Source organism: Actinomyces ruminicola (assembly GCF_900103885.1).
Classification (GTDB): domain Bacteria; phylum Actinomycetota; class Actinomycetes; order Actinomycetales; family Actinomycetaceae; genus Actinomyces; species Actinomyces ruminicola.
Window position 1 is genome coordinate 115,343 of the sequence record NZ_FNIM01000004.1, and the last position, 57,290, is coordinate 172,632.

Annotated in this window: 53 protein-coding genes (2 of these 53 running past the window's edge); 27 read left to right on the plus strand and 26 right to left on the minus strand. The window is 69.5% G+C overall.

Annotated elements, in window-relative coordinates:
* The 9 genes from BLR49_RS05415 to BLR49_RS05450 form a co-directional block, all read left to right on the plus strand.
* On the plus strand, window positions 1–840 hold the 3' portion of the coding sequence (locus tag BLR49_RS05415) for a LutB/LldF family L-lactate oxidation iron-sulfur protein (protein WP_092534633.1). 741 nt of this gene lie to the left of the window's left edge; 840 of the gene's 1,581 nt are visible here — the last part of the coding sequence; its start codon lies beyond the left edge, outside the window; it ends in the stop codon at window positions 838–840.
* Window positions 840–1,493, plus strand: coding sequence for a LutC/YkgG family protein (locus tag BLR49_RS05420; protein WP_092534636.1), 654 nt, complete (start codon window positions 840–842; stop codon window positions 1,491–1,493). Before BLR49_RS05415 ends, BLR49_RS05420 begins: the two co-directional genes overlap by 1 nt.
* Window positions 1,494–1,545: 52 nt before the next feature.
* Window positions 1,546–2,343 carry a DeoR/GlpR family DNA-binding transcription regulator gene (locus BLR49_RS05425; RefSeq protein ID WP_092534639.1) on the plus strand — a complete coding sequence of 266 codons (798 nt, stop codon included), beginning with the start codon at window positions 1,546–1,548 and terminating at the stop codon, window positions 2,341–2,343.
* Between the two features lie 493 nt (window positions 2,344–2,836).
* A complete protein-coding gene (locus BLR49_RS05430; protein WP_092534643.1) occupies window positions 2,837–4,150 on the plus strand; it encodes an RbtT/DalT/CsbX family MFS transporter in 1,314 nt (437 codons plus the stop codon).
* A gap of 89 nt (window positions 4,151–4,239) precedes the next feature.
* Entirely contained in the window at window positions 4,240–5,682 is a 1,443-nt protein-coding gene (locus tag BLR49_RS05435; protein WP_092534646.1) for a mannitol dehydrogenase family protein, read from the plus strand.
* A gap of 174 nt (window positions 5,683–5,856) precedes the next feature.
* Window positions 5,857–6,519, plus strand: a complete 663-nt coding sequence (locus tag BLR49_RS05440) for an ATP-binding protein (protein ID WP_092534649.1) — start codon at window positions 5,857–5,859, stop codon at window positions 6,517–6,519.
* Window positions 6,520–6,524: 5 nt separating this feature from the next.
* Window positions 6,525–7,184 (plus strand): pentapeptide repeat-containing protein, encoded by a 660-nt coding sequence (locus BLR49_RS05445; protein ID WP_092534652.1) that lies wholly within the window; start codon window positions 6,525–6,527, stop codon window positions 7,182–7,184.
* A 635-nt stretch (window positions 7,185–7,819) separates the two neighbouring features.
* On the plus strand, window positions 7,820–8,257 hold the full coding sequence (locus BLR49_RS13015; protein WP_143013712.1) for a DUF6318 family protein: 438 nt from the start codon (window positions 7,820–7,822) through the stop codon (window positions 8,255–8,257).
* Window positions 8,258–8,385: 128 nt separating this feature from the next.
* A complete protein-coding gene (locus BLR49_RS05450) occupies window positions 8,386–9,096 on the plus strand; it encodes a zinc transporter (RefSeq protein WP_143013713.1) in 711 nt (236 codons plus the stop codon).
* Window positions 9,097–9,131: 35 nt separating this feature from the next.
* Here the strand turns inward: BLR49_RS05450 and BLR49_RS05455 are convergent, their stop codons facing one another.
* The gene (locus tag BLR49_RS05455; protein ID WP_092534659.1) at window positions 9,132–9,356 is read right to left on the minus strand and encodes a hypothetical protein; all 225 of its coding nucleotides are present in this window, start codon (window positions 9,354–9,356) and stop codon (window positions 9,132–9,134) included.
* Between the two features lie 99 nt (window positions 9,357–9,455).
* Between BLR49_RS05455 and BLR49_RS05460 the strand changes: the two genes are divergently transcribed.
* The gene (locus tag BLR49_RS05460; RefSeq protein WP_092534662.1) at window positions 9,456–10,286 is read left to right on the plus strand and encodes a sulfite exporter TauE/SafE family protein; all 831 of its coding nucleotides are present in this window, start codon (window positions 9,456–9,458) and stop codon (window positions 10,284–10,286) included.
* A gap of 79 nt (window positions 10,287–10,365) precedes the next feature.
* Here the strand turns inward: BLR49_RS05460 and BLR49_RS05465 are convergent, their stop codons facing one another.
* From BLR49_RS05465 to BLR49_RS05480, 4 genes are all read right to left on the minus strand, one after another.
* The gene (locus tag BLR49_RS05465; RefSeq protein WP_245690481.1) at window positions 10,366–11,028 is read right to left on the minus strand and encodes a ferritin-like fold-containing protein; all 663 of its coding nucleotides are present in this window, start codon (window positions 11,026–11,028) and stop codon (window positions 10,366–10,368) included.
* Window positions 11,029–11,148: 120 nt separating this feature from the next.
* A complete protein-coding gene (locus BLR49_RS05470) occupies window positions 11,149–11,808 on the minus strand; it encodes an NAD(P)-dependent oxidoreductase (RefSeq protein WP_086614635.1) in 660 nt (219 codons plus the stop codon).
* 23 nt (window positions 11,809–11,831) lie between these two features.
* A complete protein-coding gene (locus BLR49_RS05475; RefSeq protein ID WP_086614634.1) occupies window positions 11,832–12,485 on the minus strand; it encodes an NAD(P)-dependent oxidoreductase in 654 nt (217 codons plus the stop codon).
* Window positions 12,486–12,500: 15 nt separating this feature from the next.
* Window positions 12,501–13,781, minus strand: coding sequence for an MFS transporter (locus BLR49_RS05480; RefSeq protein ID WP_092534668.1), 1,281 nt, complete (start codon window positions 13,779–13,781; stop codon window positions 12,501–12,503).
* Window positions 13,782–13,957: 176 nt separating this feature from the next.
* Between BLR49_RS05480 and BLR49_RS05485 the strand changes: the two genes are divergently transcribed.
* Together BLR49_RS05485 and BLR49_RS05490 are read left to right on the plus strand one after the other, a co-directional pair.
* Window positions 13,958–14,644 (plus strand): TetR/AcrR family transcriptional regulator, encoded by a 687-nt coding sequence (locus BLR49_RS05485; protein ID WP_092534671.1) that lies wholly within the window; start codon window positions 13,958–13,960, stop codon window positions 14,642–14,644.
* A 278-nt stretch (window positions 14,645–14,922) separates the two neighbouring features.
* Window positions 14,923–16,545: a DEAD/DEAH box helicase gene (locus BLR49_RS05490; protein ID WP_092534673.1), complete on the plus strand. Its 1,623-nt coding sequence runs from the start codon at window positions 14,923–14,925 to the stop codon at window positions 16,543–16,545.
* Between the two features lie 105 nt (window positions 16,546–16,650).
* On the opposite strand, the gene BLR49_RS05495 is transcribed toward BLR49_RS05490, so the two are convergent.
* Window positions 16,651–17,286 (minus strand): MarC family protein, encoded by a 636-nt coding sequence (locus BLR49_RS05495; protein ID WP_092534676.1) that lies wholly within the window; start codon window positions 17,284–17,286, stop codon window positions 16,651–16,653.
* Window positions 17,287–17,357: 71 nt separating this feature from the next.
* Window positions 17,358–18,203, minus strand: a complete 846-nt coding sequence (locus BLR49_RS05500; RefSeq protein ID WP_092534679.1) for a PHP domain-containing protein — start codon at window positions 18,201–18,203, stop codon at window positions 17,358–17,360.
* Window positions 18,204–18,260: 57 nt separating this feature from the next.
* Here BLR49_RS05500 and BLR49_RS05505 point away from each other — a divergent pair, with 57 nt between their 5' ends.
* The 3 genes from BLR49_RS05505 to BLR49_RS05515 all read left to right on the plus strand — a co-directional run bounded on the left by BLR49_RS05505 (window position 18,261) and on the right by BLR49_RS05515 (window position 22,114).
* Entirely contained in the window at window positions 18,261–19,379 is a 1,119-nt protein-coding gene (locus BLR49_RS05505; RefSeq protein ID WP_092534682.1) for a Gfo/Idh/MocA family protein, read from the plus strand.
* 92 nt (window positions 19,380–19,471) lie between these two features.
* A complete protein-coding gene (locus tag BLR49_RS05510) occupies window positions 19,472–21,094 on the plus strand; it encodes an aminopeptidase P family protein (RefSeq protein ID WP_092534685.1) in 1,623 nt (540 codons plus the stop codon).
* Between the two features lie 96 nt (window positions 21,095–21,190).
* Entirely contained in the window at window positions 21,191–22,114 is a 924-nt protein-coding gene (locus BLR49_RS05515; RefSeq protein ID WP_092534688.1) for a cation diffusion facilitator family transporter, read from the plus strand.
* Between the two features lie 114 nt (window positions 22,115–22,228).
* Here the strand turns inward: BLR49_RS05515 and BLR49_RS05520 are convergent, their stop codons facing one another.
* Window positions 22,229–23,080 carry a sugar phosphate isomerase/epimerase family protein gene (locus BLR49_RS05520; protein ID WP_245690483.1) on the minus strand — a complete coding sequence of 284 codons (852 nt, stop codon included), beginning with the start codon at window positions 23,078–23,080 and terminating at the stop codon, window positions 22,229–22,231.
* A 117-nt stretch (window positions 23,081–23,197) separates the two neighbouring features.
* On the minus strand, window positions 23,198–24,049 hold the full coding sequence (locus BLR49_RS05525; RefSeq protein ID WP_245690484.1) for a YflT domain-containing protein: 852 nt from the start codon (window positions 24,047–24,049) through the stop codon (window positions 23,198–23,200).
* A gap of 99 nt (window positions 24,050–24,148) precedes the next feature.
* Here BLR49_RS05525 and BLR49_RS05530 point away from each other — a divergent pair, with 99 nt between their 5' ends.
* From BLR49_RS05530 to BLR49_RS05540, 3 genes are all read left to right on the plus strand, one after another.
* Entirely contained in the window at window positions 24,149–25,441 is a 1,293-nt protein-coding gene (locus BLR49_RS05530; protein WP_092534694.1) for a magnesium transporter MgtE N-terminal domain-containing protein, read from the plus strand.
* Complete coding sequence (locus BLR49_RS05535) at window positions 25,434–26,027, plus strand: DUF1003 domain-containing protein (RefSeq protein WP_092534697.1); 594 nt, start codon at window positions 25,434–25,436, stop codon at window positions 26,025–26,027. The genes BLR49_RS05530 and BLR49_RS05535 overlap by 8 nt, the downstream gene beginning before the upstream one ends.
* A 123-nt stretch (window positions 26,028–26,150) precedes the next feature.
* Complete coding sequence (locus BLR49_RS05540; RefSeq protein ID WP_092534700.1) at window positions 26,151–27,305, plus strand: Mrp/NBP35 family ATP-binding protein; 1,155 nt, start codon at window positions 26,151–26,153, stop codon at window positions 27,303–27,305.
* A gap of 36 nt (window positions 27,306–27,341) precedes the next feature.
* On the opposite strand, the gene BLR49_RS05545 is transcribed toward BLR49_RS05540, so the two are convergent.
* The gene (locus BLR49_RS05545) at window positions 27,342–28,316 is read right to left on the minus strand and encodes a twin-arginine translocase TatA/TatE family subunit (protein ID WP_092534703.1); all 975 of its coding nucleotides are present in this window, start codon (window positions 28,314–28,316) and stop codon (window positions 27,342–27,344) included.
* A gap of 166 nt (window positions 28,317–28,482) precedes the next feature.
* Between BLR49_RS05545 and BLR49_RS05550 the strand changes: the two genes are divergently transcribed.
* Window positions 28,483–29,118 (plus strand): O-methyltransferase, encoded by a 636-nt coding sequence (locus tag BLR49_RS05550; RefSeq protein WP_092534810.1) that lies wholly within the window; start codon window positions 28,483–28,485, stop codon window positions 29,116–29,118.
* Between the two features lie 65 nt (window positions 29,119–29,183).
* Here the strand turns inward: BLR49_RS05550 and BLR49_RS05555 are convergent, their stop codons facing one another.
* Entirely contained in the window at window positions 29,184–29,351 is a 168-nt protein-coding gene (locus BLR49_RS05555; protein WP_073327418.1) for a DUF3117 domain-containing protein, read from the minus strand.
* A 137-nt stretch (window positions 29,352–29,488) separates the two neighbouring features.
* Entirely contained in the window at window positions 29,489–30,238 is a 750-nt protein-coding gene (locus BLR49_RS05560) for an LOG family protein (protein ID WP_245690488.1), read from the minus strand.
* 265 nt (window positions 30,239–30,503) lie between these two features.
* Between BLR49_RS05560 and BLR49_RS05565 the strand changes: the two genes are divergently transcribed.
* Window positions 30,504–32,240, plus strand: coding sequence for a phospho-sugar mutase (locus BLR49_RS05565; protein WP_092534709.1), 1,737 nt, complete (start codon window positions 30,504–30,506; stop codon window positions 32,238–32,240).
* 111 nt (window positions 32,241–32,351) lie between these two features.
* On the opposite strand, the gene deoC is transcribed toward BLR49_RS05565, so the two are convergent.
* From deoC to BLR49_RS05615, 10 genes are all read right to left on the minus strand, one after another.
* Window positions 32,352–33,005: a deoxyribose-phosphate aldolase gene (gene deoC, locus BLR49_RS05570; RefSeq protein ID WP_092534712.1), complete on the minus strand. Its 654-nt coding sequence runs from the start codon at window positions 33,003–33,005 to the stop codon at window positions 32,352–32,354.
* 14 nt (window positions 33,006–33,019) lie between these two features.
* Entirely contained in the window at window positions 33,020–33,790 is a 771-nt protein-coding gene (locus BLR49_RS05575; RefSeq protein WP_245690487.1) for a hypothetical protein, read from the minus strand.
* A 55-nt stretch (window positions 33,791–33,845) separates the two neighbouring features.
* A complete protein-coding gene (locus BLR49_RS05580; protein WP_092534813.1) occupies window positions 33,846–35,165 on the minus strand; it encodes a thymidine phosphorylase in 1,320 nt (439 codons plus the stop codon).
* Window positions 35,166–35,215: 50 nt separating this feature from the next.
* Window positions 35,216–35,638, minus strand: a complete 423-nt coding sequence (locus tag BLR49_RS05585; RefSeq protein WP_092534718.1) for a cytidine deaminase — start codon at window positions 35,636–35,638, stop codon at window positions 35,216–35,218.
* 95 nt (window positions 35,639–35,733) lie between these two features.
* Window positions 35,734–37,026 carry an ABC transporter permease gene (locus BLR49_RS05590; protein ID WP_092534721.1) on the minus strand — a complete coding sequence of 431 codons (1,293 nt, stop codon included), beginning with the start codon at window positions 37,024–37,026 and terminating at the stop codon, window positions 35,734–35,736.
* Window positions 37,027–37,029: 3 nt separating this feature from the next.
* Window positions 37,030–38,295: an ABC transporter permease gene (locus BLR49_RS05595; RefSeq protein ID WP_092534725.1), complete on the minus strand. Its 1,266-nt coding sequence runs from the start codon at window positions 38,293–38,295 to the stop codon at window positions 37,030–37,032.
* Window positions 38,292–39,818 (minus strand): ABC transporter ATP-binding protein, encoded by a 1,527-nt coding sequence (locus tag BLR49_RS05600; protein ID WP_092534728.1) that lies wholly within the window; start codon window positions 39,816–39,818, stop codon window positions 38,292–38,294. The genes BLR49_RS05595 and BLR49_RS05600 overlap by 4 nt, the downstream gene beginning before the upstream one ends.
* A gap of 145 nt (window positions 39,819–39,963) precedes the next feature.
* Window positions 39,964–41,058, minus strand: a complete 1,095-nt coding sequence (locus BLR49_RS05605) for a BMP family lipoprotein (protein WP_092534731.1) — start codon at window positions 41,056–41,058, stop codon at window positions 39,964–39,966.
* A gap of 325 nt (window positions 41,059–41,383) precedes the next feature.
* On the minus strand, window positions 41,384–42,550 hold the full coding sequence (locus BLR49_RS05610; RefSeq protein ID WP_092534734.1) for a mannose-1-phosphate guanylyltransferase: 1,167 nt from the start codon (window positions 42,548–42,550) through the stop codon (window positions 41,384–41,386).
* A gap of 4 nt (window positions 42,551–42,554) precedes the next feature.
* Window positions 42,555–43,136 carry a 2'-5' RNA ligase family protein gene (locus tag BLR49_RS05615; RefSeq protein ID WP_092534737.1) on the minus strand — a complete coding sequence of 194 codons (582 nt, stop codon included), beginning with the start codon at window positions 43,134–43,136 and terminating at the stop codon, window positions 42,555–42,557.
* Between the two features lie 149 nt (window positions 43,137–43,285).
* Here BLR49_RS05615 and galK point away from each other — a divergent pair, with 149 nt between their 5' ends.
* The 4 genes from galK to BLR49_RS05635 all read left to right on the plus strand — a co-directional run bounded on the left by galK (window position 43,286) and on the right by BLR49_RS05635 (window position 48,070).
* On the plus strand, window positions 43,286–44,593 hold the full coding sequence (gene galK, locus BLR49_RS05620; RefSeq protein WP_092534816.1) for a galactokinase: 1,308 nt from the start codon (window positions 43,286–43,288) through the stop codon (window positions 44,591–44,593).
* A 299-nt stretch (window positions 44,594–44,892) separates the two neighbouring features.
* Window positions 44,893–45,948 carry a permuted SH3 domain-containing protein gene (locus BLR49_RS05625; RefSeq protein ID WP_092534740.1) on the plus strand — a complete coding sequence of 352 codons (1,056 nt, stop codon included), beginning with the start codon at window positions 44,893–44,895 and terminating at the stop codon, window positions 45,946–45,948.
* Entirely contained in the window at window positions 45,945–46,742 is a 798-nt protein-coding gene (locus BLR49_RS05630) for an ABC transporter ATP-binding protein (RefSeq protein ID WP_176765792.1), read from the plus strand. The genes BLR49_RS05625 and BLR49_RS05630 overlap by 4 nt, the downstream gene beginning before the upstream one ends.
* A complete protein-coding gene (locus tag BLR49_RS05635; protein WP_092534743.1) occupies window positions 46,739–48,070 on the plus strand; it encodes an ABC transporter permease in 1,332 nt (443 codons plus the stop codon). Before BLR49_RS05630 ends, BLR49_RS05635 begins: the two co-directional genes overlap by 4 nt.
* A 60-nt stretch (window positions 48,071–48,130) precedes the next feature.
* Here the strand turns inward: BLR49_RS05635 and BLR49_RS13930 are convergent, their stop codons facing one another.
* Window positions 48,131–48,559: an acylphosphatase gene (locus tag BLR49_RS13930; RefSeq protein WP_092534746.1), complete on the minus strand. Its 429-nt coding sequence runs from the start codon at window positions 48,557–48,559 to the stop codon at window positions 48,131–48,133.
* A 143-nt stretch (window positions 48,560–48,702) separates the two neighbouring features.
* On the opposite strand from BLR49_RS13930, the gene BLR49_RS05645 reads away from it, so the two are divergent.
* The gene (locus tag BLR49_RS05645; protein ID WP_092534749.1) at window positions 48,703–49,572 is read left to right on the plus strand and encodes an exodeoxyribonuclease III; all 870 of its coding nucleotides are present in this window, start codon (window positions 48,703–48,705) and stop codon (window positions 49,570–49,572) included.
* A 309-nt stretch (window positions 49,573–49,881) separates the two neighbouring features.
* Here the strand turns inward: BLR49_RS05645 and BLR49_RS13020 are convergent, their stop codons facing one another.
* The 3 genes from BLR49_RS13020 to glyA form a co-directional block, all read right to left on the minus strand.
* Window positions 49,882–50,952: a hypothetical protein gene (locus BLR49_RS13020; RefSeq protein ID WP_143013714.1), complete on the minus strand. Its 1,071-nt coding sequence runs from the start codon at window positions 50,950–50,952 to the stop codon at window positions 49,882–49,884.
* A gap of 378 nt (window positions 50,953–51,330) precedes the next feature.
* The gene (locus BLR49_RS05655) at window positions 51,331–52,236 is read right to left on the minus strand and encodes a bifunctional methylenetetrahydrofolate dehydrogenase/methenyltetrahydrofolate cyclohydrolase (RefSeq protein ID WP_092534755.1); all 906 of its coding nucleotides are present in this window, start codon (window positions 52,234–52,236) and stop codon (window positions 51,331–51,333) included.
* Entirely contained in the window at window positions 52,233–53,552 is a 1,320-nt protein-coding gene (glyA, locus tag BLR49_RS05660) for a serine hydroxymethyltransferase (protein WP_092534758.1), read from the minus strand. The genes BLR49_RS05655 and glyA overlap by 4 nt, the downstream gene beginning before the upstream one ends.
* 444 nt (window positions 53,553–53,996) lie before the next feature.
* Here glyA and BLR49_RS05665 point away from each other — a divergent pair, with 444 nt between their 5' ends.
* A complete protein-coding gene (locus tag BLR49_RS05665) occupies window positions 53,997–56,948 on the plus strand; it encodes a CRISPR-associated helicase/endonuclease Cas3 (protein ID WP_092534761.1) in 2,952 nt (983 codons plus the stop codon).
* Window positions 56,945–57,290, plus strand: the 5' end (the start) of a protein-coding gene (casA, locus tag BLR49_RS05670; protein ID WP_092534764.1) for a type I-E CRISPR-associated protein Cse1/CasA. Its footprint extends 1,313 nt past the window's final position; only the first 346 of its 1,659 coding nucleotides appear in the window; its start codon is at window positions 56,945–56,947; the stop codon falls past the right edge of the window. Before BLR49_RS05665 ends, casA begins: the two co-directional genes overlap by 4 nt.

The window sequence follows — 57,290 nt, forward strand, 5'->3', positions numbered from 1 at the left end:
GTCTCGATCTTCGAGTCCGAGGGCAACGGGCGCATGTGCCTGACCCTGCCGGACACGCTGATCACCCTCATGGGCATCGAGAAGCTGGTCCCCCGCTACCAGGACGCGGAGATCTTCACCCAGCTGCTGCCCCGCTCCGCCACCGGCGAGCGCATGAACCCCTACACCTCCATGTGGACGGGCGTCACCCCCGGTGACGGCCCCCAGGAGTTCCACCTCATCCTCATGGACAACGGCCGCACCAAGGTGCTCGCCGACCCGATCGGCAGGCAGGCACTGGCCTGCATCCGCTGCGGCTCGTGCATGAACATCTGCCCGGTCTACCAGCACACCGGCGGCCATGCCTACGGCTCGGTATACCCCGGCCCGATCGGCTCGATCCTCACCCCCCAGCTCACGCAGGGGCTCGACGACGACGATCCGGTCCACACCCTGCCCTTCGCCTCCTCCCTGTGCGGGGCCTGCGCGGAGGTGTGCCCGGTCAAGATCAACATTCCCACCATCCTCATCCACCTGCGCGCCCGCAGCGTGGACGTCAAGCGCCGCCTGGTGCCGGACATGTGGGACGTGGCCATGAATGCCACCGCGCCGATCATGTCCAACGGCAAGGCCTGGCTGGCCGCCACCGAGGGGGTCAAGGCCACGCGCCTGCTCGGGAAGGACGGGCGGATCGGCGCCCTGCCGTTCCCCGCCTCGCTGTGGACGCGCTCACGCGACCTGCCCGTGGCTCCCAAGGAGTCGCTGCGGCACTGGTGGAAGCGCACTCACCCGGACGGCGTCACCCCCGCCCGTACGGTTGCCGACGCCGCCGCACAGTCCACCCCCGAGGAGAACCGCTGATGGATGCCAAGACCGCAATTCTCGCCCGCGCCCGCGAGGCCATCTCCCGCTCCCAGCAGGGCCGGCCCGTGCGGGATATCCCCCGCAACTACATCCGGGTGGGCGCCGACGCCCCCGGCTCCGAGCCGGTGGTGGCGGACATGGTCGAGAAGCTCGAGGACTACTCCGCCAAGGTGGTGTTGGCGCCCAAGGACGCCGCCGTCCTGGACGCCATCGATGAGCTGCTCGGGGCGGCCACGAGCGTCGTCGTCCCCGCCGGGCTGCCGCAGGCCTACAAGGAGGCGGCCGCGCGCGGCGGGCGCACGGTGCGCGAGGACTCGCGGGAGGAGCCGATCCCGACCCTGGAGCTCGACCAGATCGACGCGGTGCTGACCTGCTCGCGCGTGGGGATCTCCCTGTCGGGCACGATCTGCCTGGACGGCGAGCCCGACCAGGGGCGGCGCGCCATCACGCTGGTGCCGGACAAGCACGTGGTGGTCCTGGAGCGGGAGATGATCATGCCGACGGTCCCGCAGGCGGTGGACGTGCTCGGGCAGCACCCGACGCGCCCGACCACCTGGATCGCCGGCGGCTCGGCCACCTCCGACATCGAGCTGGTGCGCGTCAACGGCGTGCACGGCCCGCGCAACCTGGGCGTCGTCATCGCGCACTGACGCCCCGCGCGGGAGGCACTCGCACCCCGGCGCAACCCTGCGACGCACGGCCATGACCACTGGTACCCCTGATCCACTCTCGGCGCGCGCGGACACCCGCGCGCGCCGAGAGGCGCTCATCCGCGAGCTGCGTGAACGCGGCGAGATGGAGGTCTCCGAGCTCCCGGAGCGCTTCGGGGTATCCGTGGAGACCATTCGCAGAGATCTGCGCCAACTGGAGTCAAGCGGCCGCATTATCCGCACCTACGGGCGGGTCGCGGCCGCCGAGTCCGCCACCTACGAGACCAGCCGCGCCTTCCGTTCCAGCCACCACACCGAGGAGAAGGACCGCATCGCCCGGGCGGCCGCCGCCTGCCTGGGGCACGCAGAAACGGTGTTCCTCGACGAGGGCAACCAGCCGCTGCTGGTCGGGCGGTCGCTTCCCGTCGACCGCCCCCTCACCGTGGTGACCACCTCCCTGCCCACGGCGCTCGAGCTGGCCGAGCGACCGCGCTACACCGTGATCACCGTCGGCGGCCGGATCCGGCCCACCACCCTGGGCGCCGTCGGTCACTGGGCCACCACCATGCTGGAACGGATGGAACCGGATCTGGCCTTCATCGGCGCCAACGGCGTCACCGACGCGGGCTGGCTGACCACCCCTGATCCGGCCGTGGCCGCGGTCAAGGAGGCGGCGCTGGCGGTCGCCCGTCGCGCGGTATTCGTCGGCAACCACACGAAGTTCGGCCATTCCACCTTCGTGCGCTTCGGGCACGTGCGCGCACTGGAGCGCATCATCACCGGCAGGGAGCTGCGCAGGGCAACGGCGCGGCGGCTGGGCTCCTTCGGACCGCAGGTGGACCGGGTCTGAGTTGAAGCGGAGTGTCTGACTCAGGAGCGCGGTGGCCGACTGCCGCCGACACTCGACATGGCATCGACGACCGCTCGAAAGTTTGCCCCGCTCTGGTCGTGACTCGGGGTGAACATTGTCGGAAACGGTGGGGCTTCGGCAAGGCGGGACGGATGAGCCGGACAGGGGCACCGGCGCCTCCGGATAGCCGCCGTCAACGCTCCCCGGGGGGAGCCGGTGGGCTAGCCGCCATCCTCGCGGGCTAACCCACGTCCTCAACCTGCTCAACTCACATCCCCAGCCAGGAAACGGTCACCAGCGCGTCCGGATTCGGTAAACTCCGGCCCTGTTCGGTCGCCTTGAGCCGCGTCATCCGGGCATTTCCGGAGTCGGACACCGGCAAACTGCACGCCCGCAACCGGTCACCGAGGCGGTCACCGCTCGGTCCCACACTTGATGCCACCGGCGAAGGACGCCGGCCCCTGAAACAGCGACCAAAGGTGATCGAGCAACGATGCCCTCCTCCAACAGGCTCATAGCAGCCATACAGAAGACTGGATTCCCCACCAACCTCGCCACCGGATTCCTGGCGGTCATCATCTTCGTGATCGGTGACGGCATCGAGGCGGTGTGGATCACCAACTACCTGTCCAGCAGTTCGGTCGGCTTCGCCGTCTCCCAGGCCTCAATGATCGTCACCTCCTACGGGGTGGTCGTCGCCATTGCGGCCTTCCTGTCCGGCGCCCTGTGCGATGCCATCGGCTGCCGGCGGGTAATGCTGATCGGCCTGGTGTCATTCCTGGTGTTCGACGCACTGTTCATCGCCGTCGGCCTGCCCAGCCACAATCTGCCGCTGCTGCTCCTGTTCTATGGCATGCGCGGCTTCGGCTACCCCATGTTCGCGTACGGGTTCCTCACCTGGACCATGATGGTGACCCCGCCCGCCCGCCAGTCCTCGGTCTCCGGCTGGTTCTGGTTCGCCTTCAGCCTGGGCATGCAGCTGCTCGGCTCCTACTTCTCCAGCCTGCTGCTGCCGCACATCGGTCACATCGCCACCCTCTGGCTCGGTTGGGCGCTGGCCGCCGTGGGCGGCGTGATCGGCATGCTGTTCCTGCGGCTGCACCCCTCCTCGGCGCAGACCCGCGGCAAGTCCGTGGTGGAGTCCGTCGGCTCAGCCGTATCCGTGCTGTGGCGCTACCCCAAGGTGTCCATTGGCGGCATCGTAAAGGTCATCAACCTCTCCGGCCAGTACGGCATGCAGGCCTACTACGTGGTCTACCTGCACAAGGTCTACGGCATGCCCGAGTCCCAGGCGATCCTGGAGTTCTCCATCTTCGGCTTCGTGGCCATCCTCGGCGACGTCTTCTGGGGCGTGGTCGGCGACAAGCTCGGCTGGCGCAACACCCTGCAGTGGTTCGCCACCCCGATCACGGCCGCGGCGCTGGCGTACATCTACCTGATCCCGATCGTCGCCGGACCGAACTTCTTCCTCATCGCCCTGGGCACCTCCGCCGTCGGCATCGGCCTGAGCGCCCACGTGCCGACCACACCACTGATCACCGCCCACGCCCACGGGGAGACCGGCAACGCACTGGCCATCCTCAACCTCGGCGCCGGCCTTGGTGCCTTCGTGGGTCCGGCCATCGTCACCCTGCTCATGGGCGATGAGACCACCGCCGGCGGCTACCTGTGGGTGGCCATGGCGCTGGCCGGAATCTACGTCGTCTCCTTCTTCCTGTGCTTCGCCCTCAAGCTCCCCGGCAACGCCCGCATCCTGGAGAGCTTCACCGACGACGTCGATGCCCGTAAGGAGGCGGTCAAGGCCTGACCCGCACGCAGCCCGCCACACCAAAGTCACCCTGCAAGCCCACGCACCGACAAGATACTGGTTCACCATCAAAGACAAGGATGTCCATCATGACCACCACACTCGCCGCCTCCCCGCTCGCCCCCACCTACGACCGCTCCGCCCTGACCACCGGGATCGTGCACATGGGCGTGGGCGGCTTCCACCGCGCCCACCAGGCCATGTACCTCGACCGGCTCATGCGCGAAGGCAGGGCCCTGGACTGGGGCATCTGCGGGGTGGGCCTGCTGCCCCAGGACGCGCGCATGCGGGACGCCCTGACCGGCCAGGACTTCCTGTACAGCCTGACCCTCAAGCACCCCGACGGCCACCACGAGCCGGCCATCATCGGCTCCATCTGCGACTACCGCTTCGCCCCCGAGGACCGCGCCGGGGTGCTGGAGGTGATGACGGCGCCGACCACCCGGATCGTCTCCCTGACCGTCACCGAGGGCGGCTACAACATCGACGACGCCACCGGCGCCTTCCGCGCCGAGGCGCCCGGGGCCGCTCACGACGCCGCCCACCCCCACGAGCCGGAGACCTCCTTCGGCTACATCGTGGAGGCGCTGCGCCTGCGCCGCGAGGCCGGCGTCGCCCCGTTCACGGTGATGAGCTGCGACAACCTCCCCGGCAACGGGAGGATCGCCCGCACCGCCGTCGTCGCCCAGGCGCGCCTGTCCGACCCGGAGCTGGCCGACTGGATCGACGGCAACGTCGCCTTCCCCAACTGCATGGTCGACCGGATCACCCCGCAGACCACTCCCGCCGACGTCGAGGAGGTGCGCGCCGAGCTGGGCGTCGAGGACGCCTGGCCGGTGGTGGCCGAGCCCTTCACCCAGTGGGTGCTGGAGGACGACTTCCCTGCGGGGCGGCCGCCGTACGAGGAGGTCGGGGTGCAAATGGTCGACGATGTCGTCCCCTACGAGCTGATGAAGCTGCGGTTGCTGAACGCCTCCCACCAGGGCCTGGCGCACTGGGGGCGGCTGCTGGGCATGGAGTTCGCCCACACGGCGGCCGCCGACGCCGACATCGCCGCCTGGGTGCGTGCCTACCTGGAGCGGGAGGCGCGCCCGCGGCTGCTGCCGGTGCCGGGGATCGACCTGGACGAGTACATCGACACGCTCTTCGAGCGCTTCACCAATGAGGCGATCGCGGACACGCTGCTGCGCCTGGCGCAGTTCGGACCTTCCGGCATGCCGAAGTTCGTGTTGCCGACCGTGCGCGACAACCTGGCCGCGGGCGGGCAGGTGCGCCTGGGGGCCGCGATGTGCGCCGCCTGGTCACTGGGAGTGCTGGGCACCGACGAGAACGGGGACGAGATTCCCGTGGCCGATGACCTGCGGCCCTTCGCCGAGAAGCAGGAGGCGGGCGACGAGCTCGGCTTCATCGGAAACCGGGAGATCTTCGGGGACCTGGCCGACGATGAGCGCTTCCGCTCCGCCTATGTGGAGGAGCTGGCCGCGCTCAAGCGTGACGGCGCCCGCGCCCGCATGCGCGCCCTGCTCGCCTGAGCCGGTTCTCCGCCCCGGCCCCCTTCCCCGAGATCGGTAGAAGTTGCGTGCCGAGATCGGTAGAAGTTACGTGCCGAGATCGGTAGATGTGGTGGGTCCGACGACCATGGTCGTCGGACCCACCTGCAATGACGCGCAATCGCTGATCGGTTCCACAGGATAGCCTTAGGTCCCGTGAGTACCCGCGTCATCCTGCTTACCGGCCCGTCCGGCTCCGGCAAGACGTCTCTGCTGCGTCACGTCGGCGCACGCCGTCTCAAGCTTGACGACTTCTACCGCGACGGCGACGAACCCGGTATGCCGCTGCTGGATGGCACTTTCTCGGGTACGGAAGGCGCCACCCGGGCCGAGGCGATGAGTGACATCGACTGGGACAATCCGGCCTCCTGGGACGCGGACCGGGCCATGGCCGCGATTCTCGAGCTGTGTGCCACGGGCTCCACGACGGTGCCGGTGTACTCGATCCGGGACAACGCCACGGTCGACTACACCACTCTGGACGTCGACGCGCTGCCGGCATATGTGGCCGAGGGCGTGTTCGCAGCGGAGCTCATCGACCGCTGCCGGGAGGCCGGAGTGCTCGCCGACGCGCTCGTGCTGCGGCGTCCGCGCCTGCAGACCTGGTGGTTCCGACTCCGCCGTGACCTGGCTGAGCACCGCAAGCCACTACCCGTGCTGCTGCGACGCGGGCTGAGGCTGGCACGGGAGGAGCCCGCCAAGATCGCCGCCTGGGTGGCCAAGGGATGCCGCCCGGTCGATCGCGCCGAGTGCGAGGCCATCATCTCCCGCTACATCACCGCCGACGTCCAGCAGACCCCGGCCGACGACGCCGCTTGAGTTCCATGCCCGACCGCCTTCTCCCCCGGCCGCCCCGTGCCAGGCCCATCCGTCCACGTGGTCTGGAGCCCGCCGACGCCGTCGTCCTGCGCGCGGGAGGCTACGCCGATCTGGCGCGGTTCAGCGGCGTCGACATCTCCGGGGTGGACCTGCGCGTGCTGGAGCTGGTCGAGTGCGTCCTGGAGGACGTGCGAGCCGATCGCGCCCATCTGGAGGAATGCCGCTGTGCGGAGTCGCGCGTGGACCGGTTGACGGCGTCCGAACTGCACGCGCAGCGCTCTGTGTGGCGGGAGGTCTCTTGGGAGGCCTCGCGCGTCGGCGCCTTCGAGTGCCACGACGCGCAGTGGCGCAGCGTGCTGCTGGAGGACTGCCGCATCGGCTTCCTGGGGCTTGGGCGGGCGAACCTGCTGGATGTGCGCCTGCGCGGCTGCACGGTGGACACGCTCGACCTGACGGCGGCCACACTGACCCGTGTGGCCTTTGAGGACTGCCGGGTCGGCGAGCTGCGCGTGCGGGAGAGCCGATTGATGGATGTAGATCTGCGGGGGCTGGCACTCAGCCAGGTAGACGACGCCGCCGGGCTACGCGGGGCCTGGGTGGGAGCCGATCAACTCGTGGAACTCGCGCCCGCACTCGCCGCCCACATGGGCCTGCGGGTCCTTTGAGCCCATATCTGCGCCCCACGCCGCCTCCCTCTCCTCGTGCCTTTGCTCCCTGGTCCTCTCGCTGAGATCGGTTGAAGTTACGTGCCCAGATCGGTTGAAGTTACGTGCCCAGATCGGTTGATATGGCACGGGTGGCCGGGGACGGGCTGAGAAGGCCTGCCGGCGGGCCAAAGTGGGCGCCGCGGACGAACCCGCCACCCCACGCCGTGGCGGGTTTTCCACAGGGCACATCACCGGAGTGGCGCCGAGCGCACGGGTCTCGGTACGGTTGCGGACATCGGCACCAAACCGATGCGCCAGTCAGCTCCCGCCCGGACCCTCAACGAGGAGGCCTCTCCGTGCCCACCACACCCGCACCAGTCCCACCACCGCGCACGCACCGCACCCGTCCCACCCCACCCACCACGCACGGGCAGCACCCCCACAACAACCGGCAGCCGGAGGCCAGGCACCTCCGCCCCCTCACCGCCGCACTGGCCGCCTGCCTGGCAGCCCTGACCCTTACCACCGGCTGCTCCGCGCACACCGACACCACCCCAACAACCACGGCGACACCGACCACACCAACGACAGCCACGTCCCCAACCCCCACGCTCTCACCCCAGGACGCCGCCGCCAGGGCCACCGCCCTGGCCATGGAACCACCCGCCCCCTACACCCCCGAATTCACCCCCGACGGCGCCGCCGAAGCAACCACATACTTCATCGAGCTCTACCCGTACGTATATGCGACAGGTGATCTGGACGCCTGGGAAAAAATGAGTGAGGACGGCTGCGAATTTTGCAACAGCGTAGTCAGCAACGCAACCGAGCTACAAAACGCCGGCGGCTGGATTGACCCGTGGGAGCAGGAGATCACGCCCCTGGAGTGGTGGACCGACGAAAACGACCCCAACCGCTACGTCGTACGCACCCAGGTTAACTCTCACGAACGCGACCAACATCCCGGCGCTAACGAGCCCCCAATTCATATCGAACAGGCAGAAGACATCCTGCTGGTTCAACTGCGGTGGACAGGATCGAATTGGAGCATAGAAATAGTCGATATAGAGGAGGGAGGAGAAGCCAAATGAAGCGTGCCGCTTACCTACGCCTCCTCACACTTGCCGCAGTTACTTTGATGGCATTGACCACTACACCCGACGCATTCGCAGACACCCATTCGAAACACGAATTCAGCAGTGAGGCCCACGGTAGTTCGGTGACTGTTACTGGTGGTTGGTCGTATCAGGTGTACTCCTCATCGCCGGGCGCGCCCGCCACCGGCGGCCATTACGGAGGCGGGGCGTTCGACGAGCAGGCCGCCCGCACCGCACAACTGATGTACCTAGCCTGCGTCGGCATACGAAGCGCCGCGTCGGGCGGCGCCCGAAACGCCGACTTCGACCCGACCGACTGCGCCACACACACCGCCCCCACCACCACCGCCACCGGGACCGACGGGGGCCCGGTGGCGGTCACGGTCTCCGCCTCCCAGGTAGTGACCCTGCTGGCCGACGGATCGGGCATCACCCGCCAGCCCCCGGGAGCAGAAGTCCTGATCAGCAAGGACTTCATCGTCTACACCAACCCCGACACACAGGTGCTTTCCACCACCGTCGCCGGCACCGAGGTCGTCATCCACGCCACACCAGTGTCCTACACCTGGGACTGGGGCGACGGCACCACCACGACCACCACTGCTCCGGGTGCACCGTGGCCCAACCAGACCGTCACCCACCGCTACACCCACACCGCCCAAGACATAACCACCACCCTCACAACCACCTGGAAGGCCACCTTCACCCCCACCGGCGGCACCACCACACCCATAACCGGAACCATCACCACCACCAACACCACCACCCCCTACAACACCGTCCGCACCCTCACCTACCTCACCGACCAAGCCGAAACCACCCAAGGACACTAAACGCCCACAGTGCAGCGAGCAGCGCGGCCCGCCGGTCACAACCGGTCGTGCTTCTCGCAGAAGACGTGGTCGCCCAGGATCTTGAAGCCGTCACGTTCAGCCGCGCGCAGGGCGTCCTGCTCGGTGTAGCTCAGCGCCAGCACGCGCTCAATCGCCGTGCCGTCCGGGTCGTGGACGGTGTCGACCACCCGGTGGGCGACCATCCGGTCGCACCCCTCGTGGTCACAGCGGATGGCGATTGCCTCGCGACGAACGAACATGTGATCCCCTCTCGGATTCGGTATCGCCGCCGATGAGCCGACGGCATTGAAGGACTGCCGGAGGGCACCCCTGCCCCCGGTTCAGCACCGGTCCGTATCATGCCTCACACCGCCGCGGCCCGCGCGGCCGCATCCGGGAACTCCTTCGGCTCCGCCACCCGGCCGCTAGTCTTGGCCGCGATGTCGCCCGTAATCACCTACGCCCTACTGTTCCTCGCCGGCGTGTTGGCCGCCATCGTCGGCTACCTGGTGGGGATGGCGTCACTCGTCTCCTACCCGGCGATGGTGGCCCTGGGCGTACCCCCGGTGGTTGCCAACGCCTCCAACACGGTCAGCCTGATTCCCGGCGGCATCGGCTCGTTGATCACCTCCTGGGACCGGCTGAGGCAGATCCGCTACTACCCGCTGCTCCCGCAGGTACTCATCGCCGTCGTCGGCGGGCTCGTGGGCGGGACGCTGCTGCTGGTGGCGCCACCGGGAGTGTTCGAGGCCATCGTGCCCTGGCTGGTGCTACTGGCGACCGTGCTGGTCGCCCTCAGTCCGCGGCTGCGGCGAGGCGCCGCCAACTACCGCCTGGCCGCCCCCGCCTTCCTGACCCTCATGGCCGCGATCATGGTCTACAGCGGCTACTTCGGCGCCGGCGCGGGCGTACTCTTCTTCGCCCTGTGCACCCTGGGCACACCCATGAACACCCACGCGGCGGTGGTGATGAAGACGCCCATGCTGACGCTGTCCAACTTCTCCGCCGCCGTGCTGTTCATAGTGCAGGGCCGAGTCGACTGGGGCGCGGCAATCGCCGTCGGCATCGGCTCCTTCGTCGGCGGTTACGCGGCACCCCTGATTCAGCGGCTCATTCCCGAGCGCGTCATTCATGCCGCGGTTGTGGTCGGCGGCCTGGTCCTGACCGTCTGGCTGCTGCTCGGCTTCTGACCCCGGCCCGACGGCAGCCGCATCCCCTGCCCGACGCCGCCCCGGTCATCCTCCGAGCCGTGCCGACGCCGTCGCTCGGCTAGACCCGCAGCCCCAGCCCCCGCATGCGGGTGGTCGCCCCCTGGGAGAGGGCCTCGTGCAGTGCCTCGGCCTCCGCTCCCGAGACTGCCAGATCCGGCACGGATGCCAGTAGCCGCTTCATGGTGCCGATCTCCTCACCGACCACGCGGCGGCCCCACAGTCCCAGGCGCGCCGCCAGCTGCGTGTCCTCGCCGATCGCCGGCACCAGCTGCGCCGGCGCGAAGTCCGCAAGGCGGTCGGCGCCGATCTCCTCCGTCAGCCGCTCGCGCAGCGGCGCATCCAGCGTCTGCGCGAGCGCGACGACGAAGTCCCGCATCAACCCGAAGGTCAGGTAGGTCTTGGTCAAGCGCTCGTACCAGTCCAGGGGCCGCAGGCGCTCATCAAAGTCGCCCAGTGCGCCGATGAACGGCGCTGCCGCCTCGAGCACGTCGACGCCGACGGCCGCAGCCGGTTCTCGCAGCCGGTCGAAGGAGGCGACCGCCTCCGCGCTCATACGCAGCAGCTCGACGCGTGAGGCCATGTCGGAAGCCTTATCGGCATCCTTGGCATAACGGGTGCAGGCGATGGTCCGCGTATAAGCGGCCAGACCGATGACCGCGACGGTGTGCGGCGTGGGTGACGCGGCCGCGTCCCGGCCGGTGGGGGAGGCTGAACTGCTCATGGACCCAGGGTAGGCCCTGCCGACGCGCCGATCGGGCGCTTCTCGGCCGCTTTCCTGGGCGATCCCCATCGACGCCCCGCGTCGCCGTCGAATCGCTCGGCGGCCTCTCCCCCACGCAGACTAATAGGCGACGCAGATGCGCTGGCGGTGGTACCGCGGCCGCTCAATCTCATCAAGACACGCGTAGCCAAAGTCCTCAAGTCCGATGTACGACTGTGCGGCGTAGTCCGGATCGGAGATGTCCTTGGTGCACAGTTCATCGACCGCAACCCTGTAGGTCTTCAGGCGCCGATCCGGGAACATCTTCGCGGCGGGGGCGATCTCAACCCAGTCGAGTTCATGCTCCGCCAGGTAGACCTCGTGAGAGAGCTCGTGGACGCCGTACCACGTGCGGTAGAAGGGTGTCAGGAACGAGGTGTCCCTGAGCCGTACACCCGGCTTGACTTCGAACACGCACGAATCGCCGACGGCGAGGAGCCGCTTGACTCCGCGGGCCTTCGCCGCCTCGACCACATTGCTCGCCCAGGTGCCGAAGGTCGTGGGGTTGTCGGGATCGGGCATGACCGCGTTCACCAGGACGTCGGTGTCGCTCGGGATCGATGAAATAAGACTCTCGACGTCCGCACAGTCACCATACCGGGAATCGATATCCGGGAACTCGGTGTGCACGACGTCCTTGGGGTTACGGCTGATGCACACGACTTCGTGGTGACGATCAAGCGCCTCCTCGATGATGCTGGAGCCGGCATTGCCCGTACCTCCGATTACCGCGATCCTCATGACTCATTCCTCTCCATTTTCGGTCAGTAGCCTACTGTATACCGCTCCCGGTGATGGACGGGTGTCTCGATCTCGTCTACCATCGCGACGGCGTAGTCCTGCATTGAAATAGTGCTGATGTGGGGGTAATCGGTGCTCTCGAGATCGGTGACTACCAGGTGGTCATGACCGGTGCGGTAGTGGCCGGTCCGCTCACCGACGTTCTCCTCCATCATCGCTGGCGGCGTTTGGACGACCCAGTCCAAGTCGTGCTCCTGTCGCATACGTTCCAGAACTCGCTCATGCATCCCGACAACAGGCCTGATCGTCTTGGAGAAGAACTTCGTGTACAGATACACCTTCCCCTCGGTTGTCAGTGCCGTGCCTGCACCGCCGACCACCAGTAGACGAGCAACGCCCGCCTGCTTGGTAGCCTCGATGACGCCCTCGATAAGTTCCTCGACCTTGTCCAGTCCCAGCGCCAACGGCGCACCGGCGTAGACGACCGCGTCCGATCCCCGGCTCGCTTCGGCGATGCCATTGACGTCGGCGATATTGAGGCGGTGATACTCGGCCAGTCCCTCTACCCGAGGCGTCTCGTGAATGTCGATGCCGCGCACATGGTGGCGCCGACCGACGGCCTCGGCCGCGATACGCGAGCCGACGCGTCCGTCTGAACAGAGAACAGTGATATCCATGACTATCCTTCCAAATTAGTCGCGATTAGTCGCAGGGACCGCGCTGCTGGACGATGAGGTCTTTGGGACGGCTTGGCCACGGTGCCCGAGCGCCCATAGGACAACGGCGATGCCTGCTGCGCACGCTCCTATGATCCAGAGAGGAATCCATGCGCCCGTGCCTCGAGCCCCGAGGTTCGGAGCAACCACCGAGTTGAAGACGACGTTCCCGAACAAGGATCCGATGAGGGCGCCCAGGCCGTTGTACAGCATCGTGAACAAGCTCTGACCTTGTGCACTGATCTCGGGCGGGCAGAGGCTGGACACGTACATCGCACCCAGGACGAGGAGGAAGTCGTTGCAAACGCCCTGCATCGCGATCGCGATGATCAGTGGGATCAGTCCCGTCCCAGCCGCGAGCGCCATCAGCGGCAACCTGATCGTCCAGCTCAGCATGCCTATCATCAGCGACCATTTCATCCCGACCTTGCGGAGAAGCCATGGGATGGTCACCACGAAGATGATCTCCGAGAAGGGGCCGAGCGCCATTACGGTGGCCACGTTCTTCACTCCGAGGGCATCGATGTAGGCGGAGGCATACGCCGTGTAGAGCGCCAGCGGGATGCCGGCGAGTAGCACGCACACCGCGAAGACGCGGAAGTTGTGGTGCCGGAACAGCGTGAATGCCCCTGCACCTACCAAGTCGCTCAATGAGAACCTGGATTCGGTGCCGGTTGGCGGCGTCGGAGGCAACGTCACCGAGTAGACGGCCATCACCACGGAGATCGACGCCGAGACTAGGAAGACGGACGGGGAGGCGGACAGACCTCCCTGGCCGACGACGACCCCCGCGACGACGTAGCCGATGGTGCCGAAGACACGCACGTATGGGAAGCTGCTGTTCCCCTCACCCATGTGTCTGAAGACGATGCTGTTCGCGATCCCCATGGTGGGCATGTAGAACGCCATGTAGATGAAGACAAGCGTCAGTGTCCACCCTTCCGACCCTGCCAGCACCGAGTTGCGCAGCGCGATCATGAGGGCTGCGCACACCAGGTGAGTCGCCGCCAGGAGCCGCTCGGATCGGAACCATCGGTCCGCCAGCGACCCCACGAGCAGAGGCGCGACGAACGCACCGATGGACGCTGAGGAATATGCCAGGCCGATCGCATTGGCCATCCCGAAGGTGGACATCACCAGGCCCAGCGTCTGGAACCAGGCCCCAAAGACCAGGAACTGGAGCAGCATCATCATGCAGAACCTGACGGTCAAGCGGGTCGTCCCGTTCTGACTGCGCCCAATGTCTGGAGTCATCATTGCCTCCACTCATGCCGCGACGGTGCTTCGTCTCGTCGGAAGCGTCTCAACCGTTGCGGGCGGCTCAACCCTAGCACAAAGATCGACCAGATGGTTCATGTTCAGTTCATCTCTCTCCCCCCGATTGCTCGACTGACTCCAACCCCAGGTAGCCTGCCCCTGAAGGCGAGGTCCGTATGACTGACAGTGACACAGAGGCAGTCCAGCTCCGGCGACGCCGCGGCACGTACGCAACCGGCCGGGCGACCCAGGTCAAGATCATCAAAGCTGCGGTCGCCTTGTTCGGCGAGTCCGGCTTCAATGCCTCATCGCTCCGCGATATCGCCAAGCGTGCCGGAGTAACCCACTCGACGCTGCTGCACCACTTTCCGACGAAGGCAGAGCTCCTCAGGGCGGTTCTGGAGTCTCGCGATCAGGGCGACAGCATCCTCCTGGCGGACAAGGCCCGTGAAGGCATCCCGTTCCTGTCTGCACTGGTGACCTTGATGGAGCACAACGCCACCCAGCGACCGCTCATCGAGCTGTACGCCACCCTCAGCGCGGAGGCGACCGCAGTCACACACCCAGCACACGACTACTTCGTAGACCGCTACGAGATGGTCATCGAACAGAATCGGCGTGCTTTTGCCCAGATCAAGGCGGAAGGACTGCTTCGAGGTGGCTGCGACGTGGAACGGATCGCCAGGAATACCGCCGCCCTGCAAGACGGACTACAGATCCAATGGCTGCTCGACAGCAGGGTCGACATGGCCGCCTGCCTGCGAGAGTTTCTCGACGGCGTCCTAGTCAAGCCGCTGAGCGAACTCGAGCGGTGTCGTCCGGACGACACCGCCTACATCACGCCCTCTCACCAACGCCTTTGAGCCCACAAACCGCTTGCGCCCTACGCGATCCATATCTCTTCCCTGCGGCCCGCACAGACGCGTCCAGGTGACTAGTCTTGACTCAGGTTGCCCGGTCGCCATGCCTGTCGTCATGCCTCTCCGCCCCGCCTGCCCGTCACGGCAACGTGCAGGGCCTCTTCCGCGATCGGCTGCCGCACATGACCGCAGGCGCGAGTCCCGCCGCACGCCGGCGAGCCGCCCGCGCCGCCTGAGCCCGGGCCCCACGCCCGGATACAACCGAAAGCACCAATCACACCGTGACCGAGCAGACCGAAACAACTGAATCATCCGCCACCCCCGCCTCGCAGCCGACCGACGCCGCCTCCGGCATCATCTCCACCGCCCAGGCGCACGCCCCGGTGCTCGACGACGCCAAGCCCGACATCACCGACGCCGGCTCCGAGACCGACCTGACCGCGCGCACCTTCGCCGACTTCGGCGTCGAGGAGGAGATCTGCCAGGCCCTGGCGGACAAGGGCATCACCCACCCCTTCCCCATCCAGGCACTGACCCTGCCCATCGCGCTGCGCGGCCAGGACATCATCGGCCAGGCCAAGACCGGCACCGGCAAGACCCTCGGCTTCGGCATCCCCCTGCTCATGGACACGCTCGGCCCCGGCGAGGAGGGCTGGGACGAGGACCCCGCCTCCGGCTCCCCGCAGGCACTGGTGATCCTGCCCACCCGCGAGCTGGCCAAGCAGGTGGCCGAGGAGCTGGCCGGAGCCGCCGCCAAGCGCACGGTGCGCATCGTCCAGGTGTACGGCGGACGCGCCTACGAGCCGCAGATCGAGGCCATCGAGCGGGGCGCGGAGATCGTAGTCGGCACCCCCGGCCGCATCATCGACCTCATGGACCGCCGGGTCCTGGACCTGACCCACGTGACCACCGTGGTGCTGGACGAGGCGGACGAGATGCTCGACCTGGGCTTCCTCCCCGACGTGGAGAAGATCCTTTCTCGCACCCGCTCCGACCGCCACACCATGTTGTTCAGCGCCACCATGCCGGGCGCCGTCGTCGCCCTGGCCCGCCGCTACATGACCAAGCCGACCCATATCCGCGCCCAGGACCCGGGCGACGACTCCATGACGGTCAAGACCGTCCAACAGGTCGTCTACCGCACCCACGCGCTGAACAAGGTCGAGGTGCTCTCCCGCATCCTGCAGGCCGAGGGCCGCGGCCGCACCATAATCTTCGCCCGCACCAAGCGCACCGCCGCCCGGGTGGCCGAGGACCTGGCCGCCCGCGGCTTCGCCACCGCCGCCCTGCACGGCGACCTGGGGCAGGGCGCGCGCGAGCAGGCGCTGCGCGCCTTCCGCAAGGGCAAGGTTGACGTGCTGGTGGCCACCGACGTGGCCGCCCGCGGCATCGACGTCGACGACGTCACCCACGTCATCAACTACCAGTGTCCGGAGGACGAGAAGATCTACGTCCACCGCATCGGCCGCACCGGCCGGGCCGGCGGCTCCGGCACCGCCATCACCTTCGTCGACTGGGACGACGTCTCCCGCTGGCGGTTGATCTCCAAGGCCCTGGGCCTGCCGATCGAGGAGCCGGTGGAGACCTACCACACCTCCGACCACCTGTACGCGGACCTGAGCATTCCCCGCGATGTCACCGGCAAGCTGCCCCGCAGCAAGCGGGTGCTGGCGGGGCTGGACGCCGAGCAGATCGAGGACCTCGGCGAGACCGGCAGGCGCGGCCGCCCCCGCGACGATCGCGGTGGCCGGGGACGCGGCCGGGGTCGTGGACGCCGCAGCGGTTCGGGGCGTGCGTCCGGCACCGACACGTCCGGGTCGGGGCGGGCCGCGTCCGCGCAGGCCGACAAGCCCCGCCGCAAGCGCAACCGGCGCCGTACCCACGGGGGCCGCGCCGACTCCTGAGCCCACGCTCCAGAACAACCGGCCGCCCGTACGACCTCCGTCCGGGCGGCCGCCCCGTCCTCCCCGCGACCGGCGCCAACCACCCGCCGGGAGACACGACCGCGCTCAGGCGCCTATCACCGAGTCAACGTATGCAAGCACGCCGTCGGCCATCATCTGCACCGCGATGGCGGCCAGCAGCAGCCCGAAGATGCGGGTGAGCACCTGGATCGCCGACTCCCCCAGCATCCGGTGCAGGCCCACGGAGAACCGCAGGACCGCCCAGATGATGACGTGGGTGACCACGATCGCCGCCGTCACGCTCACCCAGCCGACCACGGGCCCCGACGCCGAATCCACCGCCACCATGGTGGCGACGATCGCGCCGGGCCCCGCCAGCAGGGGCGTGCCCAGGGGCACGAGCGCCGCATTGGTGGCCACCGCATCCGGGTCCGGATGCTCCTCGGTCTTGTCGGTGAGCAGTTCGAGGGCCACGAGCAGGAGCAGCAACCCGCCGGAGATCTGCAGCGCGGGCACGGTGATGCCCAGGAACCGCAGGATGTAGCGCCCGAAGATCGCAAAGACGAGGATCACCGCGAAGGACACCAGGGTGGCCTGGTGAGCCGAGCGGGAGCGCTCGGCGTGGGTCTGCCGACTGGTCAGCGACAGGAAGATGGGGATGGCGCCGAGCGGGTCCTGGATGACCAGGATCGTGGTGAAGGCAGTCGCGAAGAGCGTTAGGTCGAATATGTTAGCGAGCATGGGCTGAGCGGATTGAACGGGCTGATCGGTTGTGGCTGGGGCGGGCGGCGGACGCGGGCACCGACTCCCGGTTAGGGAGTGAGCAGCGGCAAGGTCCCCTCGGCGACGATCCGCTCCAGCAGCGCCGGCGCCATGAGGTTCTCCCCCAAACGGTTCGGCTTGCCGGCACCGTGGTAGTCGGAGGCGCCGGAGGCGCCCAGGCCGAGCCGCTGCGCCAGCACCCGCGCCTGCTCACGCTGGGCCGAGTCGTGGTCGCGGTGGTCAACCTCAATGGCCGCCAAGCCGGCCGCGGCCATCTCGGCGAAGGTGGCATCGGGCACGAGTCGCCGCTGCCGGTTCGCGGCGCGCGGGTGGGCGGCCACCGGCACTCCCCCGGCCTCGCGCACTAGCCGGCAGGCGTCAACCGGGTCCAGCGCCCAGTAGTGGACGTAGTAGGGGCTGGAGGTCGCCAGCGGCCCGGAGAAGGCGGCCGAGCGGTTGGGGAAGACCCCGGCGGCCACAAGCGCATCGGCGATATGCGGGCGCCCGATGGTGGAGGCGTCGGACGCCTGGGCGAGCACATCCTCCCAGCCGATGGGGTAGTCGGCCGCCAGCTTTTCGACCATGATCCGTGTGCGGTTGGAGCGCGAGTCGCGGGCGTGGGCCAGCGCGTCGACCAGCGGGACGTAGTCCGGGTCGAACAGGTAGGCCAGCAGGTGCAGGGTCACGCCGTCGTCCGAGCACGAGATCTCCGCACCGCGCAGCAGGGTCACTCCCGTCTCCGGCACCGCAGCTGCCGCCTCGGCCCACCCGGCGGTCGTGTCGTGGTCGGTCAGGCCGACGACGTCCAGCCCGGCACGGGCGGCGGCCGCCATGAGCGCGGCGGGGGTGTCCGTGCCGTCCGAGTAGGCGGAGTGGGTGTGGGGGTCGATGCGCACCAGCCAAGTCTACGAATACCACCGCCTGTGACTGAGACTACTTGCTAGCTTGGGGCCATGAGCGCCTCCGCATCATCCGCCTCGCCCGCCTCAACGGCGGCCGCCCCGATCCGCTTCGGCATTATCGGTGCCGGCTTCATCGCCCGCTGGTTCATGGAGGCGGTCGGCACGGTGACGGATGCCCAAGTAGTCGCCGTCACCTCCGCGCATCCAGAACGGGCGGCAGCCTTCGCCGCCGAGCACGCCATCCCCGCCGCCTTCGCCTCCTTGGCCGACATGCTCGCCGCCCGCGACGCCGACGGCGGCCCGCTCGTCGACGTCGTCTACGTCGGCTCCCCCAACCTGCTGCATCCCGAGCACACGCTCACCGCCCTGGCGGCCGGTCGCCACGTGCTGGTGGAGAAGCCCTTCGCCCCCACCCCCACCCAGGCGCGGGCGATGGTGGAGGCGGCCCGGCGCAACGACCGGTTGCTCATGGAGGGATGGCTGCCCGCCTTCGAGCCCGGCATCGCGGTGCTGCGAGAGAACCTGCCCCGGTTGGGTCCGGTCAGGCGGGCCCTGCTGGTCAAGGAGCAGTACTCCTCCCGCATGGACGCCTACCGGGCCGGGTCTCTGCCGCCGGCCTTCAACCCGGCCCTGGCGGGAGGGTCCCTCATGGACCTGGGCGTCTACCCGGTGAGTCTGGCGATCCACCTGTTCGGACCGCCCGCGCGGGTGACCGCCACCGGCGTGCTGCTGGAGGAGGGCGCAGACGCCCTGGGCACGGTTGTGCTCGGTTATGACACCGCCGACGGTGGCGCCCGGGAGACCCAGCCCGCCGCCTTCGAGGTGGTGTGCCTGCACTCCAAGACCTCTCCGGCGGGCACCGGTTCGGCGATCTCCGGCGACCACGCGGTGCTCGCGCTGGACGACTGCCAGTGGCCGCGGCGCATCGAACTGCGCGGTGCCGACGCCCCGGATGCGGATGGAGCCGACGCCGTAGCAGATCTGTCGGTTACCCGAGCCGGCCCGGCGCTGGCCTACGAGCTGGAGGCCTTCTGCCGCCTGGTGCGCTCGGGGGCGCGGGAGTCCGACCTGCACCCGCTGGCCAATTCGGTGGCCGCCGTAGAGGTGCTGTACGAGGCCCGCCGCCAAGTAGGAGTGCACTTCCCCGGCGACCCCGACCGACGCCCCTGACCACGAGGGCCGCCGCCTCCGCCGCGCCCAGGCCGCACCGGCCGGCGCCTCCCGGTGCGGCTCGCCGTCAGCGACCGTGCCACTATGTGCCCATGACGTATTCCGACACCGACTCCCCCGCCGCTTCCACCCCGGATTCCGCGGCGCCCCAGTCCCTAGCCCAGCGCGGCGACAACCGCTCACACCGGCCCACCAACCAGGCCTTCCGCGACTTCATCGGCTCCGGCTGGGGCCCGCGCCCGGACACACTGCCCGCCCGCAATGAGGCCGCCCCCTGGGCCGCCGCCCGGCGCGAGAGGCTCGGGGCGCTCTTCCCCGGCGACCGGCTCGTCATCCCCGCCGGCGGGCTGGTGACCCGCAACAACGACTGCGACTACCGCTTCCGACCCCACTCGGCCTTCGCCCACCTGGCCGGCACCGGCACCGACTTCGAGCCCGACGCCGTCCTCGTCCTGGAGCCCCTGGGCGCGGCGGGCGCCGACGGCTCCAGCGCCGCCGACCGCGCAGACGACGGCACCGGCACCGCCACAGCCGCCCCCACCCACGAGGCGGTGCTGTACTTCCGGCCGCGCGCCCCCCGCACCAGTGAGGAGTTCTACGCCGACACGCGCTACGGGGAGCTGTGGGTGGGGCAGCGCCCCTCGATCGAGGAGGTCGAGGCGGCCACCGGGATCCGCTGCGCCCACGTTGACTCCCTGCCGGATGCGCTCGCCAAGGACGCCGGCCCCGACGGCGTGCAGCTGCGCGTGGTGGCACAGGCCGACGCGGCGGTCACCGCCCTGGTGGACCGGGTGCGCACGGCCGCCGGTCTGGCCGCCGGCCAGGAGGCCCAGCAGGTGGACGACGCCCTGGCGGAGGCCACCAGCGAACTGCGCCTGACCAAGGACCCGTGGGAGGTCGATCAGCTGCAGCGGGCGGTAGACGCCACCCGGGCCGGCTTCGACGACCTGGTCCGCTCGCTGCCGCGCGCCACCGAGCACCGGCGCGGAGAGCGCGTGCTGGAGGGCGCCTTCGGGGCCAGGGCCCGCGAGGAGGGCAACGGGCTCGGTTACGAGACCATCGCCGCCGCCGGCAACCACGCCAACACGCTGCACTGGATCAACAACGACGGCGCGGTGCACCCGGGCGAGTTGGTGCTGGTGGACGCCGGCGTCGAGGTGGATTCCCTCTACACCGCCGACGTCACCCGCACCATCCCGGTGGACGGCCGCTTCACCGCCCCGCAGCGCCGCGTCTACCAGGCCGTCCTGGACGCCGCCGACGCCGCCTTCGCCCGCGCGGGCACGCCCGGCTGCCGCTTCCGGGACGTGCACACCGCCGCCATGGAGGTGATCGCGGCCCGACTGGAGGAGTGGGGCATGCTGCCCGACGGCGTCACCGCCGCCGACTCCCTGGACCCGGACGGCCAGTTCCACCGCCGCTGGATGGTGCACGGCACCAGTCACCACCTGGGGCTGGACGTGCACGACTGCGCCCAGGCGCGCCGGGAGATGAGCATGGATGCGCAGCTGCGCCCGGGCATGGTCTTCACCATCGAGCCGGGTCTGTACTTCCGCGCCGACGATCTGCTGGTTCCGGCGGAGTTGCGCGGCATCGGCGTGCGTATCGAGGACGACGTCGTCGTCGACGCCGACGGCTCCGTGCGGCGCCTGACCCAGGCGATTCCCCGCACCGTCGACGAGGTGGAGGCCTGGGTCAGCGGGCTCATCGGCTGACCGTTGCTCCGGCCTCGGGCGACCCGCAGGCCCGGGGCGAACCGGTTTCCTGACGGACCTTGAGCCCGGTCCGACGCGCATCATTATCATCGGAGCATGCCGTCGGCTCATCAGCATTCGCACGCCCACGGAGCGGGTACCTCGCGCGGCCGCTTGAGCGTCGTCCTGTGCCTGACCGCCGGGGTGCTGGTAGCCGAGGTCGTAACCGCCCTGCTGACCGGCTCCCTCGCCCTGCTGGCCGATGCCGGCCACATGCTCACCGATGTCGTCGGCCTGGTCATGGCGCTGGTGTCCGCGCACCTGTCCGCCCGCCCCGTCACCGACCGCTCCACCTGGGGGCTGCGGCGCGCCGAGATCCTGGGGGCGGCCCTACAGGCTGCGCTGCTGGGGGTGGTCGGAGTCGGCGTCGGGGTGCGAGCCGTGATCACACTGGTGAGCGCCACCGACGTCGAGGCTCACGGCATGCTGGTCATGGGCGTCATCGGTCTGGTGGCCAACCTGGTGGGCCTGCTGGTCCTGGCGGCCGGACGCGAATCCAGCCTCAATATGCGTGCCGCATTCCTGGAGGTTGCCAACGATGCCCTGGGCAGCGTGGGCGTGGTCGTGGCCGCCATCGTGGTGGTCGCCACGGGCTGGACGCGTGCCGACGCCGTTGCCTCCCTGGTGATCGTCGCCCTGATCGTGCCGCGCGCCTTCGCCCTGCTGCGCACCGCCGTCGGCGTGCTGATGGAGCGCACCCCGGAGGCGCTCGACCTGGCGGAGGTGCGCCGCCACCTGCTGGCGCTGGACGACGTGGAGCAGGTGCACGACCTGCACGCCTGGACGGTGGCCTCGGGACTGCCGGTGCTTACCGCGCATGTGGTCGTCTCTGACGCATGCCTGGCGCAGGGGCGCACGGGCGAGGTTCTGGACGCGTTGCAGGCCTGCGTGGCCGAGCACTTCCCGGTGCGCATTGAGCATGCGACCTTCCAGCTCGAGCCGACCGCGCACCGTGCCCACGAATCCGCTGCCTGTGCGTGAGCGCCCACCCGTATCCGTCCTCATTCACCCCATCCACGCGAGACCGGCACACGCGTTCGTCCCGCGCAGCACCAACTGGAATCGGGAGGACGTCATAAGTGCCGGTTTCGGCGTCTAGGCGCGGGCATCACGGTAGCGCCTGCGCGTAGGGGCGGGTACGCGCACAGCGTCGGTATTGCCCTCGCCCTCCAGGTGCTCACGGGCGAAGGCGAGCGCACTGGCCAGGCCCTCCCACCGCTCCTCGACGCTCATCGTGCGGGTATTGACCTCGACGACGACCTGGCCGCCGCCCGCGCCGAAGCCGGTGTCCACCAGGTGTCGCAGCAATCCGGCGCAGTCCTGATCGCCCTGCCCGGGCAGCAGGTGATCGTCGCGAAAGCCGGGCACGCCGTCGGTCAGGTGCACGTGCCGCAGGGTCGGCCCCAGCGCACGGGCCATGGCCAGCGCGTCGGATCCGGAGGTGGCCGCGTGGGACACGTCCAGCGTCACCGAGCGGTACCCCTGTCCGACCGGATCCCAGGTGGGGAAGTACGCCTGGAAGTCCCGCGTGGAGTGGGCGTTGCGGGGGCGCCAGGTGAACATGTTCTCCACGCACAGCCGCACACCGGAGGCGGCCTCGCGCTGCGCCACGCCGGCCACGAAGGAGCGGGCGTAGCGGGTCTGCCAGAAGAAGGGCGGGTGCAGCACCACGCTGGGCGCGCCGAGCGCACGCGCCAACTCGATGGAGCGGTCCACCTTCCCCCAGGGGTCGGCGCCGAACACGGTGCGGGTCAGCAGCAGCGTGGGCGCGTGGACAGCCAGCACCGACACGCGGTGGCGCTCGGCCAGGGCCGCCAGGGCACCCGCGTCCTGGGTCGTCTTCTCGCCCCACACCATGACCTCGACGCCGTCGTAGCCCAGTTGCGCGGCCAGCGCGAAAGTGTCCTCCGCCGTACCCGGATAGACCGAAGAGGTGGACAGGCCCACCCGGATCGCGTGCGCCGAAGTCTCGGACGAGCCACCGACCGGGCCGCTGTCCGAGTTCGTTGGGGTACGCGCAGCAGGGGCCATGAGCATCAGGGGGCGGGGCTGCGGGGGCAGACGCTACCCGCGCGGGGCGTCGTCCGGGCTACGGCGATAGGGGTCATCATCGACTTCATTGTGCCCCGCGGTTCCGCCGTCCGCCCGAGCTTCGGAGGCCGTGGCCTCGGGAGAGCTCGCCCCGGCCGGCGCCCGGCCCGTATCCGCCCCGGCCTGAGGCGTGGGCGCGGCACCGGTCTGGGAGGCGCCCGGCCCCTGTGAGTAGGACTGCGGGTCCACGCCCTCGGGCAGGCGCACGCCGAAGCGGGGCTGCTCGTCCGGGCGCGAGCCGAAGGTACTGGGGCCCTGCCCACGGGCCTGCTGCCGGGCCGCGCGGCGCTCCTCGGCCCGGCGCGCGGCCTCGCCGCCGCGGGTCAGGTTGCCGGGGATGTCCGCGAGCGCACGGGCCGCCTCCGTCGCCAGCTGCGAGGCGATGATGGAGTAGCGGGAGGCGACCACCTGGCTGATGGAGGTGAAGTCGCGCTTGCCGCGGGTGACCGCGTAGGCGACGACCTGGAAGAGCATCCCCCAGATGACGCCCATGATGATCGCGGCGATCAGCACCGTGCCCGTCCCCGTGCTGGGTCCGAGCAGCAGCATCATCGCGGCGAAGAACAGCCCGATCCACAGTCCCGACATGGCACCGTTGGCCACTGCGCGCCCCCAGCTCATGCGCCCGGTGATGCGCTCGACCTGGCGCAGGTCGGTGCCGATGATCGCCAGGTACTGGACCGGGAAGCCGCTGTCGGACAGGGAGTCGACCGCGTGCTGCGCCTCCGCGTAGGTCGCGAAGGAGGCGACCTCGTCGCCGCGCGGAATTCCTCCCCGTGCCATGCCGAGCGGCGCGGCCTGCGTGGAGAACTGGCTCTGAGTCATGGGCACATCGTCCCACGACCGTCGGGCGCTGGGGAATCTTCATCGAGCGGCGAAAACCTGAGGCGGCATCATCCCCGCCACGCCGATAGGCTGACTGCCGTGGAAAGCACCAAGACGCGCAGCACCCTCAGAGTCTTCGTCGCCCGACTCGTGGGCACAACCGTCTTCGATCCGCTCGGTGACGCCGTCGGCAAGGTGCACGACGTCGTCGTGCTCATCCGCCTGCGCGGCCAGCCGCGCGCCGTCGGCCTGGTCATTGAGGTGGCCGGGCGTCGCCGGGTGTTCCTGCCGCTGTCGCGGGTGACCGCGATGGAGCCGGGCGCGGTCATCACCACCGGGCTGGTCAATATCCGTCGTTTCGAGCAGCGCCGGGTGGAGACGCTGGTGGTTGGCGAGCTGCTGGACCGGGTGGTCACCATGCGGGACGGCTCCGGGCGGGTGACCATCCGCGACGTCGCCATCGAGCGCGACCGCGGCATGGACTGGAAGGTGACCCGCCTGTTCGTGCAGCGCGGCTCCTCCGGACCGCTGGGGCTGCGCCGCGGCGAGACCTTCACCGTCCGCCCCGACGAGGTCAGCGGCCTGGCGGGCTCCGCCGACCAGCAGGGGGCCACCGCGCTGCTGGCCACGATGGAGGGGCTCAAGCCCGCCGACCTGGCCGACGTGCTCTCCGACCTGCCGCTGTCCCGCCAGCTGGAGGTCGCCGCCGAGCTGTCCGACGAGCGCTTGGCCGATGCCGCCGAGGAGCTGTCCGACGACGAGGCCGTGGCCCTGCTGTCCGGCCTGGACGCCGCCCGCGCCGCCGACGTCCTGGACGCCATGCAGCCCGACGACGCCGCCGACCTGGTCTCGGCCCTGCCCGCCTCCATGGCCGCCCGGCTGCTAGACCTGATGGAGCCGGATGAGGCGGAGGACGTGCGCCGCCTGATGAGCTACGACGAGTACACGGCCGGCGGGCTGATGACCACCGAGCCCATCATCCTGCCGCCGGAGGCGACCGTGGCCACCTTCCTGGCGCAGGCCCGCAAGGCCGAGGTGCCCCCGGCGCTGGCCGCCGTCGCCTTCGTGTGCCGGCCGCCGCTGGAGTCGCCCACCGGCCGGTTCCTGGGCATGGTGCACTTCCAGCGCGCCCTGCGGGAGCGCCCGCAGCAGCTGCTCGGCTCCGTCCTGGACAAGGACCTGGACGGCGTGCACGCCAACGACTCGATCGGCACCGTCACCCGTCTACTTGCCACCTACAACCTCACGGCCCTTCCCGTGCTCGACGACGCGGGCCGCCTGCTCGGCGCGGTTTCCGTCGACGACGTCCTCGACCACCTCATGCCCGATGACTGGCGGGAGGCGGATGACGCCGTCACCGACGAGATGATTGAGAGGAGCGCCAATGCCTGAGCAGCTCGACCAGCCCCTCTCGAAGAACCGCTCCCGGTGGATGCGTTGGACGCATCCCTCCCGTTCCCGCTCGGACGGCTTCGGACGCTTCGCCGAGGCCACTGCGCGTTTCATGGGCTCGCCCAAGTTCGTGCTGTACATGACGGTGTTCGTGGTGGCCTGGATCGCCGCGAACATCCTGCTGGCGAAGATAAACGAGGGCGCCGCCTGGGACCCCTACCCCTTCATTCTGCTCAACCTCGCCTTCTCCACGCAGGCCTCCTACTCGGCGCCCCTGATCCTGCTGGCGCAGAACCGGCAGGATGACCGCGACCGGGTCACCGCCGAGCAGGACCGGCAGCGCGCCGAGCGCAACCTGGAGGACACCGAGTTCCTCACGCGGGAGATCGCCTCCCTGCGCCTGGCCATGAACGACGTCGCCACCCGCGACTTCGTGCGCTCCGAGCTGCGCAGCGTGCTGGAGGAGCTGCTCCAGGAGGAGCGCCGCACCCGCGAGGAACTGCATGAGGACCTCATGGATGACGGCGCAGACGGGACCCCCGACGACGCGGACAGCGCAAAGCGGAATGACGGGACTCGCCCCTGAGACTCTCGGCCGCCCGGCCTGCGGCGTTGCCGCCGGGGCGGCCCCCGCCCTCCCGCCGTCGGCGTGCTCCTCACCACGATAACGGCCTGCGGCGCCCGGCCCGGCGCGCCATAGGATTGGTCCATGAGCCTTGCCACCGAAGACGCAGTCCGTGAGGCGCTCGCGCGGGTGATTGACCCCGAGCTGCGCCGTCCGATCACCGACCTCGGCATGGTCGACTCCATCGAGATCGCCGCTGACGGCGTCGTCACCGTCGGGGTGCTGCTGACCGTGGCGGGCTGCCCGCTGCGGGACACGATCACGGCCGACACCCGCAAGGAGGTCGGGGCACTGGACGGCGTCACCGACGTGCGCGTCAGCCTGGGCGTCATGACCGACGAGCAGCGCGCCGAGCTGCGCACCCGCCTGCGCGGCGGGGCGGCCGAGCCGGTCATCCCCTTCACCCAGCCCGGCAACCTCACCCGCGTCTACGCGGTCACCTCCGGCAAGGGCGGGGTGGGCAAGTCCTCGGTCACCGCCAACCTGGCGGCTGCGATGGCGGCCCAGGGGCTGAGCGTCGGGGTCGTCGACGCCGACATCTACGGCTTCTCCATCCCCCGCATGCTGGGTGTGGACCGGGTGCCCACGCAGTTGGACGGCATGATCGTCCCGCCCCTCGCCCACGGCGTGAAGGTCATCTCCATCGGCATGTTCGTGGAGGACAAGCAGCCGGTGGTCTGGCGCGGGCCCATGCTGCACCGGGCCGTGCAGCAGTTCCTCTCCGACGTGTTCTGGGGGGACCTGGACGTGCTGCTGCTGGACCTGCCCCCGGGCACCGGCGACGTCACCATTTCGGTGGCGCAGCTGCTTCCGGACGCGGAGATCCTGGTGGTCACCACCCCGCAGACGGCGGCCGCCGAGGTGGCCGAGCGCACCGGCCTGATCGCCTCGCAGACTCACCAGAAGGTGGTCGGCGTCATCGAGAACATGTCCTACCTGCCGCAGCCGGATGGCACCCACCTGGAGATCTTCGGCTCGGGCGGCGGCCAGGCGGTCTCCGAGTCGCTGACGACGGCGCTCGGCTACGAGGTGCCGCTGCTGGCCCAGCTGCCGCTGGACATCCGCCTGCGCGAGGGCTCCGACTCCGGCGTGCCCGCGGCCATCGCCCGTGGCGGAGCGCCCACCGCGGACTCCCCCGCCGCCGTCAAGCTGGCGGCCGTCGCCCGCAGGCTCGGGCACCGCTCACGTGGACTTTCCGGCATGTCGCTGGGCATCAGCCCGGTCGACGCCGGCAACTGAGGCGTCAGCCGCCGGCGTTCGTCCCGAAGAAGGTTCTCAGGCGACGGCGGCGGCCGCCTCGGCGCGGGTGCGGGCGGCCTCGTTGGCGGCCCGCACGATGTCGCGCGGCGAGACGGGGCGCATGCGCTGAACGGGTTCGTCGTCCTCGCCGCCTCCGGGCTCAAGGCTTGAGGGAATGTCTGCCGCGGCCCGGGCCGCGGCAGCGCGATCCTCAACCGCGGGAGCGTCGGCCGCCGTGACCGTGCCCGTTGGTGCGGATGCCGACGTGGATTCCGCACCCCCGGCGTCCGCCTTGGCCGGTTCCTCGGCTCCCGCGGCAAGCGGCTTCACCTCGGGGATTTCCGCGGTGACCGTCTCCCCCGCCTCCAGTGCGAGCCGGGCCGAATCTGCCGGTGCGGCCTCGTCGGCCTCCGCGGCGGCGGCGGCGCCGGGTTCCTCGGCGGACCGCTCCGGTGTGCTCCCGGCGGTCGGATCCACCTGCGGCAGCTCGGCCGTCACCGCGGCGGCCTCCACCACCGCCTGCTGCGGATCCTTGTCGTCCGCGTCCGGCGCCTGCGGCCCGCTCGCCGCCGCCGCCGCCGCAGTGGCGGATGCGGCCCGTGCGGTGCGGGTCTCCTCGGCCTTGTCCTCGATCATCTTCGACAGTGGCTTCGACTTCTTCTTGCCGCTGACCGCGGCCGCGGCCTCGTTGCTGGCCTCCTTGGCGGTGTCCACCACCGACTGGAAGGGGTTGGTCAGGTCCCTGCGGATGGCGTCGAGGTCCTCCCCCAGCGCGTCGCGCACGATCTTGCGGGGGTCGTAGTTGCGCGGGTCCAGGTCCGACAGGTCCAGGTCCCCCAGCTCGGGACCGACCTCCTCGGCAATCTGGGTCTTGGCGTCGTCCAGGAACAGGCGCAGCCTGCGCACGCCCTGGGTCAGTTTGCGGGTGTACTCGGGAAGGCGCTGGGGCCCTACCACGATGACCACCACCAGCAGGAGGACGAAGAACTCCGGTCCCGAGATACCAATCACGAGCCCAGTATAGGGAGCAGTGTGGGCAACCAGGCGGGCGGCCGGGCGCGGGAACCGACCGGACCTGAAACAATGGGAAACAATGGGAACGGACCCCGCGTCAGGCGCCCGACGCCGCCGGGGGTTGAAGTGACGACGCGGCCCGGTGCCGCAGAAGGGGCTTATGGTGGCTGCTGACAAGACGCTGAGCTGGTCCTACACGGAGGAGTTCCCGGTCGAGAGCGAGCCGGCCGCGCAGGCGCGCCTGCGCGGCATCGAGCTGGGCACCGACCCGGTTTCTCCGGCCACTGGCGCCGCGCTGCGCATGCTGACGGCCGCTATCTCGGCGAAGTCCGTCGCCGAGGCGGGCACCGGCACAGGCGTGTCCGGCCTGTGGCTGCTGGCCGGAATGGGTGCCGACGGCGTGCTGACCACCATCGACGTCGAGCCGGAGTTCCAGCGCGAGGCCCGCCGCGCCTTCGAAGAGGCCGGGCACCCGGGCGCCCGCACCCGCATCATTCAGGGACGCGCCTCCGACGTCATGCCCCGCATGGCCGCCCACTCCTACGACATGGTGGTGCTGGACATCGATCCCGAGGAGGCCGCGGAGCTGACGCCCCAGGCGATCCGCATGCTGCGACCGGGCGGCGTCCTGGTGGTGACGCATGCGCTGTGGAACGACCACGTCGCCGACCCGGCGCGCCGCGACGCCACCACGGTTGCGGCGCGCGAGCTGGGTAAGACACTGCGGGACGAGGAGGGCCTCCTCACCTCACTGCTGCCGGTCGACGACGGTCTGCTGGTCGCCGTCCGCCGGGCCTGACCGGCCCGGCCGGGCGGATTCACCAGCTCCTGAGACAACTGCCAGCGCCGCTACGGCGCTGATGCTCAGTACTTGACGGAGGCCAGCGCCTCCTGCAGCTCCTTGATCTCGTCGGGCGTGATCTCAACTACCAGGCGGCCGCCGCCCTCAAGCGGCATCCGCATGATGATGGAGCGGCCCTCCTTGACGACCTCGAGCGGCCCGTCGCCGGTCCTGGGTTTCATGGCAGCCATGTGCTCCCCTTTCGGTGATGACTCGCGGACACTTACCGCATTTTCCAAGTGAATTCTACGGCACAATGCCGCCACTTCGGAGCTAAACGTGGCTGACTCCACGCCCCGGCACCGCCCGGAATAACGCGTACAGCGCCTTACTGGGCCGCCCACTCGGTGCGGTCGGGGGTGCGGGTGAGCCCGTTTGCACGCATGGTCCGGGCCGCGCCGACCACGAAGTCGACCGCCTCGGCGGCCGTGTCGAACACCTGCATCAGGGCGACGTCGTCGGCGTCGATCGTGGCTGCCTCCACAAGCGTCTCGCGCAGCCAGTCCACCAGCCCGCCCCAGAACTCCGAGCCGACCAGGGCGATCGGGAAGGAGGGCACCTTCTGGGTCTGCACCAGAGTCACCGCCTCGAACAGCTCGTCGAGTGTGCCCATGCCCCCGGGCATGATCACGAAGCCGTCTGAGTACTTCAGGAACATCGTCTTGCGGGCGAAGAAGTAGCGGAAGTTCACGCCCAGGTCCACGTAGTCGTTCATGCCCTGCTCATGGGGAAGCTCGATGCCCAGCCCCACGGAGATGCCGCCGGCCTCACGCGCGCCCTTGTTGGCCGCCTCCATAATGCCGGGGCCGCCGCCCGTGATGACGGCGTAGCCGGCGCGGGCCAGACCGGCCCCGATCTGCTCGGCCAGGGCGTAGGCGGGGGTATTCGCAGGTGTGCGGGCGGAGCCGAAGAGACTGATCGCCGGCCCCACTTCCGCCAACGCCCCGAAGCCCTCGACGAACTCGGACTGGATGCGCAGCACCCGCCAGGGATCGGCGTGCAGCCAGTCGGTGTCGCCGCGGCGGTCGAGCAGGCGGGCGTCGGTGGTGCGGGTGGGGATCTGGGCGCCGCGGAGCATCACCGGGCCCTTGCGGTAGATCTCCCGTGAGCCGTTCCTAACCCTCCGCTCGCCGGCGCTGGGCTCCGTCCTGTCTGCCGCGCCGCCCGCTGCCATGTCATTCACCGTGTCTTTCGCCATAGGGGGCATGATCCCCCACTGCCGCCGCCCCGCGGCGAAGACACCCGGGCCGGCCCGGTTCCTGTGTGTCGGATGTGCTCACCACCACCCATGACAGCGATCACGGGCGCGCCGTCGGCCCGCTTCCGCACGGTACGGTCACCCCATGACATATCCGCCCCAGCATGCGGCCGCCGCCGATCTGGAAGCCGCCGTGACCGCCTGGATCACCGATGATCCGGACCCCGACACCCGCAGGGAACTGACCGAGCTGCTCTCCGCCCATCGCGACGGCGACACCGCCGCCACCGCCGCGCTCACCGACGCCTTCTCCGGCACTCTCCAGTTCGGCACCGCCGGTCTGCGCGGCCGCCTGGGCGGCGGCCCCAACCGTATGAACCGCGTCGTCGTCATCCGTGCCGCCGCCGGCTTGTCCGCCTACCTGCATGACCTGCTGGGGGACGGCTTCCGCGTGGTAATCGGCTACGACGCCCGCCACGGATCCGCACGCTTCGCCCGCGACACCGCCGCCGTCGTCACCGGCGCGGGCGGGCACGCCGTCCTGTTTGACACGCACTGCCCGACGCCGGTACTCGCCTTCGCCCTGCGGCGCCTGGGTGCCGACGCCGGCGTCATGGTGACCGCCTCGCACAATCCGCCGCAGGACAACGGTTACAAGGTGTACCTGGGCGGCCGTGCCGTGACCGGCTCCGGGCAGGGCGCGCAGATCGTCCCGCCGCACGACTCCGGTATCGCCGAGAAGATAGCCGCCGTCGGCCCGCTCGCCTCTGTCCCCATGCCGGAATCGGGCTGGGAGACGCTGGGGGCGGAAATGGTTGAGGAGTACGTGCAGCGCGCGGTCAAGGCCGCTCGCACTCAGGCGGTCGCACCGTTGAAGATCGTTCTGACCGCCATGCACGGGGTGGGCGGGCAGATCTGCCGGGAGGCGCTGCATCGGGCGGGCTTCGACGACGTCGTCGTGGTTTCCGAGCAGTTCGATCCCGACCCGGACTTCCCGACCGTCGCCTTCCCCAACCCGGAGGAGCCCGGCGCACTGGATCTGGCATTCGCACGAGCCCGAGAGGTTGGCGCCGACCTGATCATCGCCAACGACCCGGACGCCGACCGCTGCTCCGCCGCCGTCCCGGACGAGCACGCTCGTGGCGGCTGGCGGCAGCTGACCGGCGATGAGGTCGGCTCACTGCTGGGCGAGCAGGCCGCCGAGCTGGCCGCCTTCACCGGCACCGGCGTACTGGCCAACTCGATCGTCTCCTCCCGCCTGCTGCGCAAGATCGCCCAGGCGCACGGACTCGGGCACCGCAACACGCTCACCGGCTTCAAGTGGATCAGCCGCGTGCCCAACCTCGTGTTCGGCTACGAGGAGGCACTCGGCTACTGCGTGGATCCGGCAGCCGTGCGGGACAAGGACGGCATCTCCGCCTCGGTGCGCCTGGCGGTGCTGGCCTCCACGCTCAAGCAGCAGGGGCGTACGCTCGACGATCTGCTGGATCGGCTGGCGCGCGAGCATGGCCTGTACGCCACCAGCCCGCTGAGCGTGCGGGTGGAGGACAAGAGCTTCATCACCAACGCCATGGAACGACTGCGCGCCGGCGGTTCGCCCGCGTCCCTGGCGGGCTCGCCCGTGGTCGACGTCTTCGACCTGATGGACGGCGCCAACAATGGCAATGGGGAGCGCCTGCCCGCCACGGACGGCCTCATCTTCAAGACCGCGGCCGACGACCGTGTGGTGGTGCGCCCCTCGGGCACCGAGCCGAAGCTCAAGTGCTACTGCGAGGTGGTCATGCCGGTCGCCGTCGATGAGCCGGTGGAGGTGGCGCGCCGCGCCGCCGCCAAGCGCCTGGAGGCCATCAAGACGGACCTGCGCGGCGTCCTGGGAATCTGACCCTCGCTGAGCGAACTTCACCGAGATCGGTCGAAGTAACCATCGAGATCGGTTGCTTCGACCGATCTCGGCACGTAACTTCTACCGATCTCGGCGAGGTAGTGAGTGGGGTCAGGCGGGCAGGCCCTCGAGGATGGCGACGGTGGCGGAGACCCCCAGGCGGGAGGCACCGGCCTCGATCATGGCCAGCGCGTCCTCAGCCGTGCGAATGCCGCCGGAGGCCTTGACGCCCAGGCGGTCCCCTACGGTGGCCCGCATGAGCTCCACGGCGTGCACGGAGGCGCCGCCGGCGGGGTGGAACCCGGTGGAGGTCTTCACATAGTCGGCACCGGCCCGCTCGGCCGCCTGGCAGACGGCGACGATCTCGTCGTCGGTCAGCGCCGCGGACTCGATGATGACCTTCAGCAGCCTGTCCCCCACGGCCTCCTTGACGGCACGGATGTCAGCCTCAACCGCGGCATAGTCGTGCTCCTTGACCTGCTTGAGGTTCACGACCATGTCGACCTCGTCCGCGCCCTTGGCCACGGAGTCGGCGGCCTCGGCGGCCTTGACGGCGGTGGCGTGCGCGCCGGAGGGGAACCCGCAGACCGTGGCCACGTGCAGGCCCGCGGGCGCCTCGACGGGGAGCTGGTTGGGAGACACGCACACCGAGTAGGTGCCCAGCTCGGCGCCCTGGGCGATCAGCTCGGCGACCTGCGCGCCGGTGGCCTCCGGCTTGAGCAGGGTGTGGTCGATGATGGCGGCGACTTCCGCACGAGTGGGCATGGGGGTTCCTTTCGCTAGTTGTCCCGGGTCTGTTGCGAGTCGAAAGATTGTGGTGGGGCGATGACGGCGAGCACACGGGGCCAGCCGCCGAGCTCGTGCGGCCCGCGTCCAGACGCCGAACGCGGCGCGAGGAGGTCCAGGGCACGCACCGTGCCGGAGGAGGGCTCATAGACGTGAACGCGCCCCGCGCCGGGGTCGGTGCGGCCGATCAGCGTCCAGGGCAGGGCCAGCACGTAGTGGCGCGGGATCGCGGGGGCGGCCGCCAGGGCCGCGTGCAGGGCGCGGTGTGCCCGTCCTGCGGGCTCCCGCCGTCCGGCAAGCGGGCCCCCGGTGAGCAGGATGGCGGGGGTGCCGTAGACGAGCCGGGACCGCAGCCGCCCGACAACCGCGGGCCAGTCCGATCCGCGGTCGTCCACCCACTCCACGGCACAGGCGGCGACGTCGTGGCCGGCCTGGCGCAGTACGCGCGTGAGCTCGGCGGCGAGCGCCCACGGGGTAGAGCCCAGGCGCCGAGTCCACGGGAGCGGGCCGAGCGGGCCGCGCGCGTGGCGGTTCATGGTGTGCTGGAGCCGCCGCTGGCACGCGGCCAGGGTCTCCTGGAGTGCCCGGCCCGGGCGGCGGGCATCGGAGCCCGCGTCGTGCAGCGCCGCCGGGGCGGGCATGCCGAGCAGAAGCCGTGCAGCCAGGATCACCGTGGCGCCGCAGGTGGTGCCGTCGCACTGGGTCAGGGTGACGGCACCACCCGCGCTGGCGAGGCCGCCCACGCGCAGGCGGGAGTTCGCCACGCGCGCCCCGAGCAGCGGGGCGGAAGCCGGCGGGCGCGGGTACACCGCAGCGCCCTCAGACAATCCGGTCCAGCACCACGCCGGAGCGCCGGCGGGCGACCGCGGCCCGCGCCTCCGAGGAGTCGGGAGCGCTGACGACGATCGCATCGGCAAGGGCGGCGCGCGCGCGGGCGAAGCGCTCGGGCGTGGCGGTGTGCAGGGTGAGCAGCGGCTGCCCGGCGCGTACGGCTTCTCCCGGCTTGGCGTGCAGCTCGACTCCGGCGACCGCCTGGACGGGGTCCTCCTTCCGGGCGCGGCCGGCACCCAGCCGCCAGGCGGCCACGCCCACGCCGAGGGCGTCCAGGCGAGTGAGCACGCCGTCGGCGTCGGCGGTGATCGTCTCAGTCTCCGGGGCCACGGGCAGCGGCGCGTCCGGGTCGCCGTCCTGGCGCCGGATCATCTCCCGCCACACGTCCATGGCGCGCCCGTCTCCCAGGGCGGCGCGCAACTCGTCCTCGGCAACCGGGCGGCCGGCGGCGTCGAGCATTTCAACGGCCAGCGCGACCGTCAGATCGACGACGTCGACAGGCCCCCCGCCGGACAGCACCTCCAGGGCCTCACGCACCTCCAGGGCGTTACCCGCGGTCAGTCCCAGCGGAGTGGACATGTCGGTGAGCAGGGCACGGGTGACCACCCCGGCGTCGGTGCCGAGCGCCACCATGGTCTCCGCGAGTTCGCGCGCCTGGGACAGCTCCTTCATGAAGGCGCCCGAGCCGACCTTGACGTCCAGGACGAGCGCGCCGGTGCCCTCGGCGATCTTCTTGCTCATGATTGAGGAGGCGATCAGCGGCACGCATGAAACCGTGCCGGTGGTGTCGCGCAGCGCGTAGAGCTTCTTGTCGGCGGGGGCGAGCCCGCTGCCGGCGGCGCAGATGACCGCGCCGGGGCCGTCGGCCGACAGCATGGACATGATCTCGTCGTTGCTCAGCGCCGCCCGCCAGCCGGGGATGGACTCGAGCTTGTCGAGCGTGCCGCCGGTGTGCCCCAGGCCGCGACCAGACAGCTGCGGCACGCTGACACCGAATACCGCCACCAGGGGCGCCAGCGGCAGGGTGATCTTGTCGCCCACGCCGCCGGTGGAGTGCTTGTCCGCGGTGGGGCGCCCCAGACAGGAGAAGTCCATGCGCTGCCCGGAGCGGATCATGGCATCGGTCCAGCGGGCGATCTCCCCGCGGTCCATGCCGACCAGGTAGATCGCCATGGCCAGGGCGCTCATCTGCTCGTCGGCGACGACGCCGCGGGTGTAGGCGTCGATGACCCAGTCGATCTGGGCGTCGGTGAGCCGGTCGCCGTCCCGCTTGGCGGCAATCACGTCGACGGCGTCGAAGGGCTCCACCCCGCCGGGCGCCGGGGCGTCGACGGCGGGGTTCGGAAAGGCGGGTACAGTCACGGCCGGTCTCCTTCCGGGGATTGTCCTGGTGCGCCGGTGACCCGATCGATGTCGGCCTTGGTGAAGCGATCGGGGATCACCTCATCGATGGGCATCAGTCCCGACGGCATGGCCAGCAGCATGTCCGGGTGCGCGTGCTCGGACAGCACCTGGCGGCAGCGGCCACACGGGGAACAGGGCTGCCCGGCGCCATCGACGCAGACGAAGGCGACCAGGCGGCCCCCGCCGGTGCGCACGAGTTCGGACACCAGCCCGCACTCGGCGCACAGGGTGACGCCGTAGCCGGCGTTCTCCACGTTGCAGCCGGATACGAGTCGGCCGTCGTCGACCAGCGCGGCGGCGCCCACCCGGAAGTGGGAGTACGGCGCGTAGGCGCGCTCCATGGCCTGGGCGGCCAGCTCCCGCAGCCGCTCCCACATGCCCGCGTCCACAGCGGATGCAGGCGCGGCTGTGCCGACGGCGGGCGCGGCTCCCGCCGACCCGGAACCGGCCGAACCGCAGCTCTTGGCGCCGCTCACGGGTACGGGACCCCCTCGGCGGCGGGGGCGCGCACGCGACCGACGAAGCCGGCCACGGCGAACACCGTCACAATGTAGGGGATCATCAGGATGATGTTCGCCGGGATCGGGGAGCCGATGACGGACAGGGTCTGTCCGACGGAGGTGGCGAAGCCGAACAGGAGCGCGGCGTACAGGGTGCCGATGGGGTTCCAGGCACCCAGGATCATGGCGGCCAGGGCGATGTAGCCGTTGCCGGCGGACATGTCCTTGGTGAAGGCCAGGCCGGAGCCGATGGTGAAGAAGGCACCGCCCAGGCCGGCGAGCGCGCCGCCCAGCATGAGGTTGTTGACGCGGGTGCGCATCACGTTGATGCCGACGGTGTCGGCGGCCCGCGGGTGCTCGCCGCAGGCGCGCATGCGCAGACCCCAGCGAGAGCGGAACAGCATGAAGGACAGCACCGCGACGGCCGCGTACATCAGGTACACGAGGATCGTCTGCCGGAACAGCACCGGGCCGATGATCGGGATCTGCGAGAGCACCGGGATGGGCAGAGTGGGCAGCCGCATGGAGGTGTTCAGTCGCGCCGGGTTGTCGGTCAGCACCGTGGAGAACAGGAAGCTGGTCAGGCCCGATACGAAGACGTTGAGCACCACGCCGACCACGATCTGGTTGACCCGGTACTTCAGGCCGAACATGGCCAGCAGCAGGGCCACCAGGATGCCGGCGAGGGGAGCGGCGATCAGGCCGGCCCAGGGGGTGCGGGTGATGGAGGCGACTACGGCGCCGAGGAAGGCACCGCCCAGCAGCTGCCCCTCGATGGCGATGTTGATGGTGCCCGAGCGCTCCCCCACCACGCCGGCGAGCCCACCGAAGACGAGGGGGACGGACAGGGCGAGCGTGGAGGACAGGATGGTCACCAGCGGGATGACGGTGGGGCGCCCGGCGCCGGCCCAGGTCAGGAAGGAGATGATGAAGCTGGCCCCGAGCGCGAGTCCGACCCAGGTGGCGATCTGCGCCCGCCCGATGGCCCGCACCCACATGTAGGAGGTCAGTGCCACGGCCGCCAGCACCATCACCGCGATAACCGGGCGGGCCCCCAGTGTGAGCACGGGGATCTTCAGGAAGTCGGCCTTGGTGGCCAGCTGGAAGCGCGTGTCGCCGTGGCTGGCCAGCCCCATGAGCACTTCAAGGATGACCACGACGGCGCCGGTGACCGGGAGCTTGTAGGCGATCGGCTCGACGACGGCGAGCTGCCCCGGCTCCGGGCTGGCGTCGCGGGTCTGGGTGGCCGTGGGTGAGGAAGTCATGGCTCAGGCCTCCTTCTTGTCTGCGGAAGCGGTGACGGCCGAGCTCTTGGCGAGCACATCGCGGCGGCGGCGCTTCCAGGAACCGGGGGCGGGTAGGTGATAGATGGCGCGCACGAGCGGCGGGGCCGCGATGAACAGAACGATCATGGACTGCAGCACCAGCACGATGTCGATGGGGGTGCCGGTGGCGGCCTGCATGGTGGTGCCGCCGGCGGTCAGCGCCCCGAACAGCAGCCCGGCCAGTACGGTGCCCTGCGGGGTGGAACGCCCCAGCAGGGCCACGGTCATGGCATCGAAGCCGATGCTGCCCGCCACCGACGTGGTCAGGTAGTGCTGGGTGCCCAGCACCGGGGCAGTGGACGCCAACCCGCACAGGGCACCGGAGACGATCATCACCAGGGCGGTGATCCGGGGCACGTTGATGCCGGCGGTCAGCGCCGCCTGCGGGTTGAGCCCGGTGGCACGGAACTGGAAGCCGATCTCGCTGCGCTCCAGCAGCCACCACACGAACGCGGCCGCCAGCAGGGCGACGATGAATCCCAGGTGCAGGCGGAACGGCCCGACGATCAGCTTCGGATACTGGGCCGTGGCCGCCACCGGCAGCGACTTGGGGTTGGCGTTGCCCGCACCGATGAAGGTGGCCGTGGTGAGCAGGTGCGCCATCAGGTAGGCGGCGACGGAATTGAGCATGATGGTGGTGATGACCTCGCTGGCGCCGGTGGTGGCACGCAGCACGCCGACGATGCCGCCCCACAGCGCGCCGCCGAGGATCGCGCCGAGCACCGCCACCAGCAGGTGCAGCCCGCCGGGCAGGTCCCAGGCGAAGCCGGCGTAGCCGCCGACGATGGCGCCGAGGAGGATCTGTCCCTGCCCACCGACGTTGAACAGGCCGGCGCGGAAGGCCACCGCCATGCCCAGTCCCGCCAGGATCAGCGGCGTGGACACGGTCAGGGTCTCGGTGATGGGGCGCCACATGCGCGCCGTCGAGGAGGCCTGCCAGTCGAAGATGCCGCCGCGGAGCAGGGCCGAGTAGGCCTCCGCCAGGCAGGAGCCGACCGCGCCGAAGAAGTCGGCGGGGCGGGCGAAGAGGTAGCCGGCCGTGGCGCGCACGTTGTCGTCGGCGAACAGGATCAGCAGCGAGCCCACGATCATGGCGGAGATGACCGCGAGCACGCCCATGAGTGCATTCGACTCGGCGATCTGTCGCAACAAGCCGGGACGTTCGGGCCGCGCCTGGGCGCGCGGGGCTGTGGGGGTGGCTTCGCTCATCGGTTCTCCTCCTGGGCACGGGCCTGGTCGTAGGGGACGCCGGCCATCATGAGGCCCAGCACTTCGCGGGGTGTATCCGGCGGGACCACGCCGACGATCCGGCCGCGGTACATAACGGCGATGCGGTCCGACAGGGAGTAGATCTCATCCAGTTCGGAGGAGATGATCAACACGGCGGTGTCATTGTCGCGCTCCTGCACGATGCGCTTGTGGACGAATTCGATGGAGCCGACATCCAGCCCACGGGTGGGTTGGGAGGCCACCAGCACCTTCAGCTGCCGGGACAGCTCGCGGGCGAGGATGGCCTTCTGCTGGTTGCCGCCGGACAGGGTGGAGATGTGGTCGGCGACGTCGGTGACCCGCACATCGAACTCGTCGCGCAGCTGCTCGGCGTGGGCACGCACCTTGGTGGGGCTGATGGACGGGCCCGAGCCGAAGGCGGGGTCGTCGAAGCGGTCCAGGATCATGTTCTCGGCCACGGAGAATCCGGCGATCATGCCGTCGGTGGAGCGGTCCTCGGGAACGAAGCCGAGGCCGGCGCCGATGCGCCGGTGCACGCCCAGGCCAGTGACGTCCTGCTCGCCGAAGCGCACGCTGCCGACGGTGGGGGCGCGCAGCCCCAGCAGCACGTCGGCCAGCTCGGTCTGCCCGTTGCCCTGCACCCCGGCGATTCCGATGATCTCACCGGAGCGGACCTGGAGGCTGACGTCGTCGAGCAGGGTGGAGCCCTCGTCGATGAGGCTGATGTTCTCGAGTTCCAGGCCGACGGCGCCCAGTTTCGGGGCGTCCTTGTCCACGGTCAGGGAGACGGAGTGGCCGACCATGAGGCCGGCGAGCTCCGTCTGCGAGGCGGTGGGCTCGGCGGTACCGACCACCTTGCCGCGGCGGATGACGGTGATCGTGTCGGCGACCTCCCGCACCTCGCGGAGCTTGTGGGTGATGAACACGATGGAGGTGCCGGCGGCCTTGAGGTCGCGCATGATGGCGATCAGCTCGTCGGTCTCCTGCGGGGTCAGCACCGCGGTGGGCTCGTCGAGGATGAGCACCTTGGCGTCGCGGGACAGCGCCTTGATGATCTCGACCCGCTGCTGCACGCCCACGGGCAGGTCCTCGATGTAGGCGTTCGGATCCACATCGAAGCCGAAGCGTTCGGAGATCTCCCGCACCTTCGCGGCTGCCGCCTTGGCGTCGATGATGCCGGCGGCCCCGGTGGGCTCGTAGCCCAGCGCGACGGACTCGGCCACGGTGAACACGGGCACCAGCATGAAGTGCTGGTGGACCATGCCGATGCCGGCGGCGACGGCGTCACCGGGGCCCTTGAAGGTGACCGGCTGGCCGTCAATGAGGATTTCGCCGTCGTCGGGGTCGTACAGGCCGTACAGGACGTTCATGAGCGTCGACTTGCCGGCCCCGTTCTCACCCAGGAGGGCATGAATCTGGCCGGGTTCGACGGTGACGTCAATGTGGTCGTTGGCCACGAGGGATCCGAAGACTTTGGTGATTCCGCGGAGCTCGAGCAACACGGGAGGCTCGCTTCCTGTGGGTTCAGGCAATGGTTAAGGGTGGAAGTGGGCGCCGGGCGGGGAAGGAGTGCCGGGCCGGGCGCCAGTGACGCCGCCGCCCCGTCAAGGACGACGGCGTCACCGGGTTGGATTGGCGCGGGGCCGGTCAGGACGGGTCGTACGGCGTAGAGACGTCGAGGGTGCCGTCGATGATCTGCTGCTTGAGCACCTCGACCTGCTCCTTCACATCGTCGGGAACCCGATCGGACCAGTCGTGGTAGTCGGCGATGGAGACGCCGTCGTTGGCGAGCGTGCCGATGAAGGGGTCGGACGTGAAGTTGCCGGATGAGGCCTCCTGAACGGTGTCGTACACCGCGGTGCCGATGCCCTTGACCACGGAGGTCAGCATGTACTTGCTGCCGCCGATGGACTCGGTGGTGAGGTAACCGTCGGCGTCGACCCAGACGATCGCGTTGTTGTCGTCGCCGGCCTCCTTGACCGCCGCGATCGTGCCGGAGCCGACCGGGCCGGCCACCGGCAGGATGATGTCGGCGCCGTTGGAGAGGAATAGCTCAGTCAGCGATTGGCCCTTGGCGGTGTCGGAGAAGTTGCCGACGAAGGAACCCGAGCCCGGGTCGTCGGGGTTCCAGCCGAGAACCTTCACATCGGTACCGTTGTCCTCGTTGTACTTGGCCACGCCCTTGGCGAAGCCCTCCATGAAGATCTGCACCGTGGGGATCGCCATGCCGCCATAGGTGGCGACAGTGCCGGTCTGGGTGGTGCCGGCGGCGGCGTAGCCGGCCAGGTAGGCGGCCTCGGCGGTGTTGAAGGTCAGTGGCTTGGCGTTGTCCAGTTCGACCACGTTGCCGTCGGCATCGGTGAAGGAGGAGTCAATGAGCGCGAAGTCGATGTCCGGGTTCTCCTGCGCGGCGGTGGTCAGGTGCTCGGCGAGCTTGAAGCCGACGCCGATGATCAGGTTGCAGTTCTGCTGGATGAGGGAGTCGACGTTGGTGGGGTAGTCGGCGTCGGACTGGGACTCGACGGCGATCGTCTTGACGCCGAGCTCGCTCTTGGCGCGGTCCAGGCCCTCCTTGCCGGACTGGTTGAAGGACTGGTCGTCGAAGCCGCCCTCGTCGGAGACCATGCAGGCGGTGAAGTCGCTCGCTGCTCCCCCCGAGGAGGAATCGGGAGCCGAGCCGCAGGCGGCGAGTGAGAGGGCGGCAACCAGGCCGAGTGTTACGGCGGGATACTTCTTCTTCACGGTCGTGTCTCCAGATGAGGTCATGGGCTTGCGCCCTTGCAAGGAGCCGGCCGGGGTGGCACCGGCTCGAACAACCAGCATAGACGCTCCCCTGAGACCTGCCGCACAAACGGCACGAAATCGCCGCATTGCGACCATGACGTGACCCGCGCCGCAGCCGCCTTCCGGCCCGGACCAGCGTCGAACACCGCTTCCTTTCAGCCGTCTCCTTGCAGTTCCTTGCACGACTTGCATGCGCGGGCCGGGCGGCCTCCCGGTAAGCGGCCGGTCACCACCGCCCGGCATGAGCGCCCCGCTTCAACGGTCGCGGCCGCGGCGCGGGCGGTCACAGGAGCGCGTCTCGGCCCTCGGCCTTGAGCCGGTCGACCACACCCTTGACGTCCTGCGCGCGCTCCGGCGTGGTCACCAGCAGCGCATCGGGGGTATCGACCACGACGACGCCGGGGGTTCCCAGCAGCACCACCTTGCGGCCGGAGGTGGAGGCGACCAGCGCGCCGGCGGCGTCCACCGCCTCGACGTCGGCCTCCCCCAGCACAGCCGCTCCGGCCGCGGGCCCGGCCTGGCACGGAGCGATGAGCTCGGCGAGCGTGTCGAAGCCGCCGACGTCGTCCCAGCCCATGTCTCCGGGAACCGTGGCCACGCCACCCGCGGCGGCCACCGGCTCGGCGATGGCGTGGTCGATGGCGATCGCCTCCAGCGCGGGCCAGACCCGCGCCATGACGGAGTCGCGCTCGGGAGCGTCCCAGGCGGCGGCGATCTCGTCGATGCCGGCGGCAAGCGCGGGTCGCAGTGCCGCCAGGTGGTCCAGGAGCACGCCGGCGCGCACCACGAACATGCCGGCGTTCCACCGGTAGTCGCCGGCTGCGAGATAGGCGGCGGCGGTGGCGGCGTCCGGCTTCTCGGTGAAGCCGAGCACGCGGCGCCCGTCCGGCGCCCCGGGAACGTCCAGGGCCGCACCCGCGTGAATGTAGCCGAAGGCCGTGGAGGGGCCGGTGGCCTCAATGCCGATGGTCACCAGCCAGTCGGCCGCAGCCAGTGCGGCGGCCTGACGCACCGCATTGCGGAAGGCAGCGGCGTCGGCCACGAGGTGGTCGGCGGCGAAGGAGCCGACGATCGCCTCACGCCCGTGGCGGCGCGCGATCACGGCGGCGGCCAGGCCGATGGCGGCCATGGAGTCGCGCGGGGCCGGCTCCGCCAGCAGATTCTCCTCCGGCAGGTCAGGCAGCTGCCGGGCGACGGCGGCGACATGGGCCACACCGGTGACCACCGTCGTCGTCGCCGCCAGTGGGGCCAGGCGGGCCACGGTGCCCTGCAGCAGGCTGCGTCCGGCGCCGGTCAGGTCCAGAAGGAACTTGGGACGGCCCTTGCGGCTGAGCGGCCACAGCCGGGTACCGGCTCCGCCGGCGGGAATGATCGCGTGTATGACGGGAGCACCGGGGGCGTCCGCAGCTGTGGCGCTGGCGTTCCGGGCGGGGTTCTGATCGGCGTTCACCGCGTCAGGCTAACGGGTGCATCGCCCGGGCGACAGGCGTCGGCACTCCCAGGGCCGGGGTGGCGAGCGACGTCCAGCTGCCATCCGGGGCCAGCCGCTGGAGGTGGATGCGGTCGACGACGAAGGCGGCCGCGATGTCGCGGCCGGCGCTTGCGGCCAGATCAAGTGCCGCGTCGTCGACCTCGTGGGCGAGGGTGACGTGCGGGTGGAAGGGGAAGCGCAGCGTGCGATGCAGCGGCCCGTCGTCGGCGCGCAGCGCCTGCTGGAGGGCGTCTATGGCGGAGCCGCCCTCGGCGACGTCGAGGAACACCACCGGGCTGACCGGGCGGAAGGTGCCCACACCGGCGGCGCGCAGGGTGAAGGGAGCGGTCCGCGCGGCCACTCGGGTGACGTGAGCGGTCACGGACTCCAGGTCTGACTTCTCCACGGCCGTTGGCGGCAGCAGGGTGACATGCGGGGGGATGGCGTTGCCGTGGGGGTCGCCCACCGCCGTGCGCACGCCGCGCACGCGCGTCGCCCATGGCTCTGGGAGCACGATGGTGACGCCGAGGACGCACTGGGTGGGTGCGGGCGCGGGAACGTCCATGAGGCGTGCGCTCCTCCTGTGTTCGGGCGTGGGCGAATGGCAGCTGCACCCTACCCCCGCTGCGGCCTCGGGGACATCCCGGATCCGCTCTCGGGGTGTTCCCCTACAGGAGCATCGGCAGCGGCGGATTCTTCTGGCAGAATGACCCCATGCCGAGCACCGAGTCTCAACCCGCCGCCGTCGTCGGATCCGAGCCCGTCTTCTCCCCCGCCCTCACCCCGCAGGAGGGTGTCGACGCCGCCACCGGCCTGTTCCGTGAGGCCTTTGGCACCGAGCCCGACGGCGTGTGGTTCGCGCCCGGGCGCGTGAACGTCATTGGGGAGCACACCGACTACAACGGCGGCCTGGCGCTGCCGATCGCCCTGCCGCACCGCGCCCACCTGGCGCTGCGCCGCCGCGAGGACCGCACGATCCGGCTGGTCTCCCCGCAGACGCGCGAGACCATCGACGTACTCGACCTGGATGCGATCGGCCCGAAGGGAACCCCCGGCGAGGTCCGCCACTGGAATGCCTACGTGGCAGGCGTCGCCTGGGCCCTGGAGCAGGACGGACTCGGCCCGCTCAGCGGGTTCGACGCCGCCCTGTACTCCTGCGTGCCGCTCGGCGGCGGGCTGTCGTCCTCGGCCGCCCTGGAGTGCGCCACCGCCGTGGCCCTGGACGACGTGTGCTCCCTGGGCCTGGCCGGCCAGGCGGACGCCCCCGATGACACCGGCCGCGCCCGCCTGGTGACCGCCTGTATCCGCGCCGAGAACGAGATGGCGGGCGCCCCGACCGGCGGCATGGACCAGTCCGCCTCGATGCGCTGCCGCGCCGGCCACGCACTCGAGCTCGACTGCCGGGACGGCTCGGTCGCGCACGTGCCCTTCGACCTGGCGGCTGCGGGGCTGACGCTGCTGGTGATCGACACCAAGGCCAAGCACTCCCTGGTGGACGGCCAGTACGGCGCCCGCCGGGCTGCCTGCGAGCGGGCCGCCGAGATCCTGGGCGTCCCGCTGCTGGCGGACATCGACGCGGACGGGCTTGAGGACGCCCTGGAGACACTGCGTGCCTCCGGCGGGGCCGACGCCGACGTGCTGGTGGCCCGCACCCGGCACGTGATCACCGAGATCGCCCGTACCCGCGCCCTGGTGGCGCTGCTGCAGGACGGCGCCCCGCTGGCCGGCGACAAGCTGGCCCGCGCGGGGGCACTCATGGACGCCAGCCACGAGTCGCTGAGGGTGGACTACGAGGTAACCTGCCCCGAGCTCGATGTGGCCGTTCAGGCGGCCCGGGCGGCGGGCGCCCACGGCGCACGCATGACCGGAGGCGGCTTCGGCGGCAGCGCCATTGCGCTGGTGGACACCACCGCCGTGGACACCGTGGCCCGCGCCGTCGTCGACGCCTATGCGGAGCACGGCTTCGCCGCTCCGGCATTCCTGAACGCAGTACCCTCCGCGCCGGCCGGTCGCCTCGTCTGAGCAGCGCCGAGCACGCCCGGCGCTGCTCACTCGGCGAGGCACGCGTCCGGCTGCCGCTCCTCGGACGCTTGACAAGGCATACGCGTAAGCACCTCCGCATCCTCCTGGCGTAGGAGATCGCCTACTCCCGATTCCGGGATGAACCAGGGTGTTTTCCTACCTGCGGATGAGCGCGTCGGCACGCGCTACGGCATAGCCTCGTGGTGTTTTGAAGGGCCCGGCCCAGCCGCGACCCGACTCATACGCCCGACACTCCCCTACTGCCCATATCGGCCACGACGGCCGACCGGAGGTGCGCCGTGAAGCGCTATGTCCTGCCCACCATCAAGATTCTGATCGCCTTGATCGTCGCGGTCGCACTGGTGAAGATCGCCTTCTTCCCAGATTCCGATGCGGGCACGACGGCGGAGATCGAACCCGGCATCGACGCCACCACTCAGACCACCGTCGTGACCACAGGGGACATAACCAATACCGTGGACGTCAAGGGACAGGTCGTGGAGGACGCCGCCGTGGAGGCGCAGGCGACGCTCAACGGCGTCGTCGACTCCTTCGCCGTCGGCAAGGGCGCGACCGTCACGCAGGGAGAGCCGCTGCTCTACCTAAAGCTGGTTGAGCCGCAGGAGCCGACGGTGAGCACGGATGAGGAGGGCAACCCCGTCCAGACGCCCGTGGAGGACAAGGTCACCTGGTCGACCGTCTACGCTCCGTCCAGCGGCGTGGTCTCCTTCAACGTCATTCAGGACCAGGAGACGAGCGTCGGAATGGTCGTCGCCACCGTCTCCCCCGGCACCTACTCCGCCAAGGGGACCATCACCGCCGACCAGCAGTACCGGCTGACCAACGCCCCCTCCTCGGCCACCCTCACCGTGGAGGGCGGGCCGGCTCCGTTCGAGTGCACGGGCCTGAAGATCGGTACTCGGGAGACCACTTCCACCACCACCTCCGAGACCGGGCAGGTCACCACGACGACCGGCGACGGAACCACCGTCGAGGTGCGCTGCCCGGTGCCCTCGGACCAGCAGGTCTTCCCGGGGCTGTCGGTGACCATCGGCATCGACGCCGGCTCCGCCACCGACACGCTGATCGTGCCCGTCACCGCGGTGGAGGGGACCGTCACCAAGGGGAACGTCTGGGTGGTCACCGACCCCGCCGATCCCGACGCCGCCGAGAAGCGGGAGGTCACCCTGGGAATCACCGACGGTGAGAGCGTTCAGGTCACCGACGGCCTGGCCGAGGGGGACGAGATCCTGCTGTTCGTGCCGAACAAGGACATTGCGCGCACCGGGGAGCCGAACACCTGCGAGCCGGACGGCTCCGCCTGCTACGACGAGAACGGCGAGGAGATCCTGTGAGTCCCCTGCTGAGCATGCGGGGCATCGCCCGCACCTTCGAGGTGCCCGACTCCCCGCCCCTGCACATCCTCACCGACGTGAACCTGGATGTTGAGCCCGGCGAGCACGTGGCCGTGGTGGGCCGCTCCGGCACCGGCAAGTCGACGCTGCTGAACCTGATCGGCCTGATCGACCAGCCCACCGCCGGCACCTACAGCGTGGACGGGCGGGACACCCGCCGCCTGGGCGAGGCCCGCCGTGCCCATCTGCGCGGGCAGACCTTCAGCTACGTGTTCCAGTCATTCAACCTCATCGCGGGTCTGTCCACCACGGAGAACGTGGCCGCGCCGCTCCTGTATGACACGGGTGCCGCCTTCTGGACCCGCACCCGGCGCGCGGAGGAGCTGCTGACCTCGGTCGGCCTGGAGGAGAAGATCGGTGCGCCCATAGGCAACCTGTCCGGCGGTGAGCAGCAGCGCGTGGCCATCGCCCGCGCCCTGGCCCGCCGCCCCCGAGTGATTCTGGCCGACGAGCCCACCGGGGCACTCGACGTCGACACCGGCGCGCTGGTGATGGAGCTGCTTGAGCGCCAGTGCCATGAGACCGGTGCCGCGCTGATCGTAATCACCCACGACCTGGCGGTGGCAGGACGCGCGCACACCCAGTACCGACTGGACCACGGTGTACTGACCCCGATCACGGTGCGCCACGAGCGCGCCGGAGGCCTGGACGAGTTCACCGAGGTCATCGCCGGCGACGCCCAGGCACCAGGGCCGCAGGAGCGGCGCACCGTGCAGGAGGAGGCAGCATCATGACCGGCTTCTTCACCGGATTCTTCGGGGCCCTGGTGGAGGCATGGGCCCAGCTTCGCATCGGCAAGCTGCGGGTCATGCTCTCCCTGGTGGGGGTCGGGGCGGCGGTGGCCGCCATGACCTTCGTAATCGCCCTGGGGCAGGTGACCAGCGCAATCATCGACCAGGAGATCGCCAGTTACGCCGGCCGACCCGGCACGGTGCGGATCGAGGTCACCCCGACCGGGCGCGGGGTCAGCGGCGACTTCAACACCGGCTCAGACGAGGTCGGCGTCGCAGAGTCTGCTGAGGAGGGTGGCACCGAATCGCGCACCAACACCACCACTCGCATCACCGAGGCGCAGCTGCGGCTGGTGGAGCGCTACAGCGCCAGTAGCTGGGCCACCAGTTACTCCCAGCAGATGCGCGTAGCCTTCCCGGGCGGCTCCCGCAGCGTGGAGACCACCGCAGTCAGCCTCGGCTACGCCACGCTCCACCACACCGCCGTGGCGCAGGGCCGCTGGTTCTCCGCCGACGACGAGGACGACCTGTCCCCCTCGCTGGTCGTCTCCCAGGGGTTCCTGGAGCAGCTGGGCTACACCACCCTGGACGGCCCGCTGACGGTGCGCGTCCACTCACCCGCGCTAACGACCTTCACCATCGTTGGCGTGCTCAAGCCCGATGACCTGACCTGGTGCGCGGGTAACCCGGACTCGTACGAATACTGCACCCAATCGGTCAGCGCCTACGTGCTGGCCGGGCCGTATGAGCAGTGGCTGAGCCAGGAGGATCGCGCCTCACTGCCCGCACCGACGCTGGAGATCTGGGCCGGTGAGGACCAGGAGCAGCAGGTGATCAGCCTGGCGAAGCACGACCTGGACGCCCAGTTCGGGGCGGGGTCCACCAACGCCGTCTCCAACACCGGCGACATGCAGGGCCTGGACACCGGCGGCTTCACGACCACCGTCACTGTTGCGGGCGTGTTCGTCATGATCCTGGGGGCACTCAGCCTGATCAACATCTCCATGGTGACGGTCAAGCAGCGCATCCACGAGATCGGCGTGCGCCGATCCTTCGGGGCGACCAGCCGCCGGATCTTCTTCTCCATCATGCTGGAGTCGGTGGTGGCCACGGTGGTGGCGGGAATCATCGGGATCGGCATTGCCATCGTCGGCATGCGTGTGGCACCGCTGGAGACGCTGCTGGGGGTGGCGGTGGAGACCCGTCCGCCGTTCCCCATGTCGGCCGCCCTGATCGGGCTTATCGCCGCCACCGTGGTGGGGGCGCTGTCCGGCATCATCCCGGCACTGGTGGCGGTGCGCATCAAGCCGATCGACGCGATCCGCTACTGAGCGCGCGGCGGAGCGGCCTCCCGAGCGTGCGCGTTCCTCTGGTTGCCTCCGCATGGAACGTCAGTTGCCCATGATGAAGGCACGGTGGCGCAGGCTGCCGGGCTTCATGTCGGTTACGTGTACGGAGGCGACGTTCGCCCAGCGCGGGCCGTGATAGAGCCACGCGATGAGACGGGCGACATCGTCGGCAGGGCCCTGGGCGAGGACCTCCACATCGCCGTCGTCGAGGTTGCGCACCTCGCCGACCAGCCCGAGCCGCTCCCCCTCCTCCATGCAGGACCAGCGGAAGCCGACTCCCTGCACGCGCCCGGAGACGACGGCGTGGATGGTGCGCCTGCGCCCGGAATCGGGGGCGCCGTCGGACGCGGCGGTTTTCGTGGGGTCGGCCGGGGTGCCGCCTTCGGGTTCGGCCGCAACACCCGCACTCTCGGCGAGGGGCCTGGTCCGACTCGCCGGGCGCCGGAAGACGTCGAAGAACCTGCGCTCCATGGCGCCATTGTCTCAGGAAAGCGGACCGCATTACAGGGACATCCGCCGAGATCGGTAGAAGTTACGTGCCGAGATCGGTTGAAGTTACGTGCCGAGATCGGTTGCTATGGCGGCGGCCCGATGCGCACGTACACTCAGGCCCCATGCGTGTAGCCACCGTAAACGTCAACGGCATCCGTGCCGCCGCCCGCAAGCACATGGCCACCTGGCTGGAGGCATGTGCCCCCGATGTCCTGCTGTTGCAGGAGGTGCGCGCCGATGAGACGACCGCGGCGGCGCTGTTGCCCGGGTATGAGTCGGTGATCTGGCCCTGCCGGGTCAAGGGACGTGCAGGCGTCGGCGTCGCGGTACGCGAGGGAGCCCCGGTGGAGGTGGGTACGGTGCGTCGCGGCGTCAGCGACCCAGATACTGTGGAGCCCGACGTGGACTCCGGCCGTTGGCTGGAGGTGGACCTGACGCCGGTCTCCCCTAACACCGCCGCTGCTGCGGCCGCCCCCGCAGCCGCAGCGACGACGCCGACGCTCACGGTGGTGTCCGCCTACTTCCACTCCGGCCAGGTCGGGACGATCAAGATGGACCAGAAGTACGCCCACCTGAACCTGGTGGACGTGCGCATGGCATCGCTGCTGGCCGGGGCCGCGGCGGGTGGTCCGGACGTGCTCATGGCCGGGGACCTGAACATCGTGCGCTCCGAGCAGGACATCAAGAACTGGCGGCCCAACCACAACAAGTCCGCAGGCGTACTGGACGAGGAGATCGCCTACCTCGAGCGCTGGTTCGGAGACGGCTGGGTGGACGTGGCCCGCAGTCTCGCGCCCGACGCCCAGGGGCCGTACACCTGGTGGTCTCAGCGCGGCCAGGCCTTCGACAACAACGCCGGCTGGCGCATCGACTACCAGGTAGCCACGCCACGCCTGGCGGAGCGCGCCCGTGCCTTCACCGTGGACCGGGCCGCCAGCTACGCCGAGCGCTGGTCGGATCACGCCCCGCTCGTGGTCGACTACGACCTCTGAGGCAGTTCGTCGCTGTCAGCCCAGGCGACGGTTCGGCACCAACGCCGACGGTTCGTACTTTCTGGTCGACGGTTCGTACCTCCTTACGACGGTTCGGCACCTACGGGTACGAACCGCCAGGCCGAAGTACGAAGCGTCGAGGCGAAGGTACGAACCGTCAGACTCGCACGGATGTTGACCGTCGACTTACAGCGCAGCCAACACCTCGAAACAGGCACCCATAAGAACCCGGGCCCGCCGATCGCCTTGCTGACGTCACGCAAAGCAATCTCGCCGAGGCGTAACGCCCTCGCCGCAGACGGGTGCGACTCACGGCAACGGGCTCATCGCGTTCATCCAGGCCCGCGGCCGCAACACCCACGTTCTTCCCTCAGGAGAGGCATCAAGCACCTCGCGGACAATACGGTCTGGTTCTCGCAGTGCCGGCGTCTTGAACCGCACGACCCTCCAGCCACTGCGCTTGAGCCGGTCCTGACGGATTCCCTCCTGGAATACTACGTCATCTCCCGCATACTTCAGGGCGCCGTCAAACTCAACGTCGAGCATGATGTCCGGCCAGGCCAGATCCAGGAAGTACTCATTGTTCTCAGCGACTACCCGGTGCTGAAGGTCCGGCATTGGAAAGCCGGCCCCCAGGAGAATTCTGCGCAGCTCGCTTTCGCCCGGAGACTCCGCCCAGGGGGACAGCAGCTTGAGCAGATTCTGTGCGCGTACCCGCCCGTTGCGGTGGCGGTAAGAACTGAGGCGCCCTTCGACGTCGGCAACCAGCTCCTGCCACAGCACGTTGGTGTCTCGACTGCGCCAACGGTCTGGGCGGCAGTGGACTCGTAGCAGCGAGTCGCCTGCCACCAGCGCATCTGCGGGAGGTAGGTCGAGCAGACAATCGGTCAACGTACGGGCGAGCGAAGTCACCGGCACACCGTTGAAGGTGACAATGTCGTGCTCGCGGAGGTCTTCGCGGTAGTGACGGCGTAGTTGCACCCGTCGCCCCAACCGTTCCGCACGTTCTAGCGGGATACGCTCGCCCCTGGGGACCCGCCGCGCAAGTGTTCCACCGTAGATCACCTGCGGAAGCGCGGTGGCGGACACACGTGGCCTATACGACAGCAGGACATCAACATCGGGCTCGAATCTGCGCAGTGATCCCCCGTGAATGAGTACTGCGGCCTCGTATGCGATGGCGATCGTACCGGCGCCAGCACGCAGCGCGGCGACGGCCCTGGCCAGGGTCACTTCGCGTTTTTGGTCCCAGTGCCTGGCGGAGGCCTGCGGCAGGAGAATCTGTCCACGCATGATCGGTACGGCAGTTTCAGGAACGGCGCCAAGACATCCGGCGGTGGATACGACGGCTGGGAGCACAGAGGAGACATGACCGGTCATGGCTACAGCATGGAAGACAACGGCACCGTGCCGCATCTGACCGTTCACAAACATGTGAATGAGGGGCGCACCAACCACACCTGTGGACGTCGGTGGGCCGGTACTCCGTGCGCCGCCTACATTCCCGGGCCATGCAGCCAGACGACGGTTCGGCACCAACGCCGACGGTTCGTACCTTCTGGTCGATGCTTCGTACCTTCTTACGACGGTTCGGCACCTACGGGTACGAGCCGTCACGCCAAGACACGAAGCGTCGAGGCAAAGGTACGAACCGTCAGCCAGATAGCCCCGTGAAGCGCCTAGCTCATCCGAGACGTGTCACAGCGGGAGCCACAACCAGGTGACGCAGCCCAGAACCGCTGCTGCAGGGCCCAGCGCCTATGAGTCGGTCGCGTTGCGCTCGGCGATCTCGACGACGTTGGCCAGCAGCAGGGCGCGCGTCATCGGACCGACTCCCCCGGGGTTCGGGGACAGCCAGGCGGCAACCTGGTCGACGCCGTCGGCGACGTCACCCATGATGCGGCCCTTGCCGGTCTCGGGATCGACGACGCGGGAGACGCCAACGTCCAGGACCACGGCTCCGGGGGCAACCATGTCCGCCGTGATGATGCCGGCCGAGCCGGCGGCGGCGATTACCACGTCGGCGCGGCGCACGTGCGCGGCCAGGTCAACCGTGCCGGTGTGGCAGACATCAACGGTGGCGTTTACGTCCTTGCGCATCAGCAGCAGGCCGATGGAGCGCCCCACAGTGACGCCGCGGCCGATGACGCACACGTTCTTGCCGGCCAGGTCGATGCCGTGGCGGGTTACCAGCTCGATGCAGGCGCGCGGCGTACACGGCAACGGCGAGGTGATCGGACCCGTGCCGCGCAGCACCAGGCGGCCGAGGTTCGTGGGGTGCAGGCCGTCAGCGTCCTTGTCGGGGTCGACGCGCTCCAGTATGGCGTTGGTGTCGATACCTGCGGGCAGCGGCAGCTGGACGATGTAGCCGGTGCAGGCGGGGTCGGCGTTGAGGCGGTCAATGGCCGCCTCGATCTCGGCCTGCGTGGCGGTGGCGGGCAGATCCACGCGGATGGACTCGATGCCGACCTCGGCGCAGTCGGCGTGCTTGCCGGCCACGTACTTGACGCTGCCGGGGTCCTCGCCCACCAGCACCGTGCCCAGGCCGGGGGTGATGCCGCGCTGGCGCAGGGCGGCGACCCGCTCTGCCAGTTCGGCCTTGAGGGCCGCCGCGGTGGCCTTGCCGTCCAGGACGCGTGCGGCGCCGTCCCAGGGGGCCCTCACTGGGCCAGCCCCGGGTAGAGCGGGAAGGCGTCGGTGAGCGTCTGTACGCGGCCGCGCAGGCCGGTCAGCAGCTCCGCGTCGGCCTTGCCGGCGGTCCCGGCCACCAGGGCGGTGGCGATGATCTCGGCGACCTCGGTGAACTCGGCGGGCCCGAAGCCGCGGGTGGCCAGAGCCGGGGTACCGATGCGCAGGCCGGAGGTGACGCGCGGCGGGCGCGGGTCGAAGGGGACGGCGTTGCGGTTGACGGTAATGCCGGCGTCGTGGAGGAGGTCCTCGGCCTGCTGGCCGTCGAGGGCAGAGTCGCGCAGGTCCACGAGCACCAAGTGGACGTCGGTGCCGCCGGTGACCAGCTTGATGCCGGCGGCGGCGACGTCGTCGGCGAGCAGGCGCTGGGCGAGGATCGAGGCGCCCTCAAGGGTGCGGGCCTGCCGGTCCTTGAACTCGTCGGTGCCGGCGATCTTCATGGCGACGGCCTTGGCGGCGATCACATGCATGAGCGGACCGCCCTGCTGACCGGGGAAGACGGCGGAGTTGAGCTTCTTGCCCCACTGCTCGGCGCGGTTGCTCAGCAGCATGCCGGAGCGGGGGCCGCCGAGGGTCTTGTGGACGGTGGTGGACACGACGTCGGACCACGGCAGCGGGGAGGGGTGCAATCCGGCGGCGACCAGGCCGGCGAAGTGGGCCATGTCGGTCCACAGGGCGGCGCCGACCTCGTCGGCGATGGAGCGGAAGGCCTCGAAGTCGAGGTGGCGGGGGTAGGCGGACCAGCCGGCGATGATGACGCGGGGGCGCTCGCGCAGGGCGGCCTCGCGCACCTGCTCCATCTCGATGCGGTGGGTGGTCTCGTCCACGCCGTAGGCGGTGGCGTGGTAGTTCTTGCCGGAGAAGTTGATCTTCATGCCGTGCGTGAGGTGCCCGCCGTGGGCGAGCGACAGGCCGAGGATGGTGTCGCCGCCGTCGGCCAGGGCGTGCAGGACCGCGGCGTTGGCCTGAGCACCCGAGTGCGGCTGGACGTTGGCCCACTCGGCGTTGAAAACGGACTTGGCGCGCTCGATGGCCAGGGACTCGGCGACGTCGACGACCTCGCAGCCACCGTAGTAGCGGCGTCCGGGGTAGCCCTCGGCGTACTTATTGGTCAGGACGGACCCCTGCGCCTGGAGAACGGCGCGGGGCACAAAGTTCTCCGAGGCGATCATTTCCAGGGTGCCGCGCTGACGGGCGAGCTCGCCGTCGAGGACGGCGGCGATCTCGGGGTCGAGGTCGGCCAGGGGCTGGTTGTTGAGGGCGGTGCGGGCGGTGGCCGCGGAGTCGGTCATGGTTCTCCTGATGTGTGCGCGGCGCGGGCCGCGCGGTGGCGTCGACCTCGGCCCAGGCGGGCGACCAGGTTCTCCGTTGCTGCGTCCCGGCGCCGGGGAGGCGGCCGTGACGTGCCGTCGCTCCCCGGTGGTGACCACCTTTTCGCCAGTCGCGACGACGGCCCCATGCTAGCGCCGACGGCGCGGCGGGGCCAGGTGGACGCACGCGAGTGTGCTGCGCGATCGACTGAAGTCAACAGACCAGATCGATCACGCAGCACACCTCCGCTTACGGCCCCAGCATACCTAACACCGCACCCCAACCACAGACGGCCTACCCGTCCAGACTGACCGCTGTACACCCCCAACGAGGCCCGAACACGCGTTAGCGGTAGTTCGCATACCACACGACGACAGCTGTGACCTGTGCAATACTCTGCCCGTCCCCGTTCAAAGGAGTTCCTCATGACGATCTCCGCGCGCACCCGGTCCGTGTGGGCAAAGTCCGGATACGACCCCGACAGCCGCGTATGGCAGCCCCTTTGGCTGCACCTGCTAGACAGTGCGGCCGTGGCCGAGCACCTGGCGCGCAACTGGCTGGCGCCGACCGTCCAGGACCTCATTGAGCGCGAGTTCGCCGGATCCGATTCCGACCTCTCCCCCGTCGACGAGTTCTGCCTGCTGGCTTCCTGGATCGCAGGTGTCCACGACATTGGCAAGTGTTCGCCGGCGTTCTCCAGCAAGGTCCCGCACCTCGACGATCGGATGCGAGAAGTCGGCCTAAAGCACGAAACACTCAACGCTAACGACCGCCGCAAGATGCCGCACGGGCTGGCTGGACACGTCGTCCTCCAGCGCTGGCTCCGCACGGAGTACGCCGGCACTCGGGGCAGCTGCAGAGCCCTCGCCTCCGTCGTCGGGGCCCATCACGGCATCCCGCCTACAAGAGCTGGCGTCACCACCGAATACGCGCTCCACGCCCACCTGCTTGGTGATGAGCCCTGGGATGGTACACGCCGTGAGCTGCTGGATTTCGTAACCAACAGGACCGGCGCCGCTCCCCTGCTAGGCGCTTGGAACCGCCGCAAGTGGTCCCAGCCGTTCCTCGTCGAGTTGTCCGGCCTGGTCATCGTGGCCGACTGGATCGCCTCTACCGAGAACTATTTCCCACTGCTTTCTCTGGACGACGACGGTGCCGCCCTGCTCGCATCCAACGCCCATGCTGCCCGCGTCAAAAGGGGCCTGTCGCTGTTGGAGATCCCCTCGCCGTGGCACCCACGCGACACCGGCACCGATGCCGACTCGCTGCTGACGCAGCGGTTCAGGCTGCCCGACGGCGCGCGCGCCACCGACATTCAGGCGCATGCGCTCGATGCCGCCCGCACCATGGAACTCCCCGGAATCCTGGTTGTTGAGGATTCCACCGGTGGAGGCAAGACCGAGTCGGCGCTCATGGCCGCCGAGGTGCTTGCTGCGCGCACCGGACGCTCGGGCATACTCTTCGCCCTGCCGACCCAGGCAACTACTGACGCCATGTTCTCCCGCGAGTTGGACTGGCTCGATGCCGTCGAGCGGGCATACGCCGACGACGGCGCTCCCTCGGACTTCGCCGTTCAGTTGATTCACGGTCGCGCCCGCCTGAACGAGGAGGCCCGGGAGCTGCGACGCCGCGGATACCAACTGCGGGATCGGTTGTTCGGGTCTCTCGGCGGCGAACAAGCGGAAGGCCCGCACCCAACGGGTATCGGTTGGGACGAACTGGAAGCAAGCACGAAGGAATCACTCGACGCAGCGGGGCGGCGCGCGGCTGACGTAGCCATCATGGCGTGGTTCAGTGGGCGGAAGAAGTCGATGCTGTCGGACTTCGTCGTCACCACCGTGGACCATCTGCTATTCGTTGCAATGCGCTCGCCGCATCTGGCGATGCGCCACCTGGGCCTGTCCCGCAAGGTAGTTGTGGTGGATGAGGTGCACTCCTACTCGACCTACATGAACGCCTACCTTGACCGGGCGCTGACCTGGCTGGCCGCCTACGGCGTGCCGGTGGTGCTGCTATCCGCGACACTGTCGGAGGCACGCTGCACGGCGATGGTTGATGCGTACCGCCGCGGCCTGCAGCTGTCCAATGGACAAAATCCCCGTAAGCAATCCGACCCCGAGACGATCGATACGCCTTTCCCGTGCCTGGTTGCAGCCGGTCGCGATTCCACCAAGGTCCTCCCGGTGACCTCCGCGGGGCGCCACTCCACCGTCCAGATCCGACAGCTCGGCAAAGACGGTTTGCTGCCACTGCTGGAGGACAAGCTCGCCGACGGCGGCTGCGCGCTAGTAGTACGCAACACTGTGCGCCGTGCGCAAGAGACATATGAGGAGCTGCGCAACATCTTCGGCGAAGAGGTCAGCCTCAACCACGCCCGCTTCACCATTGGTGATCGCCTTGCCAAGGACGCCGAGCTTCTTCGTCGGTTTGGTCCGCCGCGCAGCCATCCCGAACGCCCACACCGGGCCATCGTCGTCGCCACGCAAGTGGTGGAGCAGTCGCTCGACGTCGATTTCGACCTGCTCGTCACCGACCTCGCTCCCGTCGACCTGGTACTTCAGCGTATGGGCCGACTGCACCGCCATCAGCGCCCACGTCCGGCCCGGCTTGCTACGCCCACCTGCTACATAGATTGGCTACCGACGACGGGTACTAGTAAGCCTTCGCTTGAAGGCGGCGCCGAGGCGATCTATGGGGAGCATGACATGTTGCTCAGCGCCGCCGCCTTACACAGGGTTGTTGACGGCAGCGGCGTCGTGACGGTGCCCGACGACGTCCATGGTCTGATCGAGGCTGTATATGGAGATGGCGCCAACGTGCCGTCGGCGTGGCAGGACGCGCTTACGCAAGCGCGCGACGCCTACGCGCAAGAGCTCCAGAACAAGCAAAACGCTGCGAGGGCGTTCCTACTGGAAGAACCCGAGCGCAGCGGCGAGTCCGTATCACTCATCGACTGGCTTAACACCACGGCGTCAGACAGCGAGGAGACCGGGCGCGCGCAGGTCCGCGACGGCGAGGACTCGTTGGAAGTCATTCTGCTTGAGCTTCGTCGCGAAGGCGGGCAGGAGGAGCTGCGGACGCTGGCGCACGCGCCCGGAGCTCCGGGGGCTTTGATTCCAACGGATCAGGTTCCCGGTCGTGACGTTGTACGAGCCATGGCGATGTCTGCCGTACGGCTGCCGGCAGACGTCACCAGGGGCGACAAGATGGACCGGGCAATTGATGAGCTTGAAGTTCGTGTCGTACCCGCGTGGCAGGCTGACTCACAGCTCCGGGGGCAGCTCTTCCTCCTCCTTGAGGATGGCCGGGCGCAGCTGGCCGGAACCACCCTCGAATACTCATCCACCACCGGACTGAAGGAGGTCCGCGACGCATGACAGCAAGCTTCAATCTTCTCGACGAGCCCTGGATCAGGGTGGCCCGACTCGACGGCACACCCGCTGAGGTCTCTCTCCTCACCCTTTTCCACGATGCGGCAAACATAGAGGGCATACACGGAGAGATCGCCAGTCAAGACATGGCAATCCTGCGTCTGCTCCTGGCCATCTGCCACCGCGCCATGGACGGCCCGAAGGATCTGGACGCGTGGGAGGAGTACTGGGACGAGCCGGGCAGGCTCGGAACAGACGCAGCCGTCTATCTCGAGCGCTTCCGGGACCGATTCGACCTGCGCGACCCCGAGCGGCCATTCTTTCAAGTGGCCGGGATTCACTCGGCTT

Excerpts from the sequence above, each read along its gene's own strand:
- BLR49_RS05420 (WP_092534636.1), top strand. The coding sequence starts at position 840 with ATGGATGCCAAGACCGCAATTCTCGCCCGCGCCCGCGAGGCCATCTCC.
- BLR49_RS05425 (WP_092534639.1), top strand. The coding sequence starts at position 1,546 with ATGACCACTGGTACCCCTGATCCACTCTCGGCGCGCGCGGACACCCGC.
- BLR49_RS05430 (WP_092534643.1), top strand. The coding sequence starts at position 2,837 with ATGCCCTCCTCCAACAGGCTCATAGCAGCCATACAGAAGACTGGATTC.
- BLR49_RS05435 (WP_092534646.1), top strand. The coding sequence starts at position 4,240 with ATGACCACCACACTCGCCGCCTCCCCGCTCGCCCCCACCTACGACCGC.
- BLR49_RS05445 (WP_092534652.1), top strand. The coding sequence starts at position 6,525 with ATGCCCGACCGCCTTCTCCCCCGGCCGCCCCGTGCCAGGCCCATCCGT.
- BLR49_RS13015 (WP_143013712.1), top strand. The coding sequence starts at position 7,820 with ATGGAACCACCCGCCCCCTACACCCCCGAATTCACCCCCGACGGCGCC.
- BLR49_RS05455 (WP_092534659.1), bottom strand. The coding sequence starts at position 9,356 with ATGTTCGTTCGTCGCGAGGCAATCGCCATCCGCTGTGACCACGAGGGG.
- BLR49_RS05460 (WP_092534662.1), top strand. The coding sequence starts at position 9,456 with ATGCCTCACACCGCCGCGGCCCGCGCGGCCGCATCCGGGAACTCCTTC.
- BLR49_RS05465 (WP_245690481.1), bottom strand. The coding sequence starts at position 11,028 with ATGAGCAGTTCAGCCTCCCCCACCGGCCGGGACGCGGCCGCGTCACCC.
- BLR49_RS05470 (WP_086614635.1), bottom strand. The coding sequence starts at position 11,808 with ATGAGGATCGCGGTAATCGGAGGTACGGGCAATGCCGGCTCCAGCATC.
- BLR49_RS05475 (WP_086614634.1), bottom strand. The coding sequence starts at position 12,485 with ATGGATATCACTGTTCTCTGTTCAGACGGACGCGTCGGCTCGCGTATC.
- BLR49_RS05480 (WP_092534668.1), bottom strand. The coding sequence starts at position 13,781 with ATGATGACTCCAGACATTGGGCGCAGTCAGAACGGGACGACCCGCTTG.
- BLR49_RS05485 (WP_092534671.1), top strand. The coding sequence starts at position 13,958 with ATGACTGACAGTGACACAGAGGCAGTCCAGCTCCGGCGACGCCGCGGC.
- BLR49_RS05495 (WP_092534676.1), bottom strand. The coding sequence starts at position 17,286 with ATGCTCGCTAACATATTCGACCTAACGCTCTTCGCGACTGCCTTCACC.
- BLR49_RS05505 (WP_092534682.1), top strand. The coding sequence starts at position 18,261 with ATGAGCGCCTCCGCATCATCCGCCTCGCCCGCCTCAACGGCGGCCGCC.
- BLR49_RS05510 (WP_092534685.1), top strand. The coding sequence starts at position 19,472 with ATGACGTATTCCGACACCGACTCCCCCGCCGCTTCCACCCCGGATTCC.
- BLR49_RS05515 (WP_092534688.1), top strand. The coding sequence starts at position 21,191 with ATGCCGTCGGCTCATCAGCATTCGCACGCCCACGGAGCGGGTACCTCG.
- BLR49_RS05525 (WP_245690484.1), bottom strand. The coding sequence starts at position 24,049 with ATGACTCAGAGCCAGTTCTCCACGCAGGCCGCGCCGCTCGGCATGGCA.
- BLR49_RS05535 (WP_092534697.1), top strand. The coding sequence starts at position 25,434 with ATGCCTGAGCAGCTCGACCAGCCCCTCTCGAAGAACCGCTCCCGGTGG.
- BLR49_RS05540 (WP_092534700.1), top strand. The coding sequence starts at position 26,151 with ATGAGCCTTGCCACCGAAGACGCAGTCCGTGAGGCGCTCGCGCGGGTG.
- BLR49_RS05555 (WP_073327418.1), bottom strand. The coding sequence starts at position 29,351 with ATGGCTGCCATGAAACCCAGGACCGGCGACGGGCCGCTCGAGGTCGTC.
- BLR49_RS05560 (WP_245690488.1), bottom strand. The coding sequence starts at position 30,238 with ATGCTCCGCGGCGCCCAGATCCCCACCCGCACCACCGACGCCCGCCTG.
- BLR49_RS05565 (WP_092534709.1), top strand. The coding sequence starts at position 30,504 with ATGACATATCCGCCCCAGCATGCGGCCGCCGCCGATCTGGAAGCCGCC.
- deoC (WP_092534712.1), bottom strand. The coding sequence starts at position 33,005 with ATGCCCACTCGTGCGGAAGTCGCCGCCATCATCGACCACACCCTGCTC.
- BLR49_RS05585 (WP_092534718.1), bottom strand. The coding sequence starts at position 35,638 with ATGTGGGAGCGGCTGCGGGAGCTGGCCGCCCAGGCCATGGAGCGCGCC.
- BLR49_RS05590 (WP_092534721.1), bottom strand. The coding sequence starts at position 37,026 with ATGACTTCCTCACCCACGGCCACCCAGACCCGCGACGCCAGCCCGGAG.
- BLR49_RS05595 (WP_092534725.1), bottom strand. The coding sequence starts at position 38,295 with ATGAGCGAAGCCACCCCCACAGCCCCGCGCGCCCAGGCGCGGCCCGAA.
- BLR49_RS05615 (WP_092534737.1), bottom strand. The coding sequence starts at position 43,136 with ATGGACGTTCCCGCGCCCGCACCCACCCAGTGCGTCCTCGGCGTCACC.
- galK (WP_092534816.1), top strand. The coding sequence starts at position 43,286 with ATGCCGAGCACCGAGTCTCAACCCGCCGCCGTCGTCGGATCCGAGCCC.
- BLR49_RS05635 (WP_092534743.1), top strand. The coding sequence starts at position 46,739 with ATGACCGGCTTCTTCACCGGATTCTTCGGGGCCCTGGTGGAGGCATGG.
- BLR49_RS13930 (WP_092534746.1), bottom strand. The coding sequence starts at position 48,559 with ATGGAGCGCAGGTTCTTCGACGTCTTCCGGCGCCCGGCGAGTCGGACC.
- BLR49_RS05645 (WP_092534749.1), top strand. The coding sequence starts at position 48,703 with ATGCGTGTAGCCACCGTAAACGTCAACGGCATCCGTGCCGCCGCCCGC.
- BLR49_RS13020 (WP_143013714.1), bottom strand. The coding sequence starts at position 50,952 with ATGACCGGTCATGTCTCCTCTGTGCTCCCAGCCGTCGTATCCACCGCC.
- glyA (WP_092534758.1), bottom strand. The coding sequence starts at position 53,552 with ATGACCGACTCCGCGGCCACCGCCCGCACCGCCCTCAACAACCAGCCC.
- BLR49_RS05665 (WP_092534761.1), top strand. The coding sequence starts at position 53,997 with ATGACGATCTCCGCGCGCACCCGGTCCGTGTGGGCAAAGTCCGGATAC.